Source organism: Mycobacterium sp., from assembly GCF_035633495.1.
GTDB lineage: Bacteria > Actinomycetota > Actinomycetes > Mycobacteriales > Mycobacteriaceae > Mycobacterium.
In genome coordinates, this window is the sequence record NZ_DASQEU010000147.1 from 1 (window position 1) to 56,359 (window position 56,359).

57 protein-coding genes and 5 pseudogenes (1 of these 62 cut by a window edge) are annotated in these 56,359 nt (G+C 67.5%); 29 read left to right on the forward strand and 33 right to left on the reverse strand.

Features of this window, described 5'->3' with window-relative positions:
• Both mshD and VET27_RS21380 read right to left on the reverse strand, forming a co-directional pair.
• Positions 1-817: mycothiol synthase (gene mshD / locus VET27_RS21375; RefSeq protein ID WP_526521618.1), on the reverse strand; the 817-nt coding region annotated here is incomplete at its 3' end.
• Complete coding sequence (locus tag VET27_RS21380) at positions 814-1,599, reverse strand: winged helix-turn-helix transcriptional regulator (RefSeq protein ID WP_526521619.1); 786 nt, start codon at positions 1,597-1,599, stop codon at positions 814-816. The genes mshD and VET27_RS21380, both read right to left, overlap by 4 nt.
• A 157-nt stretch (positions 1,600-1,756) precedes the next feature.
• Here VET27_RS21380 and lmeA point away from each other — a divergent pair, with 157 nt between their 5' ends.
• The 7 genes from lmeA (at position 1,757) to VET27_RS21415 (ending at position 5,691) form a co-directional block, all read left to right on the forward strand.
• A complete protein-coding gene (gene lmeA / locus VET27_RS21385) occupies positions 1,757-2,572 on the forward strand; it encodes a mannan chain length control protein LmeA (RefSeq protein WP_526521620.1) in 816 nt (271 codons plus the stop codon).
• The gene (locus VET27_RS21390) at positions 2,569-2,994 is read left to right on the forward strand and encodes a thioredoxin family protein (protein WP_526521621.1); all 426 of its coding nucleotides are present in this window, start codon (positions 2,569-2,571) and stop codon (positions 2,992-2,994) included. Before lmeA ends, VET27_RS21390 begins: the two co-directional genes overlap by 4 nt.
• A 5-nt stretch (positions 2,995-2,999) precedes the next feature.
• A complete protein-coding gene (locus VET27_RS21395; protein ID WP_526521622.1) occupies positions 3,000-3,116 on the forward strand; it encodes an Ms5788A family Cys-rich leader peptide in 117 nt (38 codons plus the stop codon).
• Between the two features lie 85 nt (positions 3,117-3,201).
• Positions 3,202-3,666: a DUF4395 family protein gene (locus VET27_RS21400; RefSeq protein ID WP_526521623.1), complete on the forward strand. Its 465-nt coding sequence runs from the start codon at positions 3,202-3,204 to the stop codon at positions 3,664-3,666.
• Positions 3,667-3,702: 36 nt separating this feature from the next.
• A complete protein-coding gene (locus tag VET27_RS21405) occupies positions 3,703-4,536 on the forward strand; it encodes a sulfurtransferase (RefSeq protein WP_526521624.1) in 834 nt (277 codons plus the stop codon).
• 1 nt (position 4,537) lies between these two features.
• Entirely contained in the window at positions 4,538-4,840 is a 303-nt protein-coding gene (locus tag VET27_RS21410; RefSeq protein ID WP_526521625.1) for a DUF1416 domain-containing protein, read from the forward strand.
• 206 nt (positions 4,841-5,046) lie between these two features.
• Positions 5,047-5,691, forward strand: a complete 645-nt coding sequence (locus tag VET27_RS21415) for a nitrobindin family protein (protein ID WP_526521681.1) — start codon at positions 5,047-5,049, stop codon at positions 5,689-5,691.
• A gap of 248 nt (positions 5,692-5,939) precedes the next feature.
• Here VET27_RS21415 and VET27_RS21420 read toward each other — a convergent pair whose 3' ends face one another.
• Positions 5,940-6,779, reverse strand: coding sequence for an aminodeoxychorismate lyase (locus VET27_RS21420; RefSeq protein WP_526521682.1), 840 nt, complete (start codon positions 6,777-6,779; stop codon positions 5,940-5,942).
• Between the two features lie 61 nt (positions 6,780-6,840).
• On the opposite strand from VET27_RS21420, the gene ygfZ reads away from it, so the two are divergent.
• On the forward strand, positions 6,841-7,920 hold the full coding sequence (ygfZ, locus tag VET27_RS21425; RefSeq protein WP_526521626.1) for a CAF17-like 4Fe-4S cluster assembly/insertion protein YgfZ: 1,080 nt from the start codon (positions 6,841-6,843) through the stop codon (positions 7,918-7,920).
• A 145-nt stretch (positions 7,921-8,065) separates the two neighbouring features.
• Positions 8,066-8,257 carry a DUF3073 family protein gene (locus VET27_RS21430; RefSeq protein ID WP_526521627.1) on the forward strand — a complete coding sequence of 64 codons (192 nt, stop codon included), beginning with the start codon at positions 8,066-8,068 and terminating at the stop codon, positions 8,255-8,257.
• 33 nt (positions 8,258-8,290) lie between these two features.
• On the opposite strand, the gene purM is transcribed toward VET27_RS21430, so the two are convergent.
• Complete coding sequence (gene purM, locus VET27_RS21435) at positions 8,291-9,370, reverse strand: phosphoribosylformylglycinamidine cyclo-ligase (RefSeq protein WP_526521628.1); 1,080 nt, start codon at positions 9,368-9,370, stop codon at positions 8,291-8,293.
• A 50-nt stretch (positions 9,371-9,420) separates the two neighbouring features.
• Here purM and VET27_RS21440 point away from each other — a divergent pair, with 50 nt between their 5' ends.
• Complete coding sequence (locus VET27_RS21440; RefSeq protein WP_526521629.1) at positions 9,421-9,855, forward strand: cupin domain-containing protein; 435 nt, start codon at positions 9,421-9,423, stop codon at positions 9,853-9,855.
• A 74-nt stretch (positions 9,856-9,929) separates the two neighbouring features.
• Positions 9,930-10,907: an NAD(P)H-binding protein gene (locus VET27_RS21445; protein WP_526521630.1), complete on the forward strand. Its 978-nt coding sequence runs from the start codon at positions 9,930-9,932 to the stop codon at positions 10,905-10,907.
• A 3-nt stretch (positions 10,908-10,910) separates the two neighbouring features.
• Here VET27_RS21445 and purF read toward each other — a convergent pair whose 3' ends face one another.
• On the reverse strand, positions 10,911-12,446 hold the full coding sequence (purF, locus tag VET27_RS21450) for an amidophosphoribosyltransferase (protein WP_526521631.1): 1,536 nt from the start codon (positions 12,444-12,446) through the stop codon (positions 10,911-10,913).
• 116 nt (positions 12,447-12,562) lie between these two features.
• Positions 12,563-12,955 carry a sterol carrier family protein gene (locus VET27_RS21455; RefSeq protein ID WP_526521632.1) on the reverse strand — a complete coding sequence of 131 codons (393 nt, stop codon included), beginning with the start codon at positions 12,953-12,955 and terminating at the stop codon, positions 12,563-12,565.
• A 16-nt stretch (positions 12,956-12,971) separates the two neighbouring features.
• On the opposite strand from VET27_RS21455, the gene VET27_RS21460 reads away from it, so the two are divergent.
• Positions 12,972-14,177 (forward strand): MCE family protein, encoded by a 1,206-nt coding sequence (locus VET27_RS21460; RefSeq protein ID WP_526521633.1) that lies wholly within the window; start codon positions 12,972-12,974, stop codon positions 14,175-14,177.
• Here VET27_RS21460 and VET27_RS21465 read toward each other — a convergent pair.
• The 5 genes and pseudogenes from VET27_RS21465 to VET27_RS21485 form a co-directional block, all read right to left on the reverse strand.
• A pseudogene (locus tag VET27_RS21465) lies at positions 14,157-14,793 on the reverse strand (Rv0804 family intramembrane glutamic endopeptidase); the annotation flags it as partial. The gene VET27_RS21460 and the pseudogene VET27_RS21465 sit on opposite strands and share 21 nt — an antisense overlap.
• Positions 14,793-16,496, reverse strand: a complete 1,704-nt coding sequence (locus VET27_RS21470) for an alpha/beta hydrolase (protein WP_526521634.1) — start codon at positions 16,494-16,496, stop codon at positions 14,793-14,795. The gene VET27_RS21470 and the pseudogene VET27_RS21465, both read right to left, overlap by 1 nt.
• Positions 16,493-18,766, reverse strand: a complete 2,274-nt coding sequence (gene purL, locus VET27_RS21475) for a phosphoribosylformylglycinamidine synthase subunit PurL (RefSeq protein WP_526521683.1) — start codon at positions 18,764-18,766, stop codon at positions 16,493-16,495. Before purL ends, VET27_RS21470 begins: the two co-directional genes overlap by 4 nt.
• Before the next feature lie 94 nt (positions 18,767-18,860).
• Positions 18,861-19,208 carry a VOC family protein gene (locus VET27_RS21480; RefSeq protein WP_526521635.1) on the reverse strand — a complete coding sequence of 116 codons (348 nt, stop codon included), beginning with the start codon at positions 19,206-19,208 and terminating at the stop codon, positions 18,861-18,863.
• 15 nt (positions 19,209-19,223) lie between these two features.
• Positions 19,224-20,480 carry a M18 family aminopeptidase gene (locus tag VET27_RS21485; RefSeq protein ID WP_526521636.1) on the reverse strand — a complete coding sequence of 419 codons (1,257 nt, stop codon included), beginning with the start codon at positions 20,478-20,480 and terminating at the stop codon, positions 19,224-19,226.
• A gap of 50 nt (positions 20,481-20,530) precedes the next feature.
• Here VET27_RS21485 and VET27_RS21490 point away from each other — a divergent pair, with 50 nt between their 5' ends.
• The 3 genes from VET27_RS21490 to VET27_RS21500 all read left to right on the forward strand — a co-directional run bounded on the left by VET27_RS21490 (position 20,531) and on the right by VET27_RS21500 (position 23,280).
• The gene (locus tag VET27_RS21490) at positions 20,531-21,556 is read left to right on the forward strand and encodes a Dyp-type peroxidase (protein ID WP_526521637.1); all 1,026 of its coding nucleotides are present in this window, start codon (positions 20,531-20,533) and stop codon (positions 21,554-21,556) included.
• Complete coding sequence (locus tag VET27_RS21495; protein WP_526521638.1) at positions 21,553-22,350, forward strand: family 1 encapsulin nanocompartment shell protein; 798 nt, start codon at positions 21,553-21,555, stop codon at positions 22,348-22,350. Before VET27_RS21490 ends, VET27_RS21495 begins: the two co-directional genes overlap by 4 nt.
• A 180-nt stretch (positions 22,351-22,530) precedes the next feature.
• Positions 22,531-23,280, forward strand: a complete 750-nt coding sequence (locus tag VET27_RS21500) for an SDR family NAD(P)-dependent oxidoreductase (protein WP_526521639.1) — start codon at positions 22,531-22,533, stop codon at positions 23,278-23,280.
• Positions 23,281-23,343: 63 nt separating this feature from the next.
• On the opposite strand, the pseudogene VET27_RS21505 reads toward VET27_RS21500, so the two are convergent.
• The 6 genes and pseudogenes from VET27_RS21505 to purS form a co-directional block, all read right to left on the reverse strand.
• A pseudogene (locus tag VET27_RS21505) lies at positions 23,344-24,590 on the reverse strand (9-bladed beta-propeller domain-containing protein).
• A gap of 77 nt (positions 24,591-24,667) precedes the next feature.
• Positions 24,668-25,405, reverse strand: coding sequence for a hypothetical protein (locus VET27_RS21510; RefSeq protein ID WP_526521640.1), 738 nt, complete (start codon positions 25,403-25,405; stop codon positions 24,668-24,670).
• Positions 25,402-26,748, reverse strand: a complete 1,347-nt coding sequence (locus VET27_RS21515) for a hypothetical protein (protein ID WP_526521641.1) — start codon at positions 26,746-26,748, stop codon at positions 25,402-25,404. Before VET27_RS21515 ends, VET27_RS21510 begins: the two co-directional genes overlap by 4 nt.
• A 3-nt stretch (positions 26,749-26,751) precedes the next feature.
• A complete protein-coding gene (locus VET27_RS21520) occupies positions 26,752-27,036 on the reverse strand; it encodes a hypothetical protein (RefSeq protein WP_526521642.1) in 285 nt (94 codons plus the stop codon).
• A gap of 109 nt (positions 27,037-27,145) precedes the next feature.
• Positions 27,146-27,820, reverse strand: coding sequence for a phosphoribosylformylglycinamidine synthase subunit PurQ (purQ, locus tag VET27_RS21525; protein ID WP_526521643.1), 675 nt, complete (start codon positions 27,818-27,820; stop codon positions 27,146-27,148).
• On the reverse strand, positions 27,817-28,056 hold the full coding sequence (gene purS, locus VET27_RS21530; RefSeq protein WP_526521644.1) for a phosphoribosylformylglycinamidine synthase subunit PurS: 240 nt from the start codon (positions 28,054-28,056) through the stop codon (positions 27,817-27,819). The genes purQ and purS overlap by 4 nt, the downstream gene beginning before the upstream one ends.
• A 73-nt stretch (positions 28,057-28,129) precedes the next feature.
• On the opposite strand from purS, the gene VET27_RS21535 reads away from it, so the two are divergent.
• Both VET27_RS21535 and VET27_RS21540 read left to right on the forward strand, forming a co-directional pair.
• Entirely contained in the window at positions 28,130-28,780 is a 651-nt protein-coding gene (locus VET27_RS21535; protein WP_526521645.1) for an MBL fold metallo-hydrolase, read from the forward strand.
• Positions 28,781-29,296, forward strand: coding sequence for a hypothetical protein (locus tag VET27_RS21540; RefSeq protein ID WP_526521646.1), 516 nt, complete (start codon positions 28,781-28,783; stop codon positions 29,294-29,296).
• 25 nt (positions 29,297-29,321) lie between these two features.
• Here the strand turns inward: VET27_RS21540 and VET27_RS21545 are convergent, their stop codons facing one another.
• The 3 genes from VET27_RS21545 to VET27_RS21555 form a co-directional block, all read right to left on the reverse strand.
• Positions 29,322-30,968: an FAD-binding dehydrogenase gene (locus VET27_RS21545; protein ID WP_526521647.1), complete on the reverse strand. Its 1,647-nt coding sequence runs from the start codon at positions 30,966-30,968 to the stop codon at positions 29,322-29,324.
• 25 nt (positions 30,969-30,993) lie between these two features.
• Positions 30,994-31,707, reverse strand: coding sequence for a DUF2334 domain-containing protein (locus VET27_RS21550; protein WP_526521648.1), 714 nt, complete (start codon positions 31,705-31,707; stop codon positions 30,994-30,996).
• Positions 31,708-31,780: 73 nt separating this feature from the next.
• Positions 31,781-32,275 (reverse strand): glutathione peroxidase, encoded by a 495-nt coding sequence (locus VET27_RS21555; protein WP_526521649.1) that lies wholly within the window; start codon positions 32,273-32,275, stop codon positions 31,781-31,783.
• Positions 32,276-32,379: 104 nt separating this feature from the next.
• Between VET27_RS21555 and VET27_RS21560 the strand changes: the two genes are divergently transcribed.
• Both VET27_RS21560 and VET27_RS21565 read left to right on the forward strand, forming a co-directional pair.
• Positions 32,380-33,966, forward strand: a complete 1,587-nt coding sequence (locus tag VET27_RS21560; protein ID WP_526521684.1) for a DHA2 family efflux MFS transporter permease subunit — start codon at positions 32,380-32,382, stop codon at positions 33,964-33,966.
• A gap of 64 nt (positions 33,967-34,030) precedes the next feature.
• Positions 34,031-34,477 carry a DoxX-related protein gene (locus tag VET27_RS21565; RefSeq protein ID WP_526521650.1) on the forward strand — a complete coding sequence of 149 codons (447 nt, stop codon included), beginning with the start codon at positions 34,031-34,033 and terminating at the stop codon, positions 34,475-34,477.
• Here the strand turns inward: VET27_RS21565 and VET27_RS21570 are convergent.
• Both VET27_RS21570 and VET27_RS21575 read right to left on the reverse strand, forming a co-directional pair.
• On the reverse strand, positions 34,406-36,550 hold the full coding sequence (locus tag VET27_RS21570) for a S9 family peptidase (protein ID WP_526521651.1): 2,145 nt from the start codon (positions 36,548-36,550) through the stop codon (positions 34,406-34,408). The two genes, VET27_RS21565 and VET27_RS21570, sit on opposite strands and share 72 nt — an antisense overlap.
• Positions 36,547-37,437 carry a phosphoribosylaminoimidazolesuccinocarboxamide synthase gene (locus tag VET27_RS21575; protein ID WP_526521652.1) on the reverse strand — a complete coding sequence of 297 codons (891 nt, stop codon included), beginning with the start codon at positions 37,435-37,437 and terminating at the stop codon, positions 36,547-36,549. The genes VET27_RS21570 and VET27_RS21575 overlap by 4 nt, the downstream gene beginning before the upstream one ends.
• Positions 37,438-37,477: 40 nt before the next feature.
• Here VET27_RS21575 and VET27_RS21580 point away from each other — a divergent pair, with 40 nt between their 5' ends.
• Together VET27_RS21580 and VET27_RS21585 are read left to right on the forward strand one after the other, a co-directional pair.
• Complete coding sequence (locus VET27_RS21580; protein WP_526521653.1) at positions 37,478-38,092, forward strand: hypothetical protein; 615 nt, start codon at positions 37,478-37,480, stop codon at positions 38,090-38,092.
• A gap of 110 nt (positions 38,093-38,202) precedes the next feature.
• Positions 38,203-39,060: an endonuclease domain-containing protein gene (locus VET27_RS21585; protein ID WP_526521654.1), complete on the forward strand. Its 858-nt coding sequence runs from the start codon at positions 38,203-38,205 to the stop codon at positions 39,058-39,060.
• A 23-nt stretch (positions 39,061-39,083) separates the two neighbouring features.
• Here VET27_RS21585 and VET27_RS21590 read toward each other — a convergent pair.
• Positions 39,084-40,119 (reverse strand): annotated as a pseudogene (locus VET27_RS21590) (cytochrome P450).
• On the reverse strand, positions 40,116-41,534 hold the full coding sequence (gene purB / locus VET27_RS21595) for an adenylosuccinate lyase (RefSeq protein ID WP_526521655.1): 1,419 nt from the start codon (positions 41,532-41,534) through the stop codon (positions 40,116-40,118). The pseudogene VET27_RS21590 and the gene purB overlap by 4 nt, the downstream one beginning before the upstream one ends.
• Before the next feature lie 40 nt (positions 41,535-41,574).
• Here purB and relZ point away from each other — a divergent pair, with 40 nt between their 5' ends.
• Positions 41,575-43,290, forward strand: coding sequence for a bifunctional ribonuclease/(p)ppGpp synthase (relZ, locus tag VET27_RS21600; protein ID WP_526521656.1), 1,716 nt, complete (start codon positions 41,575-41,577; stop codon positions 43,288-43,290).
• Positions 43,291-43,304: 14 nt separating this feature from the next.
• Here relZ and VET27_RS21605 read toward each other — a convergent pair whose 3' ends face one another.
• Positions 43,305-44,162 carry a methyltransferase gene (locus tag VET27_RS21605; protein WP_526521657.1) on the reverse strand — a complete coding sequence of 286 codons (858 nt, stop codon included), beginning with the start codon at positions 44,160-44,162 and terminating at the stop codon, positions 43,305-43,307.
• Positions 44,163-44,265: 103 nt separating this feature from the next.
• Here VET27_RS21605 and VET27_RS21610 point away from each other — a divergent pair, with 103 nt between their 5' ends.
• Both VET27_RS21610 and VET27_RS21615 read left to right on the forward strand, forming a co-directional pair.
• Entirely contained in the window at positions 44,266-45,084 is an 819-nt protein-coding gene (locus VET27_RS21610) for a methyltransferase (protein ID WP_526521658.1), read from the forward strand.
• Positions 45,081-46,067, forward strand: coding sequence for a phytanoyl-CoA dioxygenase family protein (locus VET27_RS21615; protein ID WP_526521659.1), 987 nt, complete (start codon positions 45,081-45,083; stop codon positions 46,065-46,067). Before VET27_RS21610 ends, VET27_RS21615 begins: the two co-directional genes overlap by 4 nt.
• On the opposite strand, the pseudogene VET27_RS21620 reads toward VET27_RS21615, so the two are convergent.
• From VET27_RS21620 to VET27_RS21630, 3 genes and pseudogenes are all read right to left on the reverse strand, one after another.
• Positions 46,060-46,548 (reverse strand): annotated as a pseudogene (locus tag VET27_RS21620) (amino acid permease); the annotation flags it as partial. The gene VET27_RS21615 and the pseudogene VET27_RS21620 overlap by 8 nt on opposite strands.
• A gap of 21 nt (positions 46,549-46,569) precedes the next feature.
• Complete coding sequence (locus VET27_RS21625) at positions 46,570-47,550, reverse strand: SDR family NAD(P)-dependent oxidoreductase (RefSeq protein ID WP_526521660.1); 981 nt, start codon at positions 47,548-47,550, stop codon at positions 46,570-46,572.
• Between the two features lie 35 nt (positions 47,551-47,585).
• A complete protein-coding gene (locus tag VET27_RS21630; RefSeq protein ID WP_526521661.1) occupies positions 47,586-48,197 on the reverse strand; it encodes a TetR/AcrR family transcriptional regulator in 612 nt (203 codons plus the stop codon).
• Between the two features lie 70 nt (positions 48,198-48,267).
• Between VET27_RS21630 and VET27_RS21635 the strand changes: the two genes are divergently transcribed.
• A complete protein-coding gene (locus VET27_RS21635; protein WP_526521662.1) occupies positions 48,268-48,702 on the forward strand; it encodes a DoxX-related protein in 435 nt (144 codons plus the stop codon).
• Positions 48,699-49,616, forward strand: coding sequence for an alpha/beta hydrolase (locus VET27_RS21640; protein ID WP_526521685.1), 918 nt, complete (start codon positions 48,699-48,701; stop codon positions 49,614-49,616). Before VET27_RS21635 ends, VET27_RS21640 begins: the two co-directional genes overlap by 4 nt.
• Position 49,617: 1 nt before the next feature.
• On the opposite strand, the gene purD is transcribed toward VET27_RS21640, so the two are convergent.
• Positions 49,618-50,919, reverse strand: a complete 1,302-nt coding sequence (gene purD / locus VET27_RS21645; protein ID WP_526521663.1) for a phosphoribosylamine--glycine ligase — start codon at positions 50,917-50,919, stop codon at positions 49,618-49,620.
• Positions 50,920-51,001: 82 nt separating this feature from the next.
• On the opposite strand from purD, the pseudogene VET27_RS21650 reads away from it, so the two are divergent.
• From VET27_RS21650 to VET27_RS21660, 3 genes and pseudogenes are all read left to right on the forward strand, one after another.
• A pseudogene (locus tag VET27_RS21650) lies at positions 51,002-52,218 on the forward strand (cytochrome P450); the annotation flags it as partial.
• A gap of 28 nt (positions 52,219-52,246) precedes the next feature.
• Complete coding sequence (locus VET27_RS21655; RefSeq protein WP_526521664.1) at positions 52,247-52,864, forward strand: TetR/AcrR family transcriptional regulator; 618 nt, start codon at positions 52,247-52,249, stop codon at positions 52,862-52,864.
• 10 nt (positions 52,865-52,874) lie between these two features.
• A complete protein-coding gene (locus VET27_RS21660) occupies positions 52,875-53,864 on the forward strand; it encodes an EspA/EspE family type VII secretion system effector (protein ID WP_526521665.1) in 990 nt (329 codons plus the stop codon).
• Between the two features lie 6 nt (positions 53,865-53,870).
• Here VET27_RS21660 and VET27_RS21665 read toward each other — a convergent pair whose 3' ends face one another.
• The 4 genes in view from VET27_RS21665 to VET27_RS21680 are tightly spaced (at most 18 nt apart) and all read right to left on the reverse strand, a layout consistent with a single transcriptional unit that may run on beyond the window.
• Positions 53,871-54,590, reverse strand: a complete 720-nt coding sequence (locus tag VET27_RS21665) for a DUF5642 family protein (protein ID WP_526521666.1) — start codon at positions 54,588-54,590, stop codon at positions 53,871-53,873.
• An 18-nt stretch (positions 54,591-54,608) separates the two neighbouring features.
• Positions 54,609-55,835: a hypothetical protein gene (locus VET27_RS21670; protein ID WP_526521667.1), complete on the reverse strand. Its 1,227-nt coding sequence runs from the start codon at positions 55,833-55,835 to the stop codon at positions 54,609-54,611.
• Positions 55,825-56,268 (reverse strand): carboxymuconolactone decarboxylase family protein, encoded by a 444-nt coding sequence (locus VET27_RS21675; RefSeq protein ID WP_526521668.1) that lies wholly within the window; start codon positions 56,266-56,268, stop codon positions 55,825-55,827. The genes VET27_RS21670 and VET27_RS21675 overlap by 11 nt, the downstream gene beginning before the upstream one ends.
• A 4-nt stretch (positions 56,269-56,272) precedes the next feature.
• A protein-coding gene (locus tag VET27_RS21680) for an NAD(P)-dependent oxidoreductase (RefSeq protein WP_526521669.1) crosses the window boundary here: on the reverse strand, positions 56,273-56,359 show its final stretch. 783 nt of this gene lie beyond the right edge of the window; only the last 87 of its 870 coding nucleotides appear in the window; the start codon falls outside the window, past its right edge; it ends in the stop codon at positions 56,273-56,275.

A 56,359-nucleotide genomic window follows, 5' to 3' on the forward strand; every position in this document is an offset into this window, starting at 1 on the left:
CGGCTGAGTTATCAGCCTCGACGTAAAGGGTCACCTCGGCATCGCCCCCGAGGCGGTCCGCGAGGTGGTGCAGACCGACCAGCGTCAGCGTTGCGCCCAACCCGCGGCCTTGGGCGTTCGGATCGACGCCGACGACGTACACCTCGCCCAGTGACGCGCCGTGCACCTTGGTCCAGTGGAATCCCAGCAGTGCGCCGGTCGTCTCGCCGACGGCCAGGAAAAGTCCCTCGGGGTCGAACCACGGCTCGCCGCGTCGCTCGACGAGGTCGGCCTCGGTCCAGCCGCCCTGCTCGGGGTGCAAGGAGAAGGCGGCGTTGTTGACCCGTAGCAACTCCGCGTCGTCGTCCGGCCCGGCATAGGTGCGCAGCACCACGCCGTCGGCGACCTTCACCGGCGGGAGGTCACGGAGCGGGCGCCGCATCTGCAGAAGCTCACGGGCTGCGACGAGGTCGAGGGCGGCGGCCGTGGCCCTCGCCGGCGCGAGGTTGCCGTGTGCCCAGACGCGGGCGCCGTCGCCCCCTTCGGCGAGGCCGGTGCGGATCAGCGCCGACCCGATGCCCCTCCTGCGGGCCTCGGGGTGGACGACTACCTCGGCCATCGCAGGTGCGTCCTCCGCAGCGGGCACCAGATTCAGATAGCCGACAAGGACGCCGTCGACTGCCGCGACGAGGTGCCCGGTGCGGTCGTGCGGCAATTCGCGGAGCACCTGGTCCCCGACGGGTGCGGTCCCGTCCGCCGCGGCCGCCGCGCCCACGACGTCCTTGATGCGGTGCTGCTCTTCGTCGGAAAGATTTGTCCGCCAGGCAATTACACTCACTGGGTGCGCAGCGGGTCGCCCAGGCCCTCGGTGAAGCCTGCCGGGTCCTGGCTGTAGGCGTCCGCGTCGTCGAAGTCGTCGCCCGGGTCGGTATCGGGCACGGGCGGGCGGCCGCGCGCGGGTCGTACGGCCTTGTAACCGACGTTGCGGACGGTGCCGATCAGCGACTCGTACTCGGGGCCGAGCTTGGCGCGGAGGCGTCGCACGTGTACGTCGACGGTGCGGGTGCCGCCGAAGAAGTCGTAACCCCACACCTCTTGTAGTAGCTGCGCTCGGGTGAACACCCGGCCAGCGTGCTGCGCCAGATACTTGAGCAGCTCGAATTCCTTGTACGTGAGGTCGAGCGGGCGACCACGAAGCCGGGCAGTGTAGGTGCCCTCGTCGATCACGAGCTCGCCGAGGTTCACCTTCCCCGCACTCTCCTGATCGGCGGCACCGCCACGACGCCCAACCAGCAATCGCAGCCTGGCGTCGATCTCGGCAGGTCCCGTACTGGGCAGCATGATCTCGTCGAGACCCCACTCGACGTTCACGGCGACTAGGCCGCCTTCGTTCACGACGGCGACGACGGGGACCGACGTCCCGGTGGTGCCCAGCAGCCGGCACAGTCCGCGGGCCGCGGCAAGATCGGTTCGGGCGTCGACGATCGCCACGTCCGCGCTGCCCGCCTCCAGAAGCGAGGACACCTCGGTCGGCGCCGCACGGACGCTGTGCGCCAGAAGCGCCAACGACGGCAGGACCGACTCGGGGTGCGGGTCGACGGTCAGTAGCAAAAGATCCAACGGGTCCTCCAGCGCATTTCGGGAAGATCACCCGACGTCGGTGTCCGGGCAATCTCCCAGATTCATGGCGGACACGCCGCCGTTACCGGCCGACGCTGGCATAACGATAGCGTGCAACCTGCTAATTAGCCGCGCTGAGCATCCCGGCGGCATCCTCGTGGGCCAGAATGTCCGGGTGCGCAAGCTGCTGATCGGACTCGTCGCGACGGTGACGACCCTGGCCGTCGGAATCCTCGGCGCCGACTTCGGCGCAGCCATCTACGCCGAATTCCGCTGGGCGCGCAGCGTGCGTGCGGCCAACGACCTGCCCTTCGACCCCTGGGTGGGCATTCTCGGGTTTCCGTTCATCACCCAGGCGACGGGTCACCGCTTCAAGGAAGTGGAGATCCGGGCGGGTGGCGTGGACCACCCCATCGTGGGGAAGGTCTCACTGGAGGCGACGCTGCACAACGTGGGCCTGACCGAGACGTCGTGGCTCGTCACCCCCGATTCCAGACTGCCGGTCGGCAAGCTGGAGAGCCGCATCATCGTCGACTCGACGCACGTCGGCCGCTTCATTGGCGTGAAGGATCTGCTCGTCGAAGCGCCACCCAAGGAGACCAACGACGCCACCGGAGGGACGACGGAGTCGGGGATCTCCGAGAGTCGCGGGCTGGTGTTCACGGGCACGCCCACCGCGGCGGGTTTCGACGAGCGGGTCAGCGTGTCGGTGGACCTGTCGACACCCGAGGATGACTACACCACGCTCGTCTTCACCGCCACCGACGTCCTCACCGGCGCGGGAACGGCGGACCAGTCGGTGCCGGACGACAAGAGGGCCGCCGTCCTCGCGGCGTTCGGCACGAAGATGCCGGGGATGAAGCTGCCGTTCGGGATCGCGCCCACCACCGAGGGCGCGCGTGGCTCCGACATCATCATCGAAGGCATCGCCCCGGGAGTAAACATCGCCCTCGACGGGTTCAGACAGTCATGAGCTCTTCACTTCCGGTCGTCATCGGTGTCGTGGTGGCCGCGCTGGCGGTGGCGTTCGTCATCGGACGCGTGCTCACCAGACGCGAGGGCGTGCTCCGCAGCACCGAGGGGGTCTCGTTCGGCGGCGAGGTCCCCGAACTCGGCCTGCCAGCGGGTAGGCCCGCGATCGTGCACTTCAGCGCGGGCTGGTGCGGGCCCTGCGCAGGGGTGCGACCGGTGGTCGACGATGTGTGCGCCGAGCTGCCCGCGGTCACGCACGTCGAGATCGACATGGACGCCAATCCGTCCGCCGCGCGGCAGCTTTCAGTGATGTCGCTGCCCACCACGTTCATCTTCGACGGTGACGGCCGACAGCGGTACCGCAGCTTGGGCGTGCCCAAGGCCGCTGACCTGCGGTCGGCTCTCGAACCGCTATTGGCCTGACGACCATGTCATTGGGTAGGCTGTCGGGCGTGTCCACCCGCCTCGAGCTCAGGCTGACCAAGCGCCGCGCAGTCGATCTGTGCCGCGTTGCAGGTTGTTGCTGTTGTTGTTGTAGCTGCTGAGCAGCTTCGCGTACCTCGCGTCGCCCTCGGAGCAGCCGTTCTGGCATGCCCACGCCCAGTTTCGTGACAACAGCAGGAGAGCTTCGTGCCGAACCGGACCACCGGACCAGACCAGGTCGACGTGCGGGGACCGCGCTTCACCGCATGGGTCGCCACCGCGGTCATCGTCATCGCCCTCGTCGCGTCGGCGTACAGCACCGCGGCCACCGCCATCGTGCTCGGATTGCAGGCAGTCGTGTTCGCGATCGGAGCGGTCGGCGGCCCGCGCAGACATCCCTACGGCCGCGTGTTTGCCAGGTTCGTCGCGCCACGGCTCGGCCCGGTGACTGAGCGGGAGCCGGTTCCGCCGCACAGGTTCGCCCAGCTGGTCGGGTTGGTGTTCGCCGCCGTCGGAGCCATCGGTTTCGCCACGGGCTTGGCCACGGTCGGCCTCGTTCTCACCGCGTTCGCCTTGGTCGCGGCCTTCCTCAACGCTGCCTTCGGCATCTGCCTCGGCTGCCAGCTCTACCCGCTCGTCGCACGTTTCCGCAAGACACCCGTCCCGGCCTAAACACCGAAAACCGAAGCAATCGAAGGGATTTCATCCATGGCACGCTCCGACGTCCTGGTCGCCGCCGACTGGGCCGAGAGCAATCTCGACGCGGCAGGCGTCGTCTTCGTCGAGGTCGACGAGGACGCCAGCGCGTACGACGGTGGTCACATCGCCGGCGCAGTCAAGCTGGACTGGCGCGATGACCTGCAGGACCCCGTCAAGCGCGACTTCGTCGACCAGCAGCAGTTCTCCAAGCTGCTGTCCGACAAGGGCATCGCCAACGACGACACCGTCGTCCTCTACGGCGGGAACAACAACTGGTTCGCGGCGTACGCGTACTGGTACTTCAAGCTGTACGGACACCAGGACGTCAAGCTGCTCGATGGAGGCCGCAAGAAGTGGGAGCTCGACGGCCGTCCGCTGACCGCCGACGCGGTGAACCGCCCGGCGACGTCCTACGAGGCCGCCGCACCCAACACGGCGATCCGCGCCTTCCGCGACGAGGTGATCGACGCCATCGGCACCAAGAACCTGGTCGACGTGCGCTCCCCCGACGAGTTCTCGGGCAAGATCCTCGCGCCTGCGCATCTGCCCCAGGAGCAGAGCCAGCGGGCGGGCCACATTCCCAGTGCCATCAACGTGCCGTGGAGCAAGGCGGCCAACGAGGACGGCACCTTCAAGTCCGACGCCGACCTCGAGAAGCTATACGCCGAGGCAGGCCTGGACGGCTCCAAGGAGACCATCGCCTACTGCCGGATCGGTGAGCGTTCGTCGCACACCTGGTTCGTGCTGCAGGAACTCCTCGGCCACACCAATGTCAAGAACTACGACGGCAGTTGGACTGAATACGGCTCCCTGGTGGGTGCCCCGATCGAGTTGGGAAGTTGATATGTGCTCTGCACCGAAGCAAGGACTGACGTTGCCCTCCAGCGTCGACCCCGAGAAGGAGACGGTCATCACCGGCCGTGTCGTCGATGGCTCCGGCCAGACCGTCGGCGGGGCGTTCGTGCGCCTGCTCGACGCCTCCGACGAGTTCACCGCCGAGGTCGTCGCATCGGCGACCGGTGACTTCCGGTTCTTCGCCGCCCCCGGCACGTGGACGCTGCGCGCCCTGTCGCCGGCGGGCAACGGGGACGCCAGCGTCGCGCCGTCGGGCGCGGGCATCCACGAAGTCGACGTCAAGGTCGCCTAGGTTCCCTCCGAGGAGCGGTGCCCCGGCGAATCGGGGCACCGTTGACGAACTAGACTCGACGGCGTGGTGCTCTTCTTCGAGATCCTGCTGATCGTGGCGGTCGTCGTCATCACCTGGTTCGCCCTGTATGCGGTGTACCGGTTGATCACCGACGAGTTGTGACGGCTGACCAGAACCCCGAAGTCCCGAATGAGGCATCGGGTTCAGTGGGTTCGCCCGTTCCCGGCTCTGCAGACCGTGCGGTAGCGGCTGCCATCGAGCGCGCGAAGGTCACGGCCGCGCGGAACCTCCCGTCATTCGACGATCTGCCGGTCCCGGCCGACACCGCCAACCTCCGCGAAGGCGTCAGCCTCAACGACGCCCTGCTGGCCTTGCTGCCGCTCGTCGGGGTGTGGCGCGGTGAGGGCACGGGTCGCAGCGCAAATGGCGACTACCCGTTCGGTCAGCAGATCGTCGTCTCCCACGACGGGGGCGAATACCTCAACTGGGAAGCGCGCTCCTGGCTGCTCTCCGAATCCGGCGAACACCAAGGCCCGTCGCTTCGCGAGTCCGGGTTCTGGCGATTCGTGAACGACCCCGACGATCCCGCGGAGTCCCAAGCCATCGAGCTGCTCCTGGCCCACTCCTCCGGATACGTCGAACTGTTCTACGGTCACCCACGGAACCAGTCGTCGTGGGAGTTGGCGACCGATGCACTCGCCCGCAGCAAGTCGGGGGTGCTCGTCGGTGGCGCGAAGCGACTGTACGGAATCATCGAGGGCGGCGACCTCGCGTACGTCGAGGAGAGGGTCGACGCCGACGGCGGGCTCATCCCCCATCTGTCCGCACGCCTGTCGCGACACGTCGGCTAGTCACGCCCTGGGTCCAGACATGGAGCGACCCCCGAGCCTGTGGTTCCTGGTTGGACGGACCGAGGGGCTCGGGGGCCGGGTGACTGCTGGGAATTCGCCAGCGCACGCTGGTAAACACCCGGTGCTGCTAGCGGGCAGCCACCTCACTTGTCCATGAGTCAATCAAATTCTCGGACCACCTCCTCTCACGTGTAAGAGCGAAGGTACTCCCGAATACAAGGACCGACAACCGATTTTTCGGCGACGGTTCAGCGGTCCCGCGCGACGGCGTCGTCGACGAGTGCGGTCACCTCGACAGCCGCGTTCGCCATGGGTAGTCGCTGTCCGTCCAGCGTGTGGACCCGCGCGGCCAGCGTCACACTGGACAAGAGCCAAACACCCTGTGCGGCAGACAGATCTTCGACTCTCAGTGGCCGTTCTTCGCAGGACGTGCCGCGGGCGCGGGCAACGTCGAACAGCGCCTGCACCGTGGTGCCGGGAAGGATCGGCATGGTCGTCGGCGGGGTGGCCAATGAACCGTTCTCGTCGGCGATCACCACGCTCGACCGAGGCCCCTCCAGAACGAATCCGTCGGCGCTCACCAAAACCACGTCACCGTTGCCGAGACGGTCGGCGTGACGCAGCGCAGCGGCGTTGACGGCGTACGACAGCGACTTGGCCCCCGTCACCGACCATGACGTGGTCGTCGGGCCGCCCGCCGTCAGTCCGCGATCCAGCGTGATCGCAGACACCCCGTCGCGCCGCGACGCCAGTACCCGGTCGGGAAGCTCGGACACGGCGACGAACCCCGTCGCTCCACCATCCCGATTGCGTCCGAGCACCATCCTCAGCACCGCCTCACTGCCCTCGGCCCACCGGGCCGAGGCGGCGAGCGTCGCAACCCGCCACCGATCCAGATCGGGCCTCGGCAGTCCGACGATCGCGGCGGAGCGCCCCAGTCGCTCGAGGTGCGCTTCGAGCAGGCAAGCCCGACCGTCGCGGACCAACAGGGTCTCGAACACGCCGTCACCGCGGAGGAACATCGGGTCGTCGACGTGCCCGACGGGATGGTCCGCCGTCACGACCTCGCCGACGAGCGTGACGACGATCTCGCTGCGGGCCGCCATGGGGCATGAGGGTAATGGCGCCTGCCCTCCGTACGCTGGAGGGATGTCCGCAATCCCCGCGCCCGAGTCCGGTCCCGACGCCGGTGCCACGTGGCACTACGGCGACCCGTTCGGAGAACAACGCGCGGCCGAGACCGGCGTCGTGGTGGTGGACCGCTCGCACCGGGCGACGATTCGACTCACGGGCGACGAGCGCCGGAAGTGGCTGCACACGATCACCACCCAGCACGTAAGCGAACTTCCCGATGGCGCCGTCGTGGAGAACCTGAGCCTCGACGCGCAGGGCCGTGTCGAAGATCATTGGCTGCAGACGCAGCTCCACGGCGTCACGTTCATCGACACCGAGCCGTGGCGCGGTGAGCCGCTGCTGGCCTTCCTGCGCAAGATGATCTTCTGGGCCGACGTCGTCGCCGACCCCGCGGAGCTGGCGGTGTTGTCGCTGCTGGGACCGCAGGTGGGCGATCCGGCCGTTCTCGAGGCCATCGGCATCCCGGCGCTGCCCGAGGTGGCATCCGCCTCTCCGCTGGCAGACGGCGGATTCGTGCGCACACTTCGCGCGGGCGAGGTTGATCTGGTGGTTCCGCGCGATGCCGTCGCCGCTTGGCGGGACCGGCTGATCGCTGCCGGAGTCCGGCCGGCAGGCGTCTGGGCGTACGAAGCACACCGTGCGGCGACGCTGCGGCCCCGGCTCGGCGTGGACACCGACGAGCGGACCATTCCTCACGAGGTCGGGTGGATCGGCGGGCCGGGTGACGGCGCGGTTCACCTCGACAAGGGCTGTTATCGCGGCCAGGAAACCGTCGCGCGCGTCCAGAACCTGGGCAAGCCGCCGCGGATGCTGGTCCTTCTGCATCTGGACGGTTCCGCGGATCGGCCGGTGACGGGCGACCCGGTTCTGGCTGGTGGACGCTCGATCGGACGGCTCGGCACCGTCGTCGACCACGTCGATCTCGGTCCGATCGCCGTCGCGCTGCTCAAGCGTGGCGTGCCCGCCGACACCGAGTTGACCACCGGTGGCGAAACGCCGGTGAACGCCTTGATCGACCCGGATTCGCTGCCCGCGGCCGCCGCGGTGGGCGCCGGGCGACTCGCCGTGGAACGTCTGCGGAGCAACCAGCGTTGAACCGTGGGTCGCCGCGCTCGCCGCGGGGACGGGCCTGCCAGCATGAGACCGCTAGGCACGGTAAAGTGTTGACAGGACGATAAACACACTCAGATCGGAGCCGCCTGCTAATCGGGCCGCTCCGTTATTGCGCGAGGGGGTCCCCATGGGCCGCGGCCGGGCGAAGGCGAAGCAGACGAAGGTTGCTCGTGACCTTAAGTACAGCTCGCCACAAACCGATTTTCAACGGTTACAGCAGGAACTGGGTGGTGCCGGTTCCCCCGAGCCGGCGGACACTCTCAACGGCGACGGGCCGGTAGACGACCGGTGGGTCGACGACGACGACTGGCGACGCTGAGCGGTAACTCCACCCCGGGCTGACGACCCGCGATCAGAACCTCGGGTGCTGCCCGACCAGCTGAGCGCGGGACTTCCCCTTGCCCGCCTTGTGTACGGTGCCGAGGGTCCAGCAGGCGAGGTGACGGGCGGTCAGGATCGCCAGGGCACGGTCGGTGTCCTCCGGCGCGACGATGGCGACCATGCCGACACCCATGTTGAATGTCTTGTCCATCTCCGCACGTTCGATGCGCCCTCGCTGCGCGATCATCGCGAACACCGGTGCCGGCGTCCAGGTACCGCGGTCCAGTTCGGCACTCAGCCCGTTGGGGATGACGCGCTCGAGATTCCCGGCCAGCCCGCCGCCCGTGACGTGGCAGAACGTCCGCACCTGGGTTTCGGCGGCCAGCGCGAGGCAGTCCTTGGCGTAGATGCGGGTCGGCTCGAGAAGCTCTTCGCCCAGCGTGCGTCCGAACTCCTCGACGTGTCCGGCCAGGTTGCCGCGGTCGATCTCCAAGAGCACCCTGCGGGCCAGTGAGTATCCGTTGGAGTGCAGTCCGGACGACGCCATCGCGATGATCACGTCGCCCGGCTTGACCCGATCAGGTCCGAGAACGTCGTCTGCCTCGACCACGCCGACCCCGGTCGCGGAGATGTCGTAGTGATCGGGAGACATCAGACCAGGGTGTTCGGCGGTCTCGCCGCCGAGCAGTGCGCACCCCGCGATGACGCAACCGTCGGCGATACCCGAGACGATCTCGGCGACACGCTCCGGCACGGTACGGCCGACCGCGATGTAGTCCTGGAGGAACAGTGGCTCGGCCCCGCACACGACGAGGTCGTCGACGACCATCGCAACGAGGTCCAGACCGACCGTGTCGTGCTTGTCCATCGCCTGGGCGATCGCGAGCTTCGTGCCGACGCCGTCGGTGGACGAAGCAAGCAACGGTTCGCGGTATCCGCCCCGCAGCGCGAACAGCCCGGCGAATCCACCAAGGCCTCCCCGTACCTCCGGTCGAGTCGCCTTCTTGGCAAGCGGTTTGATCAGTTCGACCGCACGGTCACCCGCCTCGATGTCCACCCCGGCAGATGCGTAGGAGGCGCCGGTGTCGCCGGTCCTCTGATCCTCGCTCATCGCGCCCAAGGGTACCTGTCGCGGTCAGGCTCGTGACACGCTGACTCATCATGAGCGACGTTCGCTGGCTGGCGCCCGCCTCAATGGCGGTCATTCTGGTGTCCTTGGGTTCGGCGGCGGCCGCGTCGGCCACCCCGGGCATCGACCTCGGGGCGGAAACCCTGTCCCAGGCCACCGTCGACGGGCACGACTACGTCACCAAGCAGATCACCATCGCACCGGGCGGCAGTACCGGGTGGCACTGGCACCCTGGTCGGGTGTTCGGCGTGATCCGGAAGGGCACGCTGACCCACAACGTCGAGGACTGCTCGGTCGACGGCATCTATCCGCCCGGCTCACCGATCACCGAGGGAAGCGGTCCGGACGACGTTCACCTCGGGCGGAACCTCGGCTCGGACCCCGTCGTGATGTGGGTGGTCTACATCGATGCGGCAGGCGATCCCCTGTCCGTCGACGTGCCGAATCCCGGCTGTCCGTTTGAGTAGGCCGTCGGCCGGACATCTGTACCTAGACTTGTTCCGATACCTTGGGAAGCAAGAAGCGATGGACGGAGGCCTGGGTGTCGGACGTTGAGTCTCGCCGTTCACTGGTGACGGGAGCGACCGGGTACATCGGCGGGCACCTTGCCGCGCTGCTGGTGGACCGCGGTCAGACCGTGCGGGCGTTGGCGCGCAAGCCGGACAAACTGCGCGATGCGCCCTGGCGCGACAAGGCCGAGGTGGTGCGCGGCGACCTGAGCGATCCCGATTCGCTGGTGGCGGCGTTCGACGGCGTGGACGTGATCTACTACCTCGTCCACTCGATGGGCACGTCCTCCGACTTCGTCCGCGAGGAGGAGCGCTCGGCACGCAACGTCGCCGCGGCCGCCGAGAAGGCCGGGGTGCGTCGCATCGTCTACCTGTCGGGGCTGCACCCGGAGGGCGAACTATCTCGACACCTGAAATCTCGCAACACCGTCGGCGAGATCTTGATGGCGTCGAGCGTCGAGACGGTGGTGCTGCAGGCGGGCATCGTGGTCGGCTCCGGTTCGGCATCGTTCGAGATGATCCGTCACCTCACCGACCGGCTCCCGGTGATGACCACGCCGAAGTGGGTGCGCAACAAGATCCAGCCGATCTCCATCGACGACGTGCTGCACTACCTGGTCGAGGCCGCCGACGCGCCGCTGGAGAAGTCACGCACGTTCGACGTCGGTGGTCCGGACGTGCTCGAGTACGCCGACGCGATGCAGATCTACGCAGAGGAAGCTGGGCTGCGCAGGCGGGTCATCGTGGCGCTGCCGTTGCTGACGCCGAGCATCGCCAGCTGGTGGGTGGGGTTGGTGACGCCGATCCCGTCCGGCCTGGCGCGGCCGCTGGTCGAGTCGCTCGAGCATGACGCGGTGATGTCCGAGCACGACATCGACGCCGTCATCCCGCCACCGGCGGGTGGACTGACGGGATACCGGGAATCGGTGGTCAAGGCCTTGGAGCAGGACGGGACGACGGGCAAGGGTCGTCGTCACCTGATCCGCTTCAGTTCGGCTGCGCCGCAGTAGCCTTCAGGGGCGGCGCAGGGCTGAGGCGTTGTCGTTTTCGGTCTGCATACCCGTGCGCGCCGCGTTGGCCAGCATGTGCTCGATGACGTTCTTGCCAAGTGCGGACTCGCTGGGCAGCTCGATGGGGTACTCCCCGTCGAAACAGGCCGAGCACAGGCGTGACGCGGGCTGCTCGGTGGCGGCGATCATGCCGTGGTGCGAGATGTAGCTGAGGCTGTCGGCGCCGATGGCGCGGCGCACCGCGTCCAGCATCTCGGTCTCGTTGGCTCCCGCATTCGACGCGTTGGCGATGAGCTCGGCCGGGGTGGCGAAGTCGATGCCGTAGAAACACGGCCACTTGACCGGCGGCGAGGCGATGCGGACGTGCACCTCGACGGCTCCCGCTTCGCGCAACATCCGAATCAGCGCGCGTTGGGTGTTGCCGCGGACGATCGAGTCGTCGACGACGATGAGGCGCTTGCCGCGGATGACTTCCTTGAGGGGGTTGAGTTTCAGCCGGATGCCGAGCTGGCGGATGGTCTGCGACGGCTGGATGAACGTGCGGCCGACGTAGGCGTTCTTCATCAGTCCCTGGCCGTAGGGGATGCCGGACTCCTGGGCATAGCCGACGGCGGCCGGGATGCCGGATTCGGGCACGCCGATCACTAGGTCGGCTTCGACGGGACTCTCACGGGCGAGGCGTTTGCCGATGTCGACCCGTGTGCCGTGCACGGACCGACCGGCGATCGTGCTGTCCGGCCGGGCCAGGTAGACGTACTCGAAGACGCAGCCCTTGGGCGTCGGGTTGGCGAACCGGGTGGAGCGCACGCCGTCGGCGTCGATGGCGAGCAGTTCACCTGGTTCGATGTCGCGCACGAACGAGGCACCGACGATGTCGAGTGCGGCGGTCTCCGAGGCGACCACCCACCCCCGGTCGAGCCGGCCCAGCGAAAGTGGCCGCACGCCATGGGGATCGCGGGCGGCGTAGAGGGTGTTCTCGTCCATGAACGTCAGGCAGAACGCACCGCGAACGGTCGGCAGCAGCTCGAGTGCAGCCTGTTCCAGCGTGGCGTCCGCGGCGCCGTGCGCGAGCAGCGCGCCGAGGATGTCGGAGTCCGTCGTCGCCGAGGGGGCGCCCCGCATGCCGGTCAGGCGGGCTTCCCGGGCACGGGCTGCGAGTTCGGTGGTGTTGACCAGGTTTCCGTTGTGGCCCAACGCGACACCGGTACCCGCGGCGGTGTTGCGAAACACCGGCTGGGCGTTCTCCCACGTGGTCGAACCCGTGGTGGAGTAGCGGCAGTGACCGATGGCGACGTGGCCCTCCATCGCGGCGAGCGTCTGCTCGTCGAACACCTGGCTGACCAGACCGAGATCCTTGAACACCAGCACCTGGGAGCCGTCGGCGACGGCGATGCCCGCCGCCTCCTGGCCCCTGTGCTGCAGGGCATACAGGCCGTAGTACGTGAGCTTCGCCACGTCCTCGCCAGGAGCCCAGACGCCAAAGACGCCACATTCTTCTTTGGGTTCGTCTTCCGTCTGCTCGATCTGCTCGGCGGTCACGATCAGTCTGCTCCCTGGGGGCTGTGGGTGACGTTGCTCAGTCTACGGTCAACATCGCTCGAAGGTGGAATCGAAGTGAGGTGTCGGCGAATCCTTCAACGCGCGAAGACGACCGTTCATTTCGGCAGTTCGACGATGGGCAGCCAGTCGGCGACCTCGCCGGCGCGGGATCCCGAGGACTGCAGTGCCCCGTTCGCGGCGGCGTCGGCCATCGTGAGTAGCCCGGTGGCCAGTCGAAGCCAGGTGCGCGGGTCGGTCTCGACCACGTTGGGCGGGTTTCCGCGGGTGTGGGCCAGGCCCGAGATGCACTGCACCGCAACGAACGGAGGAACCCTGACCTCGACGCTCGCCCCCGGCGCCGATGCGGCCAGAGTCCTGGCCGTCAGGCGCACGGCTTCGGCAAGCGCAGTTCGCGCCGGCGTCGCGACGGTGTCGTCGCGGATCCAGTCCGCGACCGCCGATACGGCCGCGCGGGTCTTCGTCGGATCCGCTGTACGCCGGGCGGCCATACCCTAGTCTCCCAAAATGGCTTTCGACCGCCACCGGCCGCCATACAAGCTGGCGGGAGCGGTGCTGCTGGCGGTCGTCGTGCCCTTCGGGTTTCTGCTCGCCAAGCAGTACCGCGGCGACTTCGTCGAGCAGACCGAACTCCGCGTGATCTCGGGCCGTGCCGGCCTGGTGGTGGACCCCGGTTCGAAGGTGACTCTCAACGGCGTCGAGATCGGGCGGGTGGCGCGCATCGACGCCGCCGAGGTCGACGGTGCCCAGCAGGCGATGATCACCCTCGAGGTAAAGGACCAATACCTGGCGTCGATACCGTCCAACGTCGTCGCCGACGTCAGGGCCAGCACCGTCTTCGGCAACAAGTACGTGTCGTTCAACTCGCCAGAAAGGCCGTCGCTGCAACCGATTTCACGCAGCGACGTGATCCGGGTGCAGTCGGTGACCACCGAGTTCAACACCTTGTTCGAAACGGTCTCGTCCATCGCGACCAAGGTCGACCCGATCAAGCTGAACCAGACACTCACCGCGACGGCCGAGGCGCTGACTGGTCTTGGCAACGAATTCGGCGAGTCCCTGGAGAACGCCAAAGTGATCCTCGACGACGTCAATCCGCTGATGCCTCGGATTCGCCTGGACATCGCACGCACCGCCGACCTGGCCGACGTCTACGCCGACGTCTCGCCAAACCTGTGGGACGGCCTGGACGCGTCGGTCACCACGGCACGCACGCTCAACGCGCAGAGCCGCGAAATCGACGCTGCGCTGATGGCCTCGATCGGATTCGCCAACACGGCCGCGGATCCGCTGGAGCGCGCCGGCCCCTTCCTCGTCCGCAGCGCGGCGGACTTGGTGCCGACCACCAAGCTGCTGGACGACTATCGCGGCATGACCTTCTGCACGTTGCGCAACTATCACGACGTCGGTCCGAGGATCGCGAAGGCCCTCGGCGGCGACAACGGCTACTCGCTCGCGGCCTACGGGACGGTGATGGGGGCGGGCAATCCATACATCTATCCCGACAACCTGCCGCGCATCAACGCCCACGGCGGGCCCGAGGGTCGGCCCGGGTGCTGGCAGAAGGTCACCTACGACCTGTGGCCGCACCCGTATCTGGTGATGGACACCGGCTACAGCATTGCGCCCTACAACCACATCGACCTCGGCCAGCCCATCGCCATCGACTATGTGTGGGGTCGTCAGATCGGCGAGCTCACGATCAATCCCTGAACGTCGAGGTGACGGCCAGGGCCGCCACCGCTCCTGCCTCGTTGATCGCAAGATGAGCGAGCATCGGCGCGGCGAGACTTCCCGAGCGGTCGTACAGCCAGCCGAACGCCCAGCCCGCCGCTGCGGTGACGAGCACCGTTCCGACGATCGATTCACCGGCTCCGCGGGCGTCGTCGACGTGCGACAGCCCGAACGCCGTCGCCTGCAGAACGCGGCCCCACTTCAGCCCAACGGCCTGTGTCGCAACGGTTCCCAACGCGCCCCGGAACGCGGCCTCTTCCGACCACACCGTGCCGATCGGGATGCGCACCAACAGCCATGCGACGACGGGCCGTGGCAGCTCGCGCTGGTTCATGCTGCGGCGAATGGGTGGCACCGTCGTGGACGACGCCACCGCCACCGCCACTGCACCGGCGACTGCGAGACCTAGTCGCACGCCGCGCCTCACCGCAGGTGGCCGAAGCCCTAGCGGCGCGTCGGTCGTCGCGACGAGTGCTCCGCCGAGCGCCGCGTGGACGGGGACCAGCCAGCGCGGCGGGAGCCTCGGCGCCACCACACCGTTCCATCCGACCAGAGCGACCGCCAGTGTCAGCGCCCGAATTCGACTGGGCAGCATCAGTATTCGCCCCCGACCTGCTGCAGCGCTGCCCGCACCCGCTCCGTGTCCGCCGTCGTCCAGCCGTCCGGGGGGATGACGCCTGCCCAGCCGTCGAGCACGGAGTCGCCGTAGTTGTGCCCGTGCCCGGCGGGGATGCCGGAAGCGTTGGTCATGTCTGCACTGACCTGCCAGAAGGTGACGATCGGGTACCACCGCATCGACGTCGTACGGTCTAGCCCCGCCGGCTCGACGAGCCAGTCCGGGCGGGAGAACACCAGCCTCGGTGACCACCACACGATCGGGTCGGAGGCGTGCTGCAGGAACAACACCCTGGTGCCCTCCCACTCCGGCTTCGTGATCTCGGCGATGTCGGCGCTGTCGATCGCTTGCGAGAAGCGCACCGTGCGGCCGTTGTCGTAACGCGGCTCGACCTCCGGTGTTCCGGGATCTCGCCGCTGCACGAGTCCACTCCACAGCGAGCTCTCGTTCGGCGGGCCCACCCACAGCACGGCCGAGAAGTTCCTCCGCGCGACGTCGGGGAGCCACGGGAACGCACCCTGACCCGCCAGCGACCCGAGGCTCTCCCCGTAGAGCACCAGCTTGGGCCTGCGGTCGGGAGGGAGGCGTGACCAGCGATCGTGGACGACGTCGATGAGAACCCGGCCCGATTCGACGGACTTCTCCCGGTCCCCGAGGAACGAGATCCAGCTGGGCAGATACGAATACTGCACGCCGACGAGCGCAGTGTCCCCGTTGTACATGGTCTCGATCGCTCTGGCGGCGACCGGATTGATCCATCCCGTCCCCGTGGTGGGCACGATGACGAGGAGCTTGCGGTCGAACGCGCCGGTGCGCATCAGCTCGCGGACGATGACCTCCGCCCTGGCCCCGTCGGAGTCGGCGGTCTCCAGTCCCGCATACACGCGGATCGGCTCCTTGGCGGGACGGCCGTTGAGTCTGCTGAGCTCGGCCACGTGCGGTCCGGTCGCGACGAAGTTGCGGCCCTGGAATCCGAGGGTGTCCCACGGCGCAAGAGACGCAGGGCTTCCCGACTTCTCGGGCTCCGTGGGCTCGGAGACGCCGACGCGTGTCGTGTAGTTCTGCGGTTGGAACACCCGGCTGGCACCGACCAGGAAGCCGCGGTAGAGCACGCCGTTGACGAGGGTGATCACCAGTACGACGACGATCGCCGTCCCGATGAACATGGCAACCTCCTGGTGGAGGTGCCAGCGCCGGATGAACACTCTGGCAAGGAGTTTGATCGCATCGTAGAGCACCCTGGTCACGCCCACGCACGTTCCGCCGACCAGCACGGCGGCCACGAGCGTGCGCAGGTATCCCAACGTGGTGGGCCCGTCGATGCCCATTTCGGCCGACACCTGGCGCTGCCAGGCGGCGGCGGGAATGAGCATCGACACGCACACGACGATCGAGACGACGACGATACCGAACTTCATCTCGTTCAGCGTCTTCTTGGGCGGTGGCCACCACTGTCGATGGTGTAACGCAATGCGGTGGAACACCTTTGCAAGCACGACGCCGATGGCATAGCCGATCGACGCGGTGATGCCTCCGATCAAACCCTGGAACAGCCAGTCCCGTGGGAGCAGCGATGGCGTCAGTGATAGGCAGAAGAACACGGTAGCGACGGCGACGCCGCCGAAGTCGAGGCGGACCAGGCTCCACGCCCAGACCAGTAGCGCATGGCGCTCCTCAATCACCCGAACAGTCCGGGCAGCACGCCCTCCGACGTGCGGCGCAGCTCGTCGAGGCTCACGGAGAACTGGCCCTGGACTTCGATGGACTGGCTACCCTCGTCGACCACACCGATGCGTTCGGCGGGCAGGCCGCGCGCCTCGCACATGGCGCGGAACCTGCTCTCCTCGGTGCGTGGGACGGCGACGAGCACCCGCCCCGAGGATTCGGAGAACAAGAAGGTGAACGGGTCGGCATCCTCGGGAAGGACGAGGCGACAACCGGTTTCGCCGGCCATCGCGGCCTCGACGACGGCCTGGACGAGCCCGCCCTCGGACAAGTCGTGCGCAGCGGAGATCAGCCCGTCCCGGGACGCCGCGACCAGCACCTCGGCGAGCAGTTGCTCGCGGGCCAGGTCGACCTTCGGCGGCAGGCCGCCGAGGTGATCGGCGGTGACCTGGGCCCAGATGGAACCGTCGAACTCGTCGCGAGTGTCTCCAAGCAGGATCAACGTCTCGCCCGGCTCGGTGCCGAAGGCCGTGGGCACACGTCGCCTCACGTCGTCCAGGACGCCGAGCACGCCGACGACCGGGGTGGGCAGGATCGCGGTCGTACCGGTCTGGTTGTAGAAGCTCACGTTGCCACCGGTGACCGGAATACCCAGTGCCGCACAGCCATCGGCGAGTCCACGCACGGCCTGAGAGAACTGCCACATGACGCCGGGATCCTCGGGCGAGCCGAAGTTCAGACAGTTGGTGACGGCGACCGGCGTGGCGCCGGTGACTGCGACGTTGCGATAGGCCTCGGCCAGTGCCAGCTGGGCACCGGTGTACGGATCGAGGAACGTATACCGCCCGGACGCGTCAGTGGAGATGGCGACGCCGCGGCCGGTGGCCTCGTCGATGCGTAGCACGCCACCGTCGGCATGCTCGGCGAGGACGGTGTTGCCGCGGACGTAGCGGTCGTACTGCTCGGTGATGAACGCGCGGCTGCAGAGATGCGGACTTCCCAGCAGCGCAAGCAGAGTCGCGCGCAGCTCGTCACCCGTTGAGGGCCGCGGCAGCGCCGCGGACGTGTCGGCGTTCAAGGCGTCCTGCGTGTCGGGCCTCGCCACCGGGCGTTCGTAGATCGGGCCTTCGTGGGCGACGGTCCTGGGCGGCACGTCGACGACGGTTTCGCCGTTCCAGGTGATCTGCAGCCGGTCGCCGTCGGTGACTTCGCCGATGACGGTGGCGAGCACCTCCCACTTGCGGCACACCGCCATGAAGGCGTCCACGTTCTCCGGCGCCACGACCGCGCACATGCGTTCCTGCGACTCGCTGGCCAGCACCTCCGCGGGGGTCATGAACTTCGCCCGCAGCGGCACCCTGTCCAGTTCGATCGCCATGCCGCCGTCGCCGGCGGATGCGAGTTCAGAAGTGGCGCAGGACAATCCCGCACCGCCGAGATCCTGAATGCCGATCACCAGCCCCGCCGCGTATAGCTCGAGGCAGCATTCGATGAGGACCTTCTCCATGAAGGGGTCACCGACCTGGACCGACGGCAGCTTCTTGCGGCCCGGACCCTCGCCCTCGTCCCCACCGAAAGTCTCCGACGCGAGCACCGACACGCCGCCGATGCCGTCGAGCCCGGTGCGGGCGCCGAACAGGATGATCTTGTTGCCGGCACCCGACGCGAAGGCCAGATGCAGGTCCTCCTTGCGGAGCACCCCGACGCACAGCGCATTCACCAGTGGGTTGCCCGCGTAAGAGGGGTCGAAGACGGTCTCGCCGCCGATGTTGGGCAGGCCGAGGGAGTTTCCGTAGCCGCCGACGCCGCGGACGACACCGTCGAGCACGCGACGGGTGTCGGGCGCGTCGGCGGCGCCGAAGCGCAGCTGATCCATCACCGCGACCGGGCGGGCGCCCATCGCCATGATGTCGCGGACGATGCCGCCGACACCGGTGGCCGCGCCCTGATACGGCTCGACGTAGGACGGGTGGTTGTGCGACTCGACCTTGAAGGTCACCGCCCAACCGTCGCCGATGTCGACGACGCCCGCGTTCTCACCGATGCCCGCGAGCATGCCCGCACGCATCTCGTCGGTCGTGGTCTCGCCGAAGTAGCGCAGATGCACCTTCGAGGACTTGTAGGAGCAGTGTTCGCTCCACATCACCGAGTACATGGCGAGCTCGGCGTCGGTGGGCCGGCGGCCGAGGATGCCGCGGATCCGCTGGTACTCGTCGTCCTTGAGACCGAGTTCACGGAACGGCTGCGGCTGATCGGGGGAGGTAGATGCTTGCTCGACAGTGTCCACTTCGTGGGAGAACCCGGACGTCACGGAGCCATTCTATTGGCTTCGGCCCGGTGGGACGCACGGGCGGCCATCTCGGCCGCGATTGCCCGGTCGGTCAGCCACCCGCGACACAGAACGCATTGCCCTCCGGGTCGGCGAGCACCACCCATTCGAAGTCATCGCCGAAACTGTTGCGTTCGACTTCCCGGGCACCGAGCTCGACGACCCGGGCCACCTCGGCCTCCATGTCGGCGGTGTGCAAGTCCAGGTGCGCCTTGTTCTTTCCGGGCGTCGGGTCGGGCACCCGCTGGAAGCCGATTGGGGTCCCACCTTCACGGGCCACCAGGACGAATTCTCCTGGTACCACCGCGTTGACCTCACCTGCCAACACGCCGGCCCACCAGGCAGCGAGACCATCGGGATCGGTGCAATCGAACGTGAACGTAGCTATGTCGAGACTCATGGGTTAGACGCTAGATCACCCCGGTGACAGAAATGCGTGCAGCGCGGCGGAGTAGGCGGAGACGTCCGTCGCGCCCATCAGTTCGCGCGCCGAGTGCATCGCCAGTTGCGCCGCACCGACGTCGACCGTCGGGATTCCGGTGCGCGCCGCCGTCATGGGCCCGACCGTCGACCCACACGGCAGGTCCGCGCGATGCTCGTACCGCTGCATCGGCACTCCCGCCTGGGCGCACGCCAGCGCGAACGCCGCCGCGGTGCGACCGTCGGTGGCGTAGCGCAGATTGGGCTGCACCTTGAGCACCGGCCCGGCGTTGACCTCGATGAGGTGGCTGGGCTCGTGCCGCTCGGGGTAGTTGGGATGGGTGGCGTGGGCCATGTCCCCCGAGGCCACCATCGAGCCGGACATGCGGCGCAGGAAGTCCTCTCGCACACCGCCTGCGGCCAGTGTGATGCGCTCCAGCACCGTCGGCAGAAGCTCGGACTGCGCACCGTGATCGGACATCGAGCCGACCTCCTCGTGGTCGAACAGCGCGAGCACCGGCAGATGCTCCCCGGGTTCGGCGGCCAGGAACGCCTCCAAACCCGCGTAGCAGGTGCCCTGGTTGTCGAGGCGGGGGGCGCTGACCAGATCGCGATCGGGGCCGATCAGAGTCGACGGGGTGAGGTCGTGGGTCATCAGATCAGCGGCGAGAACCGCGCCGGGGTCCACGCCCGCGCGCTCGGCGACGTAGTCGACGAACGGCCGGGACCGGTCGCCGACGCCCCAGACGGCGTTGACGTGGCGCTGCGGATCCAGGGACACGCCCTTGCGGTCGTCGGACAGGTGGATCGCCAGCTGCGGAACCCGCAGAATCGGATCGTCGATGCGCACCAGCACGTCGTCGACGCCGGCAGATCCCCGCAGCGACAGCCTGCCGCTGATGCCGAGGTCGCGATCCAGCCACGAGTTCAGCCAGGCGCCGCCATACGGTTCCAGTGCCACCACCTGCCACCCCGACACGAACCGGTCGGGGTGCTGCTTGACCCGCAGGTTCGGGCTGTCGGTGTGCCCGCCGACGATCCGGAACGGCGCCGCTGCGTCGGCCGACTTCCACGCGACGAGCGAACCGGCCCGGACGGTGAAGTAGCCGCCACCTTCGGATGGCCATGCCTCGCCCTCGGTCAGTTCGGTGAAGCCCGCCGCGCGCAATCGCTCGGCCGCGGTCGCGCAGACGTGGAACGGCGACGGCGATGCGTCGATGAAGTCGCAGAGACTCTGGGGGCTAGCTGCCATCATTCCATCTTGACCGCCGTTCTCGGCGATGGTGGCGCTCGGGTCCAGATGTGCCTTATCTTGTTCCGCAACCGGTGCTGGCGACATTGACCCCGGCGGCCATCTTCGTGGTTGCGACGATCGACGCGGGCGCTAAGGCGGTGCGCGACGCGCTGGCCGACGTCTCGGGTCTGGTGCGCGCCATCGGCTTCCGGGATCCGACGAAGCAGCTGTCGGCGGTGGTCTCGATCGGCTCCGACGCGTGGGACCGGCTGTTCTCCGGTCCCCGGCCGGCCGAACTGCACCCGTTCGTCGAGTTGCACGGGTCGCGCCATCACGCCCCGTCCACTCCTGGCGACTTGCTGCTCCACATCCGGGCGGAGTCACTGGACGTCTGCTTCGAGTTGGCGGGGAAGATCGTCGGGTCGATGGCGGGCGCCGTCACGGTCGTCGACGAGGTGCACGGGTTCAAGTTCTTCGACAACCGCGACCTGATGGGGTTCGTCGACGGCACCGAGAACCCGGACGGGCCGGTGCGCGTGCACGCCACCCAGATCGGTGACGAGGACCCGGACTTCGCCGGCGGCTGCTACGTCCACGTGCAGAAGTACCTGCACGACATGGGCGCGTGGAACTCGCTTTCCACCGAGGAGCAGGAACGGGTGATCGGCCGCACCAAACTCGACGACATCGAGTTGAGCGACGACGTGAAACCGGCCAACTCCCACCTGGCGCTCAACGTGATCTCCGACGACGACGGCAACGAGCTGAAGATCCTGCGACACAACATGCCGTTCGGCGAGATCGGCAAGGCGGAGTTCGGCACGTATTACATCGGTTGCTCGCGCACCGCCGCGGTAACGGAGCGGATGCTGCGCAACATGTTCATCGGTGACCCGCCCGGCAACACCGACCGGATACTGGACTTCTCTACTGCGATCACCGGGTGCATGTTCTTCACCCCGACCGCGGACTTCCTCGACGACCCGCCGCCGCTGCCCGGCGACGAGGCCGCCGCGACACCGCCCGCACCCGCCAAGACTTCAAACCCCACCGGCTCCCTGTCGATCGGCAGTCTGAAAGGACATCCCCAATGAACAACCTCTATCGCGAACTGGCGCCGATCACCGAAGGCGCCTGGGGTGCAATCGAATTAAGGGCCACCCGGACCTTCAAGCGACACATCGCCGGGCGCCGGGTGGTCGACGTCAGCGAGCCGGGCGGGCCCGTGACAGCGGCGATCAGCACCGGTCACCTGGTCGACGTCACGCCCCCGGGGGAGGGCGTGGTGGCCCACCTTCGCGAGAGCAGGCCGCTGGTGCGGTTGCGGGTGCCGTTCACCATCTCGCGCACGGACGTCGACGACGTCGAGCGTGGCTCACAGGACTCCGACTGGGATCCGGTCAAGGAGGCCGCCAAGCAGCTGGCGTTCGCCGAGGACCGCGCGATTTTCGAGGGCTACGAGGCCGCGCAGATCGGAGGCATCCGCAAGTGCAGCTCCAACCCCGCACTGGCGCTGCCGTCGGATCCGCGGGAGATCCCCGACTACATCGCCCAGGCGTTGAGCGAGTTGCGGCTAGCCGGCGTCGACGGGCCGTACTGCGTGCTGCTGTCGGCCGACGTCTACACGCAGGTCAGCGAAACCACCGAGCACGGTTATCCGATCCGAGAACACCTGAACCGGCTGATCGACGGCGAGATCATCTGGGCGCCTGCGATCGACGGCGCGTTCGTGTTGTCCACCCGCGGCGGCGACTTCGATCTGCAGCTGGGCACCGACGTGTCGATCGGCTACCTGTCGCACGACGCCGCGAGCGTGCAGCTGTACCTCGAGGAGACGCTGACGTTCCTCTGCTACACCGCGGAGGCCTCGGTCGCCCTCACCCCCTAACCTTTCCGCGAGACCCCCTCACCTTCCCGCGAGCGTGCGTTTCTGCTGGCGACACGCCGGGTCAAAATCCAACTCGACGCACACTCGCGGCGACCTGTCGAGGATATGGAATAGATATTCCATTACTGGGCTTGTGGTAAATGGCTTCACCACAACGTCAACGCCCAGGAGGCGAGTCCCATGACCAACACACTTACGGGAAAGACCGCACTAGTAACCGGTGCCACCGCAGGCATCGGTTACGCCATCGCGACCCAGCTGGCCGCGGAAGGTGCCGAGGTCGTCGTCCACGGCCGCAATGGGGAGCGCGGCGCGAAGACCGTTCAAGACATCGAAAATGCGGGCGGAAAAGCACGTTTCGTCGCTGCTGACGTATCCGTCGCCGACGACGTCCGTCGCTTGGCCGACGAGGCAGGCGCGGTGGACATCTTGGTGAACAACGCGGGTATCTACCGGTTCGCGCCGACGTTCGACACCGTCGACGCCGACTTCGACGACCAGATCAACACCAACCTGCGGGCGCCCTACCTCCTGGTGCAGAAGCTGGTACCCGGGATGATCGCGCGTGGTGGCGGTTCGGTGGTCAACGTGACGACCGTCGTGGCGAGCTCGCCTGCAGCAGGCGCGGGCATCTACGGCGCCAGCAAGGCAGCGCTCGAGTTGCTCACCAAGCTGTGGGCCGACGAGTTCGGCAGCCAGGGAGTGCGGGTCAACGCGGCCGCTCCCGGTCCCACGCAGACCCTGGGTACCGCGAATTTCGAGGGTGACCTGATCGAGGGCCTTGGCCGGACGACGGCCCTCGGCCGTACCGCTGACCCCGACGAGATCGCCAACGCGGTCACCTTCTTGGCCTCACCGGGGGCGAGCTACGTCAACGGCGCGATCCTGACCATCGGCGGTGGGGCGCTGGCGATCCGCCCGGCCGCCTAACGCGTGCGACTTCGGCGTGGTCGGTTGCGTTCAGCGCGACCGGCCACGCCGAAGTCGCACGCGTTAGGCCGGCGCCACCAGCGTCGTATGCACCCTCCACACGTCCTTGCCCTCGCTCTGCGTTTCGCCCGGGAGCGACCAGATCTGGTCGCAGGTCGTCAGGTCGAACGCGCGGGCCGCCGTTCCATCGCCGCCCAGCACGGCCACGTCGCCATCCGAAGCGATGTACGAGTAATCGAAACCCTCGATGTCACATGTCTTCCCCTGCGAACCGCTTCGCAAGTCGTACTGCTGCCAACTCTGCTCATCTCCACCCGTGGTGACGAACAGGCGCTCTCCGATGACACGCGTATAGCGCATCGGTATCGACCTCGGGAGTTCGAGGAGTCTGCGACCGTCGAGAGCGAGAACGACGTCCGTCGACGCCGTCTGCACCAACGGGATGTCCCGCGAACCGGTGAGAATAGTGCCTTCGAGGTCCTGTTGACCCGATGCATGGCCGGACGCATCGAAGAAGGCCACCCGATCCGAAAAGGGGTTGCCGGTGGCTGAGTATTCGTATCCGAACCCACCGGGGTAGACGAAGGCCAGTCCGAATAATCCACTCTGTGGCAGTACGGGTTTCACTGCTTGGCCGTCCGCGACCGAGAAGACGACGTTCGTCGAGGAGTAAGCGGCCCCGCCCTGAACGGCTATCGGCTGCGGCGGGGTGTCGTGTTCAAATCCTTCTGCTGGGAAAGGTTTCCGTCGCCCGGGGCGAACCACGTGAGCTCGGCCTGCGCACCCACCCCGTAAGCGCCCTCACCGCCCACCGTGGCGACGGCGTAATCACCGGATTGTTCCACGAAGGGGTGGTTCCGAGTCGTCGATATTCGTAGTTCCGTAGGGCCGTCGAAGATCGACGTTCCGCGCTCGGTGTCGACCACCCACGCCCGCGCCGGCTTGTTGGGGTCACGGTCTTGACGTATACACAGCACCATCGTCGGGCCGTTGACGAAACAGTTGAACGCCAGGGCATCATCGGATCGACCGAGTTCGACCGGAGCGAAGGCGCGGCGGCCGGTTGCTACGTCGATCCCCACCAACCACCAGCCCGTACCCGTGATTCCGAGAATGTACCCGTGATCACCAACGTTCCCGATGATCTTGGGGATCGTGCCGGGCGGCAGACCGAGCTCATGCGACGAGGTCTTCCAACCCGGCACGGGTTCCTTCCGCATCGATGACGTCAGCATCACCTGCGCCGGAAGACCAAGGGGCGGAGCCGATTGCGGTTGATCAACCGGGTGGCGCGTCGTCACGTAGACCATGACCGTCACCGCTACGACGACTACCACCGCCAGCACGGAGCCGAGAATCCACCACCCGCGAACGCGCGACGACGGCACTACGCCTTACCCTCCAACTTGGCGAGTCGCTCGATCGCCCGACCATCAGTGAGTTCGTCGCGCTGGTCGGGGTTCACCCAGTAGTAGCGCACCAGTCGACGGAGGGCGTCGCCGCCAGGGGTGTACGAATCGATTGCCTGCGTACGGGTCCGCCCGTCACGGAACTTCACGAAAAGGGTAGCCCTCAATGGTGGTGGCTTACCGGGTCGGCGGTCCGCGATGTCCGCTACTTCATCCCACTCGCCGTGCACTGACGACACACCCTGCCCCAGCTCGAAACCGTCCGCCGTCAGTCGCTGGAAGCTCAACCCACCGCGCTTGAACATCTGCCACAGGTTCACGATCCCGGTGAGTGCAACACCAATCGCGACGATGGTGAACATTCGCTGATTGCCGTACGGCAGCGGAATGTCGATACGGCCCTGCGGAGTGAAGATCGCGTATGTCGCCATGGCGGCGACCGCCGCAACCGTTGCCCATTGCAGAAGGCCGTCCACGGCACGATCGGGCCGGATGGTCGTTCCCTGGTCGCCGAACTCCGCCCGGGGACTCACTCTGCCGCGAATGACCAACACCAAGGACGCCTCCAGTCCGACGAACGCCAACGCAAGCCCCAGTACCACGACCACCGTGAGATATTCGCCGCGTCCGAGAGAGATGACGGCCCAAACCAAACACAAGACCGCGAATGCGTTCACCGCGGCGAAGTAGAACGCCAACACCAAGAAGTTCTTCACGGTGGGCACACCAAGTCTCCGACGAGTCCACCAAGGTGCCCGAAGCCGAAGCCTGCGGTGCCGCTTGCGATACCCGCCCACACCGGCGCCAGTTCGGGTTGAACCACCGTGAGCATGGCGTCGAAGGCGATGCCGCCTACGATTCCGGCGGACCCCTTCCACGCAGCAACACAAGCATCGTGCTTGGTCTCCGCCGTAGAGATGTCATAGAGCGCCGTCACCACACCCAACGCCGGACCGCCGAACTTTGCACCCGCCTCGATGTTGTCCAGCGTTCGCGCACTCAGCCCCGGTATTCCTTGCCCGGACTGTTTCTCCAAGGCCGTAAGTCCGCCACCGACGACGTCGGGAATGGGTTCGGTGAAGAACCCGTCGGGCAGGACTCCATGTCTTCCGTCCGGTGTCGTCACCGCGCCACTGCACCTACCGTCGGGGGTTCTCGTCATCACGACGGACGTGCCGTCCGACCACCAGACGTTGGTGGTCTGCGTGCCGTCCTCACTTTCCGTCGTCAGAGTGTCCGAGACGTAGTCTCCGTTCTTGTCGTATTGCTGCACCTCAATGCTGCCTTCCGGTAACACGTGCTCGCTCGGCGGCCATCCGCCTTCCGTGGTGATGACCTGTTTGCTGCCGTCCAGCATGTAGACCGTCTTGATGTGGTTCCCAGTTCGCTCATCCGTTGTTTCGGTTGTCGCGCGGACACTCGTCGACAGATCCTCATCGCGGACCATGTTCTGCAACTGCCTTCCGGCATCGGTGCCTGGGTCCGGCGCCTCGTCACCTGGAACCGGCGGCAGGGGGCTGGGAGGTCCCATCCGCGCGACCTTGAACTCAGCGCCCGGACCGGACCGTGCCAACAGCAGGTTCCGGGTGGTGTCTTCGTCGGCCTCACCGACCGCATGCAACAGCTCGTTGATCTCGCCTTGCGCAGCAACCGCTTGCTTCTGCAAGTCGGCTGCGTGCTCGGCCGTCATACCCGCCGGCCGTATAAACACCACCCAATTTTCACTGACGCGCAATTCACTCTCATCGATCGCGTCAGCCTCGCGCAGGAGATTGGTTCTCGCTGTCCCGATCGACGTGCTGCCGTCACTCAGCGCCTTCGCCACTGCCGTGGTGTAGTCCAGAAAACGCGACGAGCGGGCTACCGCCCGCCCGAACATGTCCTTCGCCGCATCGTGCGCAGCGCCTCTCCAGGTACGGCCCTCATCCATCCGGCCGATGCCGTCGTCGAGTTGCCGCACGTTCCGGTAGATCGATTCGCCAGCATCGGCGATCGAGTTGGCGCCTGCCAACAACGACTCGGGATTCCAGCTGATCAATCGCGGACGGGACGGCAACACGCGTCAGAACAATCCCTTGAAATCGTCCGCGAGAGCACCGTCCTCGACCTCGTACCGGTCGCCGGCGCCGCGAACGGCCACACCCATTGCAGAGACATCCTTGATGATGTCGGTCGCCGCCAGCGAGACGTGGTCTCCGACCTGACACGTGGCCCACTGGGTCTCCGAGCCAGGCAGTCCGTTGGCCGCAGTATTGGCCTTGCCCTGGAGATCGATGCCGCTCATCGCCACAGTCGCCGTATCCACCCGGTCTGCAAAGGCTCGCAACAGCTCCGGATTGACCAGCATCAACGCCCCCCGCGTCAGTAAAGGTCAGCCAGAACCGCTAGCCAACAAGTCTTTTGACCGTAACACCCGATCTCGGGCCTACCGCGCAGCAGTTCGAGCGGAGCGGCGCCTACGCCGCGAGCACCGCATCCAGCGCCGAGTAGAACAGCCCGAGCCCGTCGTCGGACGGCCCAGTCAACGCCTCGGTCGCGTGCTCGGGGTGCGGCATCAGGCCGACTACCCGACCGTTGGCCGAACTGATGCCCGCGATGTTGCGCAGCGAACCGTTCATGTTCTCGCGGTAGCGGAAGACGACGCGATCCTCGCCCTCCAACTCGTCGAGCACGGCATCGGAAGCCACGTAGCGGCCCTCGCCCGACTTCAGCGGGACCAACAGGTCGGCGCCTTTCTCGAAGCGGGTGGTCCACGCCGACGAGGTCGATGCCACCTCCAGCCACACGTCGCGGCACACGAAGTGCAGACCGGCGTTGCGGGTCAATGCACCCGGCAGCAGTCCCGCTTCACACAGCACCTGAAAACCGTTGCATATCCCCAACACCGGCATCCCGCGCCCTGCGGCGGCGATCACCTCGCCCATCACCGGCGCGAACTTGGCGATCGCTCCGCACCGCAGGTAGTCACCGTAGGAGAACCCGCCGGGGACGACGACCGCGTCCACCCCCTTGAGGTCGGCGTCGGCGTGCCAGAGGTCGACCGACTCCGCGCCGGTCAACCTCACCGCGCGCGCAGCGTCGACGTCGTCGAGCGTCCCTGGGAACGTGACGACCCCGACCCGGGCGGTCACTGCTCCTCCCGGCTGACGGTCCAATCCTCGATGACGGTGTTCGCGAACAGCGACTCGGCGATCTCGGTGAGCGTCTCGTCACTCACGGTGTCGTCGACCTCGAGCTCGAAACGCTTGCCCTGCCTGACATCTGAGATTCCCGAAACGCCGAGGCGGCCCAGTGCTCCGACGATGGCCTGACCCTGCGGGTCGAGAATCACCGTCTTGGGCATCACGTGCACTACGACGCGGGCCACGCGCGGCTCCTGTCTTTGGAGAAGATTGCTCGGCGCTCACTCTACCGGCGGCGCGGCACGCCACAATGTACCCATGCAACTGACGCACTTCGGCCACTCCTGTCTGCTGGCGAACTTTCGAGAAGGCGCTGACGAAACCACCGTGCTGTTCGACCCGGGGAACTTCTCGCACGGCTTCGAGGGAGTCACTGGTCTGTCGGCCATCCTGATCACCCATCAGCACCCCGATCACGCCGACGTAGCGCGTCTGCCAGCGCTGATCGACGCCAACCCGCAGGCCGCGCTGTACGCCGACCCGATGACCGCAGCCCAGCTCGGCGGGGCGTGGCAGGTCGTCAACGCCGGCGACGCGTTCACCGTGGGCCACCTCTCCGTCCGCGGCGTCGGCGGCACCCACGCGGTGATCCACCCCGAAATTCCGGTGATCGACAACATCTCGTACCTGATCGGGGACGAAGGTCATCCCGCCCGGCTGATGCATCCCGGCGACGCGCTGTTCACTCCCGGTGAGCCGGTCGAGGTGCTCGCCACCCCGGCCGCGGCGCCGTGGATGAAGATCTCCGAGGCAGTCGACTACCTGCGGGCGGTGGCGCCGACGCACGCCGTGCCCATCCACCAGGCGGTGGTGGCCAAGGAGGCGCGTGGCATCTACTACGGACGACTGTCGGAGATGACCGACACCGACTTCCAGGTACTGGAGGAGGAGAACGGCAGGTACTTCTAGGTGAAGGCCGCAAAACGGCTGGCATTCACCGGTCACATCGCGGGCCTCGGCACGGGCATCGGCGACGTGATGGTGCAGACTGCCGACGGTGAGCGCATCTTGCTGGCACCCACCGAGCAGATCGCCGAATTCGTCTCTTCTACTTATACTTTCGACTCCACCGAGATCGGTCCGGTCAGCGCGCAGCACACAGTCGACGGGTTCTCGGTCTCGGCACCGGGCCTCGACGTGGCGGGCCGGTTGGGCGGGCCTGCGGTGGGTGCCGCGACGGCTTGCGACCGCGCCGATGTGGCTGCGGGTCATCGATCCCGTCGCGTCCCGGCTGATCCCCGGGTGCGCACCGCGGGCAGTGCGGGCAAAGGCCGCCGTGAGTACTACGGGGTGCGACGGACCAGGCGGATCGCCGACGTCGACGGCACCTTCCGCGGCGTGGACCTTGGCGGGCTCGCCCCGCTGTATCCGCCCTCCGCTTCGGGTTCTCATCGGCTCCGACGACTCCGCAGATGGTCTCGGTGACGACGACGATCGATCTGCCTGCGCGCTAGCCGGTGTCGCGCACCGCGGCCCGGCCTGCGGCGCGACCGGAGAATACGCAGCCGCCGAGGAAGGTGCCTTCGAGTGACCGGTAGCCGTGCACTCCGCCGCCCCCGAAGCCGGCCGCCTCGCCCGCGGCGTACAGCCCGTCGAAGGCTGTCCCGTCGGGCTTCAGCACTCGGGAGTCGAGGTCGGTCTCCAGCCCGCCCAACGACTTTCGCGTCAGGATGTGGAGTTTGACCGCGATCAGCGGGCCTGCCTTCGGGTCGGTGATCCGGTGCGGTGCGACGACGCGGGCGACTCGGTCGGCCAGATAGTTGCGTGCACCGCGGATGGCCGTCACCTGGCTGTCCTTGGTGTACCTGTTGGCGACTTCGCGGTCACGGGCCGTCACCTCGGCCTCGACCACGCCGTAATCCAGCGGTTCGACGTCGGGTACGTCGTTCATCCTGGCGACCAGGGCCCGCAGCGTCATGGCCGACACGAAGTCGACGCCGCGGTCGACGAATCGTTGCACCGGCGGTGGAGGACCCGGCCGCAACCGCGACAAGACCTTGCGCAAATCGCGTTCGGTGAGGTCGGGATTCTGCTCTTGCCCCGACAGCGCGAACTCCTTCTCGATGATCCGCGCGTTGAGCACGAACCACGTGTAGTCGTGCCCCGTCTTGGCGATGTACTCGAGCGTGCCGAGGGTGTCGAAGCCCGGGTACAGGGGCGCGGGCAGACGCCGCCCGGTCGCGTCGAGCCAGATGGAAGACGGTCCCGGGAGGATCCGGATGCCGTGCTTGGGCCAGATGGGGTCGTAGTTGGTGATGCCCTCGGTGTAGTGCCACATCCGGTCGCCGTTGATGAGGTTCGCGCCGGCGGACTCGGTGATGCCGAGCATCCGCCCGTCGACGTGTGCGGGAACGCCGCTGAGCAACTGGTCGGGTACCCGACCCATTCTGGCCGGCCAGTTCTTGCGGACCAGGTCGTGGTTGCCGCCGATGCCACCACTGGCGACGATGACGGCCGGTGCGCGAAACTCGAACTCGCCGATCGTGTTTCGCGTAGATGCGACGCCGCGCGAATCGGCCGACGGCTCCAGCACCGCGCCGCGCACCCCGGTGACCGCACCCTCCTCGACGATCAGTTCGTCGACGCGGTGTCGATACGCGAACCGCACCTTGGCACCGGCGGCCAGGAGTTGCCGGGCGAAGATTTCGACGATTCCTGGCCCGGTGCCCCAGGTGACGTGGAAGCGCGGCACCGAATTGCCATGCCCGCGAGCGTCGTAGCCGCCGCGTTCGGCCCACGCCACCAGCGGGAAGGTTCGCAGCCCACGCTCCCGCAGCCAGCTGCGCTTCTCCCCCGCCGCGAAGTCGACGTAGGCATGCGCCCACTGCAGCGGCCAGTGGTCTTCGGGCCGGTCGAAACCCGCGGTGCCCAGCCAGTCCTGCAACGCGAGCTCGTGGCTGTCGCGGATGCCCAACCTGCGCTGCTCGGGACTGTCCACGAAGAACAGCCCGCCGAACGACCAGTAGGCCTGGCCGCCCAGGTTCGCGGCGTTCTCCTGGTCGACGACGAGGACCGAGCGACCCTTGTCCAGCACCTCGCAGGCGGCCACCAGCCCGGCGAGCCCGGCTCCGACCACGATGACGTCAGCATCAGCCATGGAAGGCCACCTTAGCCGTCCGAGTTCAGGCGGCGTCCGTCACATCCGTCTGCGCGGGCTTGGGTTCCCACCGGTACACGGCCGGTGCGCACCGATGGAGCAGGGCAAGGTCGATTGCGTCCAGCATCGCCTGGCGTGGACCCGATCGCCGCAGCTGCCCGGCGGCCACGGCGACGCGGACGGTGCCGGCGCGACGCGCGATGCGTTCGGCAGAGAGCACCAACGTGCGGCACCACCACGATTCGGTGAGGAAGCCTTCGCCGATGCCGACGACCCTGGCGCGCGACGTCGTCCCGCGTACCAGATCGGTGACGCCGCTCAGCTCCGCGACGACGCGAAAGCCGTTGCGCGGCAGTGCTATGACGGTCCCCTGCGAGACCGTCCAGCCCGGCGCGGTGAACAGTCGCGTACGCAGACCAAGATGCTCGAGAACGCGGTCGGCGCCCATCAGCCGCAGGTTGGCCTCGTGTGCTTGCAGCGTCGCGAACTCGCCGCGACGCTTCTTGGTTGCCGCCTCGTCGTATCCGTGTAGGACGACTGCGTCTCCCTCGGCGCGACAACGCGTGAGCCACTCGACGGTCGGGGCGTCCCGATCGAGCCGGTAACCGCCCTTGAGCCGAGGCGCGACCAGGAACGACGCAGGCACGTCGCGCGCCGCGAGCTCTTCGCGGAACGCGTCCACGTCGGCCAACGTGCGGTCCCTGATCCCGGAGATCGAGACGATCAGTTCTCCAGCCACGCAACGCAGTATGGCAACGCCAGGTGTGCAGAAGGTGTCAGACACGTGGGCGCGAGTTGACGATCAGGGGCCGCTACCGGGGCAGGACGGCCGCGATGGCGCTGATCACCTCTGGCGCATCGGGCTCGGTACGCGGGCGGAACCTGTCGACGATCTCGCCGCCCGTCGCCAGCAGGAACTTCTCGAAGTTCCACTGCACGTCGCCCGCCTCGCCGTCGGCGTCGGGGGTCTTGGTCAGTTCGGCGTACAGCGGGTGCCGGTCGGCGCCGATGACGTCGGCCTTCGCCAGCAACGGGAACGTCACGCCGTAAGTCGTCGAGCAGAAGGACTGAATCTCCTCCGCCGTGCCCGGCTCCTGGCCCATGAACTGGTTGCACGGCACGCCGATCACCGTCAGCCCGCGATCGCCGTAGTCCTTGGCCAGCCGTTCCAGCGCGGTGTACTGCGGCGTCAGACCGCACTTGCTGGCGACGTTGACCACCAGCACGGCACCGCCGGCGTAGTCAGCCAGTGTCGTGGGCTTGCCGGAGAGCGTGGTGAGAGCGATGTCGGTCACGGGCTGATTCATGACCGAGACGTTACCGCCGCACTTTGGCCGTGGCCGCCCGGACAACCGATCGCTAGGCTTGCTAAGTGGTACATCGCTCGCTCGATCCCAAGCCCCGGAGCGCCGTGCCGTCTGCGGCGGCACCCCCCGACAACCCGACACTCGACGACTACCCCGACAAGCTCGACGCCGCGCTGCTGCGGATCGCAGGCGTGTGCGTGCTGGCAGCGGTGATGGCGATTCTCGACACTACGGTCGTCAGCGTCGCGCAGCGAACGTTCATTCGGGAGTTCGAGTCGACCCAGGCGGTCGTCGCCTGGACCATGACCGGCTACACGCTGGCGTTGGCCACCGTGATTCCGCTGACCGGTTGGGCGGCCGACCGTTTCGGCACCAAACGCCTCTTCATTGGCTCGATCGTGTTCTTTACGGTCGGCTCGTTGCTGTGCGCGATGGCCCCGAACATCACGCTACTGATCGCCTTTCGGGTCGTTCAGGGCATCGGCGGCGGCATGCTGATGCCGCTGACGTTCACGATCCTGACGCGAGAGGCAGGACCCAAGCGGCTGGGCCGGTTAATGGCCGTGCTCGGAATCCCGATGCTGTTGGGCCCCATCGGTGGTCCAATTCTGGGTGGCTGGTTGATCGACGCCTACAGCTGGCAGTGGATCTTCCTGATCAACCTGCCGATCGGCGTCATCGCGGTGGTGCTGGCGGGCATCGTCTTCCCCAGGGACTCTCCGCAACCGTCGGAGACGCTGGACGCCGTCGGCATGCTGCTTTTGTCGCCGGGCCTGGCGTCATTCCTCTACGGCGTGTCGTCGATCCCCGGCCGCGGAACCGTTACCGATGTGCACGTGTGGATTCCGGCGTCGATCGGCCTGGCCCTGATCATCGGGTTCGTGTTCCACGCGCTGTTCCGAGCCGATCATCCGTTGATCGACCTTCGACTATTCAAGAACCGAGTGACGACGCTGGCCAACTCGGCGATGTTCCTCTTCGCCGCCGCGTTCTTCGGTGCCGGTCTGCTGTTTCCGAGCTATTTCCAACAGCTTCTCGGCCAGACGCCACTGCAATCCGGGTTGCACCTCATTCCCCAGGGACTCGGCGCCATGCTGACGATGCCGATCGCCGGTCAGTTCATGGACAAACGCGGGCCGGGCAAGATCATCCTGGTTGGCGTGTTCGTGATCGCTTGCGGCATGGGAACATTCGCGTACGGCGTACACGAGCAGGCCGCCTACAACCCCACCCTGCTGATCGGGCTGGCCGTCATGGGCATGGGCATGGGCTGCACGATGATGCCGCTGTCGGGTGCGGCCATCCAGTCCCTCGGGCCGACGCAGGTAGCGCGTGGCTCCACGTTGATCAACGTCAACCAGCAGGTGGCGGGTTCGGTTGGCACCGCGCTCATGTCGGTGATCCTGACCAATCAGTTCAACGGCAGCGCGGCGATCGGGAAGGCGAATGAGGTGTCCTACGCCGCCGAGGCCGTCCGCCAGGGACAACTCGACCCGTCGGCGCTGCCGCCGCCACCGGTCCTGCAGCAGATCGTGGACGCCGCGCGACCCGATCTCTACCACGCGTACTTCGTGGTGTTCGTGGTGGCGGTCGGGCTCGTCTGCCTGACGTTCATCCCGGCGGCGTTCCTGCCGAAGAAGCCGGCGCAGTCGGTTCCCGGCCAGCCGGCCGTGCCGGTGATGGCGCACTAGTCGTCGAACAGGATCCCCGCCAGCCGCTCGACCGTCGCCACCGGATCGCCCGTGGTGTTTCGCCATGGCCGTCTTCTTGGCTCTCGTACTCGGCAGCATTGCCGCCGGCATCGTCGGATGGCTCGGGGTCGTCTACGTCGACGACTGGCCGGCGTCGATCGCCGTCGGCCTGGCCGTCATGTTCGTGATGACCGGCGTCGCGCACTTCGCCCCGTCGATGCGGCGCGACATGATCGCGATCGTGCCGCCCGCCCTGCCCGCGCCGGCACTGCTGGTTAGCGTCACCGGCGTGCTGGAACTGCTCGGCGCCGCGGGACTTCTGTTCCCGCCGACCCGCGTCGCCGCCGCGGTGTGCCTCTTCCTGCCGATGCTGGCGATGTTCGCGGCGAACGTCCACGCGGCGCGGATGGCCCACCCGCCCACGTCGATGGCGTCGCGGCTAGACGTTCGGACGGCGGAAGAGGTGGTCTACCTGGCCGCTGCCGTGGTGGTCGCGGTCGCCGGTGGCTAGCACCCAGGCGTACATGAACGCCGCTTCCTTCCAACGTTCGTAGCGTCCGCTGATTCCGCCGTGACCGGCGCTCATCTCGGTCTTCAAGAGCACCGGGTGGGCATCGGTCTTGCTATGGCGCAGCGCGGCAACCCATTTGGCAGGCTCGACGTAGTACACCCGCGTGTCGTTGAGCGACGTCATGGCCAGGATGGCCGGGTACTCCTTGGCCTCGACGTTCTCGTACGGCGTGTACGACTTCATGTAGTGGTAGACCTCCTCGCTAGCCAGCGGATTGCCCCACTCGTCCCACTCTGTGACGGTCAACGGCAACGACGGATCGAGGATCGTCGTGAGGGCGTCGACGAACGGCACCTGCGCCAGGATCCCTGCGAACAGGTCGGGCGCCATGTTCGCGACCGCGCCCATCAGCAGGCCGCCGGCGCTGCCGCCCATCGCCACCAGGTTCTCGGGTCGCGCCACGTCGGTTCCCACCAGATGTGCGCCCACGGCGATGAAGTCGGTGAAGGTATTTCTCTTGTTCAGCATCTTGCCGTGCTCGTACCACGGCCTACCCATCTCGCCGCCACCCCGCACGTGGGCGATGACGAAGACCATGCCGCGGTCGAGAAGCGACAGTCGCGCGATGGAGAACCGCGGGTCCTCGCAGGACTCGTAGGCGCCGTACCCGTACAGCAGCGTCGGGGCCGGAAACTGCAGTCCCGCACGGTGGATGATGGACACCGGGATCCGCGTCCCGTCGGGCGCAGGCGCCCAGTCCCGCCGCTCGACGTACTCCTCGGGCCGGTAGTCGCCGAGTACCGTCTGCTCACGCAGCATGGTCCGCTCGCCCGTGGCCAGGTCGATGTCGTAGATGCGCACCGGCACGATGAAGGACGTGGTGGCGACGCGCAGCACGGGCGCCGACCAGTTGGGGTTCCCCGACAGCCCCGACGACGTCAACTCCGTCTCGAAGGTGATCTCCTCGGGATGGCCGTAGTTCCCGTCGGATGTGATCGGCCACAACTGAATACGCGGTAGCGCCTCACTGCGGTAGCTGACGACGAGCTGGTTCTCGAACGCGTCGACGGCGTCGAGACGAACGTCCGCACGGTGCGCGATGAGCGTGCGGAAGGCCGTCGGGTCGCTGACGGGCGCCTCGACGAGGGTGAAGTTCTCCGCGCCGTCGTTGTGCAGGATCAGGAAGCGATCCTCGCCGCCGACGACCGCATGTTCGACCGAGTACTCGACGAAGTCGCGGCGCGGCAGAATCGACACGAACTCGGTCTCGCCGTCGGCGGCGTCGCCGTAGAACACCTCGGACGTCACCGAACTGCCCGTCGCGATCAACACGTACTTGTTGCTTCGCGTCCGGCCCACGGCGACCCAGAAGCGCTCGTCGGGTTCGTAGAAGACCCTGGTGGCCGGTAGGCCTGCTCCGAGCCGGTGCCGCCACACGGTGTCGGGACGCCACGCATCGTCGACGGTGGTGTAGTAGACGGTGCGGTCGTCCGCCGCCCACGTGACCCCCGCTCCCATGCCGACGATGGTGTCCTCGTACAGCTCTCCGGTGCGCAAGTCCTTGAAGCGCAACGTGTACCGCTCGTCGCCGATGACGTCGACGGAGTAGGCCAGGGTGTGCCCGTCGATGCTGATCGACGCCGCACCGAGCGAGAAGAAGTCGTGTCCTTCGGCTTCGAGGTTCTCGTCGAGCAGCACCTGCTCCCCCGGGACGTCGGCGTTCTCGTCGAGCTGTGGCGGCACCCAGTCGTCGGGATCGGTGACGGGGCAACGGCAGTGAATGCCGTATTGCTTGCCTTCGATACTGCGCCCGTAGTACCACCATTCACCGCGGCGGGTCGGCACCGAAAGGTCGGTCTCCTTCGTGCGGGCCTTGATCTCGTCGAAGATTCTCTGCCGCAACGGCGCCAGCTGCTCGGTCTGCTGCTCGGCGTAGGCGTTCTCCGCCTCCAGATAGGAGATCACCTCCGGGTCGGACTTTGCCCGAAGCCACTCGTAGTGGTCGATGAAGACGTCGCCGTGGTGCTCGCGGCGATGCTCGACACGCTTGCCAATCGGCGGTGTGCCGGTCATTTGGCTCCGATCCAGTCTGCGAATTTCAATCCTGAAATACGTTCGTATGCCTCGATGTAACGGGCTCTGGTGGCCTCGACGATGCCGGGCGGCAGCGCGGGAGGCGGGACGTCACCGTTGCGGTCCCAGCCCGACTCGGGTCCGGTCAGCCAGTTGCGGACGAACTGCTTGTCGAAACTGGGCTGCACGACACCCTCCTGGTAGGCGTCGGCCCGCCAGTATCTGGACGAGTCAGGAGTGAACACCTCGTCGGCGAGCACCATGTCGCCGTTCTCGTCGACCCCGAACTCGAACTTGGTGTCGGCGATGATGATTCCCCTGCTGAGGGCGTGCTCGGCGGCCCGGGCGTAGATCTGCAGCGTCAGGTCGCGCAACTGGGCGGCGCGCTCGGCACCGACCACGTCGACGACGGCCTCGAAGCTGACGTTCTCGTCGTGTTCTCCCAGTTCGGCTTTCGTGGCGGGGGTGAAGAGCGGTTCGGCGAACTTGCTGGCCTCGGTGAGACCGTCGGGAAGCTCGATGCCACATACGCGGCCGGTCGCGCGGTAGTCGATGATGCCGGATCCGGTGAGGTACCCGCGGGCCACGCACTCGACCGGCATCATCTCCACACGTTTGACGACCAGTGCGCGGCCCAGCACCTCTTCGGGGATCCGCTCGTCGTCGGCCGGGCCCGCCAGATGATTGGGCTCGTTCAAGTAGTCGAAGAAGAAGACGCTCATCGCGGTGAGGATGCGGCCCTTGTCGGGGATCTCGCTGTCGAGGATGTAGTCGAACGCGGAGATGCGGTCGCTGGCGACGAACAGCAGGTGATCGGGGTCGATACGATAGAGTTCGCGAACCTTGCCGCTGGCCAAATGTTCGTAGTCGGTCAGAGCTGGGTGCATCGGGCAAGACTATCGGTCCATCTGTGCTGGGATCACACCCATGAGCTCTCGCTACGTGCCGTACGCCACCACGCCCGGCCGGCTGCTCGCGCAGCTGATCAGTGACATCGTCGTCGTCTTGTGGACCACCGTGTGGGTGTTCGTCGGCCTGGCCGTGCACTCCGCGGTGAACACCATCGCCGAGGTGGGCAGGCAGGTGAACGACGGCGCCACCGGCGTCGCGAACAATCTGAACTCCGCCGGCAACAGCACCGATGACTTCCCGCTGGTCGGCGATGCACTGAGCAAGCCGTTGCGAGCCGCGAGCCGGGCAGCGCTCGACATCGCCGGCGCCGGCGCCAGCCTTGATTCGACCGCGAGCTGGCTTGCGGTCGTGCTGGGCTTGGCGGTCGCGGCCCCGCCGATCCTGTTCGTCGCCCTGCCGTGGCTGGTGCTGCGCGTCCGGTTCTTCCGTCGCAAGTGGACGGCGATCACGCTGGCCGCCACCCCCGCGGGCGAGCAGCTGTTGGCGCTGCGCGCACTGGCCAACCGGCCGCTGGCCAAACTCGCGTCGGTCAGCATCGACCCCGTCGGTGCCTGGCGCCGCGACGACGCGATCGCGATCCGCGGCCTGGCCAACCTCGAGCTCCGTTCCTCGGGCATCCGCCGCAAATAACCCCGCCCCCCCCCGGCGATTTCGGCGTGATCGGTTGCGATGAGCGCGACCAGACACGCCGAGATCACCCGAAACGGAACCGCTGAGCCGCCAGCAGCGTCCACCAAGAGGTGCTGAACGAACTACTTCGAAGACACGACGGGGTCGTCACGCTGTCGCAGGCCCGAACCATCGGGCTGAGCAAGCATGCCGTCAATCGGCGGGTACGAGCGGGTGCCTGGCTCCGTTGCGCACCGGGCGTCTACTTCGCAGACGACAGGCCGTTCACCGACCTTGCACGTATTCGAGCTGCCGTGTGGAGCTACGGCGACTCCGCAACCGCGAGTGGACTTGCCGCAGCGTGGTGGCAGCGACTCACGCGATTCGCCCCCACGATCGTCGAGGTAACCGTGCCGCGGGACAGCAATGGCCGGACCCGCGACGGGTCGCGGGTGCGACGCCGCGATCTGACCCCGGCGGACATCGTCGTCGAACGGGGATTGCGGGTGACGGCCCTGCCGCTGACCGTCGTGGAGGCGGCCGCCAGGCGGGATGGTGGCGCCGCAATCATGGACTCGGCGTTGCAACGCAACATCGAGCTAAGCGCATTGTGGCGAGCGCATTTACGAAACAAGGGTCGTCACGGCGCACCCCGCGCACGCCGCCTGCTCAAGGCGGCGGACGACGGCGCGCGCTCGGCGGCCGAGCGGTTGCTGATCCAGCTGTTGAAGGACGCAGGCATCACCGGCTGGGTCGCGAACCTTCCGGTCGGAGGCTATTGCGTTGACGTCGGCTTTCGTGCCTGCAAGGTCGCACTCGAGGCCGACGGCTTCGCATTCCACAGTGATCCGGAGGCTTTCCAGAAGGACCGTGTGCGGCAAAACCACCTCATGCTGCTCGGCTGGCAGGTGTTGCGGTTTACCTGGTTGGACCTCACCGAGTATCCAGAGCGGGTGATTGCCGAGATCCGACGTGCGATCTCGGCGTGATCAGTCGCTGTCAACGCGACCGATCACGCCCAAATCGGGGGGGTCGCCGGCGGCGGGCGCAGTGCTACCACCATGTGCCGGATGCCGGTGTGCCGATTGCTCCGCGTCCACTCGACGGGCTTGACCAGCGCGGCCGACGAGAACCGCCCGAGCAGCTCCTCGAACAGCACCCGCAGCTCGAGACGCGCCAGGTTCGCACCAAGGCAGTAGTGCACCCCGTGCCCGAAGCCCAAGTGCGGATTGGGCTTTCGCGTCACGTCGAAGGTCCCCGCGTTGGCGAAGGCCGTTTCGTCGCGGTTCGCCGAGCCCTCCCAAGTCTGCACCTTCTGCCCGGCCTCTACCGGACACCCGCCGAGCATGACGTCGCGCGTCGCGGTGCGCCGCTTCGACGGACGGCGACGTCCAGCGCACCATCTCCTCGACCGCGGTCGGCAACAGCTCCAGGTCCGCACGAAGCAACTGCATTTGGTCCGGGTGATCGATCAGCGCCAGCAGCCCGCCTGCAACCGAGTTCCGCGTCGTCTCCGCGCCCGCACTGAACAACAGGCTGAAGAAGAGGTACAACTCCAGGTTCGACATCGTCGGCTCGGAGTCGACCATGGCGTTCGCGACGACCGACAGCATGTCGTCGGTCGGCGCTGCGCGTTTGGACGTGATCAGCTCCTGGCCGTAGGCGTACATCCGCGAGCCCGCCTCCTCCACGGACATCCGCGGCGTGAGGCCGGAGCTGACCAGACGCCGGATCTGCGAGTGCCGCGGGTCGTCCATCATGTTGAGCACCTGGCCGGCGATCGACCGGTCTTGCAGCAGCGTGCCCCCGAATGGCCGATCGCCACCGGTCACCGACGAGAAGCACATCGAATCTCGAAGCACGGCAAGACTTTCCGCATACGTGGCAACGGACCAGAAGCCTTCACCGTCGGGAGTGTGTTCGGTGGGCTCATGCCAGTAGACCGGCGCCTCGCGACGGTGCACCGCGAACAGTTCGTGCGGAAAGCCGGCCGCGAAGTTGTCCAGGTCGGTGAAGTCGACCGTCGCCAGCGCACCGGCCGGAGTCACAGGATCGCGTCCGACGTGTACTTGGCGGCGTCGGGATACCGGCTCACCAACTCATCGACGGCCGCGACGACTGCGTCGATCTGCGCACCTGCCGCCCCGGTGAAGGCCGCCTTGTCCGCCAGCGCCGCGTCCAACGCCGCGCGGTCCAGCGGCAGCCGCGGATCGGCGGCCAGCCGGTCCAGAAGGTCTGGCTCCAAACCCTTCTCCCGCATCGCCAGCGCCACCGCGACGGCGTGCTCCTTGATGACCTCGTGCGCCGTCTCGCGGCCGACGCCCGCCCGCATCGCGGCGATCAGGATACGGGTGGTGGCCAAGAACGGCAGGTAGCGGTCGAGTTCGCGCTGGATCACGGCGGGGTAGGCACCGAATTCGTCGAGGACGGTGAGGAACGTCTCGATCTGCCCGTCGAGCGCGAAGAACGCGTCGGGTAGCGCGACGCGACGCACCACCGAACAGAACACGTCGCCCTCATTCCATTGCGCGCCTGCGAGTTCGGCAGCCATCGACGCGTAGCCGCGCAGCACCACCTGCAGGCCGTTCACACGCTCACACGAGCGGCTGTTCATCTTGTGCGGCATGGCCGAAGAGCCGACCTGCCCTGGCGCGAACCCCTCGGTGACGAGCTCGTTGCCCGCCATCAGCCGGATGGTGTGTGCCAGCGACGATGGCCCGGCCCCGAGCTGCACCAGCGCCGACACCACGTCATGGTCCAGCGACCGCGGGTAGACCTGCCCGACGCTGGTGAAAACATCTGCGAAGCCGAGGAATTCGGCCACCTGGCGCTCGAGGTCCGCGAGACGCGAGGTGTCTCCGTCGAACAGGTCGAGCATGTCCTGCGCGGTGCCCATGGGTCCCTTGATGCCCCGCAGCGGGTAGCGGTCGATCAGCTCCGACAGCCGCGTCAGCGCGACGAGCATCTCCTCGGCCGCCGAGGCGAACCGCTTGCCTAGGGTCGTCGCCTGCGCGGCCACGTTGTGACTGCGGCCCGCCATCACCAGATCGCGATAGAGGTCGGCGCGTTCGGCCAGCCTCGCGACGACTGCGACGCCGTGCGCGTGCACCAGTTCCAGCGAGCGCCGGATCTGCAGCTGCTCGACGTTCTCGGTGAGATCCCGGCTCGTCATGCCCTTGTGCACGTGCTCGTGTCCGGCGAGGGCGTTGAACTCCTCGATGCGCGCCTTGACGTCGTGGCGCGTCACCCGCTCGCGGTCGTTGATCGAGGCGAGATCGACCTGCTCCACAACCCGCTCGTAGTCGGCGATCACGCCGTCGGGCACCGTGACGTCCAACTCGGACTGCGCGCGGAGAACGGCGATCCACAGTCGCCGCTCGGCGACGATCTTGGCTTCTGGCGACCAGATCGCCACCATCTCCGCGCTGGCGTACCGATTGGCCAGGACATTCGGAATGCTCACGAACACACAGCCTACTTAGACGGTAGGGCACAGTAGACCCGTGCACTTCGTCGGCCTGGATCTCGCCTGGGGTGAGCGCAAACCCACGGGTGTCGCCGTGCTCGACGACGCGGGCAAGCTGTTGCACCTCGGCGTCGCGCAGGACGACGCCAGCATCAAGGCGGCGATCGCGCCGTACGTCCAAGGCGACTGCCTGGTGGCCTTCGACGCTCCCCTGGTGGTGAACAACCCCACCGGCCAGCGCCCCAGCGAGGCGGCGCTCAACCGCGACTTCGCGAAGTTCGAGGCGGGCGCGCATCCCACCAACACCGGCAAGCCCGAGTTCGCGGGCACACCGCGCGCCGCCCGGATCGCGGCCGTGCTGGACCTCGACATCGACCCGGATTCGCAGTCGCCGCGACGGGCCATCGAGGTCTACCCGCACCCGGCGACCGTGGCCCTGTTCCGGCTGGGCCGAACGTTGAAGTACAAGTCCAAACCGGGCCGTAGCTTCGCCCAGTTGCGCTCCGAGCTGCTCAGGCTGATGGACCTCGTCGAGACGTTGGACCAGGCGACGCCGCCGTTGCGGGTCACCGACCACGACGGCTGGACCGAGCTTCGGCAGTCGGTGGAGACCGCCGGGCGCAAGAGCGAGTTGCGCCGTGCCGAGGATCCGGTCGACGCCGTCGTCTGCGCCTACGTCGCGCTGTTCGCCACCCGCAGGCCCGACGACGTGACGATCTACGGGGACGCCGAGACGGGCGCCACCATCACGCCCACCCTGCCCCCCGACCTGTTCCCGGCACCGCCGCAGCCGACGCCCGGCGCGGTGCGGGACGGCATCGCCGCGTTCGCCGCGCGTCGGCCGGGACTGCTCGAAGCCACCGACCGCTACCTCGAACTGGTCACGACGCTGCTCGACGAGGCGGGCATCAACTACCTCAACGTCACGGCGCGGACGAAGAGCGTGGCCTCGTTCGCGGCGAAGGCGGATCGCAGCGTCGACGGCCGACGCCTCTTCACCGATCCCCTCTCGGAGATCACCGATCAGGTCGGGCTGCGGGTCATCACGTTCCTGCGCGACGACGTCACCACGGTCGCCGAGATACTGGCCGAGGAGATGCAACTCCTCGATGACCGCGACATGGGCCAGGAGACGGCACGCGAGGGCAGGTGGGGTTACGCGAGCAGGCATCTGCTGGTCGCGGTCGAAGGTGAACAACAGCCTGCATCCATCCAGGTGCGGACGGTCCTGCAGCACGCTTGGGCGGAGTTCGAACACGACATCCGCTACAAGGGGTCCATTCCCGAGGAGGACGCGCCCGATCTGGACCGACGGTTCACGCTCGCGGCGGGGCTGCTGGAACTGGCCGATCGGGAGTTCTCGGCGATCCGGGAGCGGTTGAAGAGTTCGCCGCCCGCGCAACGGTCCGAACAGTCCAGCGACCCCCGCATCGGCACCCCCGTCCTCGCCACGTATCTGGGCAACCGCTTCCCCGACGCGGGCTGGTCGCGAACCGAGCACTACGCGTGGATCTCGGGGCTGCTGCTCGAACTCGGCGTCGACTCGCTCGACGAACTCGACGAGTTGCTCAGCGCGTTCGACACCGATGCGGTCAACGAGAAGATGGACTACCGCTATCCGGCAGGCGCCGTCCGCCGCCTCGACGATGCGCTACTCGCGCGGTTCGGCGACCGCTTCGTGGGCCTGACGGGCAACGCACACCGCGTCGCCCAACTCCAGACAAGGCTGGAGAAGCTCGCCGCCGCAGACTAATTCGACCAGGAGCGTCAGGGCACGCGGGTGATCGTGACGTCCACCGGGTGTGGCAGCACGCCGGGTCGACCGGGAAGAGAGATGTCGCGGAGGTAGTCGAGTAGGCGCTCGCGCGCGCGGGGGTCCAGCGCGCGCGAGCGGGCCCCGACCAGGAAGTCCAGGACGGCCTCTCCGCGGCCGAGCGGGTCACTCAACGCGTCACGGACGTCGAGGTGTCCGACGAGGGTCTCGGTGCGTAGGGAGAGCCCGCGCAGCTCGAGCTCCGCGTGGACGTCCTCGGCGAACCACGGCTTCCGCCCGGCCCATGGACAGAGCAGCTCGGTCAGCACGCACAGCGGCTCCAAGGGCGCGGTGGCGGCCAACAGCAGCCCGCCCGGTCGAACGATGCTCAGTCCGTGGTCGAGCGCCGCTGACAGGTCGGCGACGTAGTACAGCGAGTGCACGAAGTGCACCAGATCGGCCGGATGGCCGACGTCGTGATCAGCGAAGTCCCCGATCACGACTGTCGGAATCAGTGCTCGCATGCCGAGTGAGTTCAACCGCTCGGCGAACCCCGCCGCGGACGGTGCGTGCGGTTCGACTCCCGTGTAATGGACCCGGCGCCCGTCCGCGCCGAGCGCGGCGGCCAGCGGAGCGTCGACGCTTCCATCTCCGACGCCGACCCCCACAACCCGTACCGCGTCGCGACCGGCGAGCAGCGGCGGCAGCTCGGTGGCCAGCCACCTCTGCAGTAGGGGGCGTTGGTCGCTCGCGGCCTCGTAGAGGGCATGGGTAAGCGCATACCGCTCACTCGACAGCGCCGGTAGCGCCGGCCGATCCAGTACCTGCGCCCGTAAGCCATCCAAGGGCACGGGCGGCCCCATCAGTGTCATCTCGGGCCAGTGTGCCCCAAAACGCTCTTCAGCAAAACGTGACCATCGGCATCGACATCGACGCGTAAGAAACGGCGACCGGGATCCGTGGTTGGCTTGAGGAATGGCCCGACCCGACACCGCCCAGCGAAGCCTCGACCACTGGAGCGAGGCCGGACGGTCGGAGATGCAGGCCTTCTACGCGCTCGCCACTGAGGACTATCGGCAACTCGCCACCGCCCGCGACTGGGACGCCGACCTCGGCAGGCACGCCGTCGACGGTCGGGTACGGCTGCTCGACGTGGCGTGTGGGAGCGGGAAGTTTCCGGCGGCGCTGCTCGCTGCGGGACTCTCCGCGCAGCCCGTCGTCGAAGTGGACCTGCTCGACCCCTCCGCGTTCAGCATCGCCGAGGCGCGCAAGGCTCTCGCGCCGCCGTTCGTCGCGACCGGGGAGCACGAGGTCGTCCTGCAGAACTTCTCCGGCACCGGTTACGACGTCGCCTGGGCCACCCATGCGCTCTACGCACTACCACCCGGCGAACTCGCCGTGGGCGCGGCCAAAATGGTTGCGGCCCTTCGCCCCGGCGGCTTCGGGGTCGTCGCGCAGGCGTCGTCGTGCTCGCACTACCTGACCTTCTACGATGCCTACCGCGCGTCGTTCGCGCCCGACGCCACGCCATACACCGACGCCGAATGTGTCGCCGATGCCCTGCGCGCGGCCGGGGCACCGATCGAGGTCCAGGTGCTGCACTACCGGACGGGGACGTCCGACCGGGCCGTCGTCGAGGGCTTCCTGCAACGCTGCGCGTTCGACGACGCGGTGTCGCTGGAGCAGATGGAGACCAGCAAGGTGCTCGGCGAGTACCTCGCCAGCTGCCGTGGCCAAGACGGCGCCTACGAGTTCCGACACGAGGCGCACGTGATCACCTGGCATCAGTCATGATCCGCAACCCGCACCTGTCCGATTCGACCGCGGCGGGCGTCTCTTCCGACGTCGCCGTCGAGTGGGACCGGGGCAACGACCAGTGGTGGGACTGGTACATGTCCCTCGCAGACGGCCCCCTCCCCGACGGCCCGCTCGTCGATCCGCCGCCGCACGATCCTGGCCCGCTCCCCACCGATGACGAGGTCGCGGCGGAGCTCGCCGAGCCGTACGCGATCACCGCGGCTCAGATCGAGCAGTTCGTGGCGGACTCGTTCATCAAGCTGCCCGGTGTGCTGACTCCCGGCGCGGTGGAGCGGCTGCGGGCCCGGTTGCGCAAGTTGCTCGACGAGGCCGTCGATCCCGCGGTCGGTTTCCAGAGCCGCGAAATGATGTGGCTGGAGGACGATCTGGTCCGAGGCGCAGTGTTGTCGCCACGCATCGGCGGTATCAGCGCAGCCTTGCTAGGGACACGGCAGGTGCGGCTCTACCACGACAACGCACTGTCGAAGGAACCCGGCGCAGGGCGCACCCCTTGGCATTACGACGCCCACCACTTCCCGCTCGATTCGCCCGACGTGCTGACGGCGTGGATCCCGTTGCAGCCCACCCCGCGTGACATGGGTCCGCTTGCATTCGCCCGCGGCGCCGACGTCGGGAAGCTGGTCGCAGGACTCGAGTTCGACAAGCACGGCACGTCCTATGACCGTGGAGTATCCGAAGCCTTTCGCGCACAGGCGGTTCAGGTCGAGGACGGGCCGTTCGCGGCAGGCGAAGTCAGCTTCCATGCCGCCAACTGCTTCCACACGGCGGGGGCGAACCGCACCACCGCCGCGCGCGTCGTGCTCGCCACGACCTACTTCGCCGACGGCACCCGAGTGGTGCCCAGCCCGACCATGGTGAGCGGCGACTGGCGCAAGTTCATCCCTGGTGCCGAGCCCGGTCAGGTGGTGTCAAGCCCTCGCAACCCGCTCCTGACACCTTGCGGCCGCCCGTCTACCTAGGTCCGGAGTCCAGTTCGTCGACGTCGACCATCCGCGTCGTCTTGATCCCGACGGCGCGGTTGATCGCCACCGTGAGCCCGAACAGCATGATGCCGAGGATGACCAGGGCGATCGCCAGCACGCACTGCTGGAGGGGTCGGCCGGACAGCGGCAGCACCAGGTACGCCGACGCCACGAATCCGACCCAGGGCAGCCACGTCGGCGTCTTGAAGTGCGCCCCGTCCGCCTGGAGGTCCTTTCGCAGCACCAGCACCGCGATGTTGACGACCGCGAATACCGCGAGCAATAACAGCGACGTGGTACCGCCGAGTGTCGAGATCGCCTTGTCTCCTGCGAACGCCGTCACGTACAGGATCAGCCCGAAGGCGATCGCGGTGGTGAACACGATGGCCACCCACGTGGTCCGACGCGACGGGTGCACCGTGCCGAGCATCGGCGGCAGCACGTGCTGCTTGGCCATGCCGTAGATCAGGCGGCTCGCCGTAACCGTTACCAGGGGATTTCAAGCACCCAGAGCGACCCAGCTGCGCGACGTGTCGGTCATCGACGAGACCTGGTCGAGGAAACGGGCGACCACTGAGGGGTTCTCCGGCCGCTGCCACCCGAACGTCGTCGGCCGCTGCGCCCGGTCGTGCCAGAAGTGGGGAGCCCGTGACGTGGGCCGCGTCGCGACGAGCCAGACGGCGGTGTCGCCGCCATCGCCTGCGTCGCGCAGGAGCGGCCCGGTGAGCTTCTGGAACGTCGGGAGGGCCTCGGCGACGCCGGGTGTCTTCGCCCACCCGGGGTGCATGCTCTCGACGCGGACGTCGGTACCGGACAGGCGCTCCGCCCATGCGTCGGCGAGCACCACCTGCATGCGCTTCGTCCTGGCGTAGACGCGGACCCCGTCGTACTCACCTCGGGTCGATTCGAGGTCGTCGGCGTCCAGTGGCGCGCTGTACATGCCGCCCGAGGAGACGAAGACGACCGACGAGCCGCGCGCGTTGCGCAGCAGCGGAAGCAGCCGATCGGTCATCAACTGTGGACCGAGCACGTGGCAGGCCAGTTGCAGCTCGTGCCCCTGCGGCGTCTCGGCGCGTTCCTTGGGCATCCCGCCCGCGTTGTGTACCAGCCCGTGCAATGCGTCGATGCGTCCCGACAGATCGTCGGTCCACGCCCGCACGGCGTCGAGATCCCCGACGTCGCACACCTCGTCGATGACGACCGAACCGGGCACCCGGCCGCGGATCACCCCCGCCGAGTGCTTGACCTTCTCCGGGTTGCGGCCGAGCAGGTGCACGGTCGCGCCGAGTTCGGCGAAGGCCTCCGCCATCGCCTCGCCGAGACCTGCCGTGGCTCCCGTGACGACCACGCGCTTGCCTGCCAACGCCTCGGCGGCGGGGTCGGCCGGCCACCAGAGCTTGCGCAGGCCCGACCCGATCTTCGTGTATCCGAGCAGAACGGATCTGTCGAGAGCAGCATCGATGACACCGGTGATCTTCATTCCACCCAAGCTAGCCTTTTCGGGGCTCGGCCGGGCTAGCCGAAGGGCGCGAGTACGTCGATGACGTCGACGAGCGTCGCGCGGGCCGTGGCACGTGGACCGTCCCCGACTCCGACGAGGGACGAGACGACCGCGCCGTCGACCGCGCACACCAGCGCCGTCATCAACTCCGCGCGCACCGATCGTCCCGAACGCTCCACCACTTCGACGACGGCCTGGGTACGCTGCTTCATGATGCGGCGCTGGACGTCGCGAAGCCCTGGCTGGCGCGCGCAGGCGATGTAGCGCTCGTAACGGGAGATCAATTGTTCGGACACCTGCGTGCCCGGCCCGTCACCGACCAACAGATCGACCAGGACGTCGGCCGTCGACTCGGCTCCGCGCTTGCGCCGCGACAGCGCCGCGACGCGGGTGTCCAACGTTTCGGCTTCGCGCGTGCCGACGTGTTCGACGGCTCGCTCGACGAGGTCGTCGAGTGACGAGAAGTAGTACGTCGTCGACGCCAGCGGCAGCCCGGCCCGACGGGCGACGGCGCGGTGCCGGACGGCATCGAAGCCGCCTTCGCACAACAGATCGGCGGCTGCGCTGACCAGCGCGTACCGTCGCCTTTCACCCTTGGGGGTGACCGCTGCCGTCACGCCTTGCATGCTGCCAGCAACGGCACCATGGCATGGGGCTTTCGGCCAACTGCAAGGCTCTTACAGAAAGGTGGAACCCGTGGACACACCCGCGCCGAACCCAGCCGACTCATCCGTCCCGCGCGTCATCGCGCGGCTGTTGTTGGGCGCCGCACTCATCTTCGCCGGAGTCAGTCATCTGACCTTCGCCCGCAACGCCTTCTACGCTCAGGTGCCGCCGTGGCTGCCGCTGAACGCCACCTTCGTCATCATCGCCTCGGGTGTGGTGGAGATCGGCCTCGGTGCCGCCGTACTGCTCCTACGACGACGACGGGTTCAGATCGGCTGGGTCGTCGCGGTGTTCTTCGTTCTGGTCTTTCCCGGCAACATCTCGCAATTCGTCACGCACAGCCCCGCATTCGGACTCGACTCCGACGTGTCCCGGGGCGTCCGCCTGCTCTTCCAACCGCTGTTGGTCGTCTGGGCGCTGTGGTGCACCGGCGCCTGGTCAGCGTTCAGGCGGCCAGTGGCATGATGGCCGGCATGACAGCCCAGTTGAGCCGTCGTGCGGTTCTGCGACTCGGCGTCGGCGTCGCCGCGGGTGCCGCGGGCGCGTACGCACTCGGCTCGATGCCGAGCCAGCCGTCCGTGACCCAGCCACCCGTCGCGATGACGGGGATCGGTGCGCCACTGTCTCCGCCGTCACCACTGATGCCTCTGGAGCCGGCACCGACGGCAGCGCCGACGTACGTCACCGGTTCGTTCGTCTCGGCGGCACGCGGCGGCGTCACGACCAACTGGGCGATCGCCCGGCCGCCGGGCCAGACCGGCGCCCTGCGACCGGTGATCGCGCTGCACGGCAAGGGCCAGGACGCCGCAGGCGTCATGGCGGGGGGCGTCGAACAGGGCCTCGCGCAGGCCGTCGCGGCGGGTATCCCGCCCTTCGCCGTCGTGGCCGTCGACGGTGGCGGCAGCTATTGGCACTCACGGACTTCGGGTGAGGACTCCGGCGCCATGGTCCTCGACGAGCTGATTCCGATGCTGGGTGAGCAGGGCCTGGACACGTCGCGAGTCGGCTTCCTGGGCTGGTCCATGGGCGGCTACGGCGCACTCCTCCTGGGCTCCAGGCTGGGCCCGACGCGGACGGCGGCGATCTGTGCCGTCAGCCCGGCGCTCTGGACGTCCTCGGGGGCGACGGCGCCCGGCGCGTTCGACGGGGCGGACGACTACGCCGCCAACAACGTATGGGGGCTGCCCAACCTGGCATCGATTCCGATCAGGATCGACTGCGGCAACGGCGACCCGTTCTATGCGGCCACCAAGCAGTTCGTCGCGCAGTTGCCCAGCCCGCCCTCGGGCGGATTCTCCCCCGGCGGGCACGACGGGCAGTTCTGGAGTTCCCAGCTCCCGGCCGAGATCGCCTGGATGGCACCGCTTCTGGTCGCCTAAGCTACTGCCCCGAGTCGCTGCGCTCCTCCCAGTCGACGAGGTTGATGCGACCCTCGGCGGCGGCAAGCCCGATGTCGGTGCGAAAGTGACTGCCCGGCAAGCGAACTCCCGCAATGACGGCATAGGCGGCCTCGCGTGCGGCAGTGAGGTCGGCACCGGTGCCGACGACCGAGAGCACCCGGCCTCCCGATGACGTGACGGCGCCGTCGTCGCGACGCGTGGTGCCTGCGTGCAGCACGCCCAGCGTCTCCGATCCGACGATGACGTCGCCGACGCGGGGCCGTCCCGGATAGTTCTCGGCGGCCAGCACGACGGTCACCGCAGCACCGTCGCTCCACCGCAGGGGTGGCTGGGCGGCCAGATCTCCGGTGGCGGCGGCCCGCAACAGCTGCCCGAACGGGCTCTCCAACAGCGGCAGCACGGCTTGGGTCTCGGGATCGCCGAAGCGGCAGTTGAATTCGACCACCGCAGGCCCGCGGGACGTGATCGCCAACCCGGCGTAGAGCAGTCCGGTAAAGGGGCAACCGCGCTTGACGAGTTCGGCGGCAACGGGTTTCACCACATCGTCGACGATCGACGTGACGACCTCGTCGGGCAGCCAGGCCAGGGGCGTGTAGGCGCCCATCCCTCCGGTGTTGGGTCCGGTGTCCCCGTCGCCGACGCGCTTGAAGTCCTGCACGGGCAGCAGTGGCACCACCGTCTCGCCGTCGACGACGCAGAACAGAGACACCTCCGGGCCGTCGAGGAACGACTCGAGCAGCACCGGGTGCCCGGAGTCGAGCAGGCTGGCCGCGTGGGCGCGGGCGGCATCGCGGTCGGCCGTGACCACCACGCCCTTGCCTGCGGCCAGGCCGTCGTCCTTGACCACCCACGCGGGGTCGCCCGCCGGGGGGCCGAAGCGGCCCAGCGCGGCGTCCAGACGTGCCGGGTTGTCGACGATCTCGCTCCGTGCGGTGCGCACGCCTGCCGCATCCATCACGTCCTTGGCGAAGGACTTGGCGCCTTCGATCCGGGCCGCGTCCCTGGACGGCCCGAAGCAGGCGATCCCCGCCGCCCGCACGGCATCGGCGACCCCGAGGACCAGGGGCACCTCCGGGCCGACGACGACGAGGTCGGCGCCGAAGCGTTTGGCGAGTTTGACCACATCGTCGCCTGCGGTGATGTCGACGTCGTAGTGCTCGGCGATCGCGGCCGTTCCGGCGTTGCCGGGTGCCACGGCGAGGGCGTCGACCTCGGGGTCTCGGCGGAGCGCCAGCAGCAGCGCATGTTCACGGGCACCGGATCCGATCACGAGGACGCGCACGGTCAACAACACTAAACCTTCCCAAGGGCATACACCCGAGGCTTTGGCGTATGGTCAAGTCGTGACGACCATGTAGAGCGGCTGTCCATTCCTGCCCCGGGGTACGACTTCACCGACCCCGACGTCCTCCTCCGGGGCATCCCGGTCACCGAGTTCGCGGAGGTGCGCAAGACCGCACCGGTGTGGTGGAACGCGCAGCAGGAGTCGATCTTCGACGACGGCGGCTACTGGGTCATCAGCCGTCACGAGGACATCAAGGCCATCTCCCGCAACGGCGAGGACTGGTCGACCAACCGCAAGGGCGCGGTGATGCGGTTGCCGGACGGTGTCACCAGTGAGCAGCTGGACCTGACCAAGGCGCTGCTGATCAACCACGACGCGCCCGAGCACACCCGGCTGCGCAAGATCGTTTCGCGGCTGTTCACGCCGCGGTCCGTCGCGGCGCTCGAGTCGAAGCTCGCCGTGGCGGCGCGCGAGATCGTGGCCAGTGCAGCCGCGAAGGACGGCGGCAACTTCGTCGACGACGTCGCAACCAGACTGTCGCTGCTCGCGATCGCCGACCTCATCGGCGTGCCGGAGGCCGACGGCGAGAAGCTGTTCGGTTGGACCAACTGCATCATGAACACCGACGACCCGGACTTCGACTCCGACCCGACGATGGCCAACGCGGAGCTAATGGGTTACGCGTACAGCATGGCCGAGGAACGCAGGCCTTGCCCGGCCGACGACATCGTCACCCGGCTGATCGAGGCCGATGTCGACGGCGAGGCGATGGGCGACGTCGAATTCGCCTTCTTCGTCATCCTGCTCGCGGTCGCGGGCAACGAGACCACCCGCAATGCCATGACGCACGGCATGAATGCGTTCTTCGACAACCCCGACCAGTGGGAGCTCTTCAAGAAGGAACGACCGGCGACGGCGGTCGACGAGATCGTCCGCTGGGCCACTCCGGTGCACTGCTTCCAGCGCACTGCGCTGGCCGACGTGACGTTCGGCGACGTGACCATCAAGGAAGGTCAGCGGGCGGGCCTCTTCTACGGCTCCGCCAACTTCGACGAGACCGTCTTCGACCGGCCCTTCGAACTCGACGTACTGCGAAATCCAAACCTTCACTTGAGTTTCGGCGGCAACGGTGCCCACTACTGCATCGGCGCCAACCTCGCTCGCATGGAGATCAAGCTGATCTTCAACGAGCTCGCCGAACAGATCCCAGACATCGCCAAAGTCGCAGAGCCGCAACGACTTCGCTCTGGCCGGATCAACGGCGGCAAGGAGTTGGCAGTCTCCTACCGGGGCTGACGCGGAGTCCCGGTTACTATCTTCTCCCGTGCGCACCCACGGCTGGGCGGGATCGACGCCCGCGACGAATGACGAGGCCGTCGCGCGGATTCTGAGCGCTGCGGGCAAGGCCATCGACGAGCGTGGCGCCGAGTTCAGCATCGCCGACGTCGCCCGCACCCTCGGGGTCACACGTCAGACCGTCTACCGCTACTACCCGAGCACCGAGGCCCTACTGGTCGCCGCCGCCGTTCACGCCGCGGATGACTTCCTCGAGCGGGTCGCCGAGCATCTGCGCGGCTTCACCGACCCGGTGGACGCCGTCACGGAGGCCATCGCGACCGCACTCGAGTGGCTTCCCAAGGACAAGCACCTCGGCCTGTTGCTGGCGCCGGGCCGGGCCGACGAGCACACCGTCTCGGTGACGTCCGACGTCGCCCTGCAGTTCGCGAACAGGATGGTGCGACGGTTCGACGTCGACTGGGCAGGTCTCGGATTCTCCGACGGCGAACTCGACGAACTCGCCGAGCACCTGTTGCGGATCATCCAGTCCTTCGTCATCGATCCGGGCCGGCCACCGCGGACGGGCCAGGGCCTGCGCGGCTATCTGAGGCGTTGGGTCGGCGGCGCGATTTTCCCGATTCGAGGGGACCTCGGCGGCACCTAAACTGGGCAGGGTGAGCGCACTGGACGGATTCCGGGCGATTTGGTTCCACGCCAACGCCATCTTCGGCCAAGGCATCCCGAGCGACGGCTCCCAGTTCGACCAGAGCAGTCGGTTGCAGGGACTGCAGGACGCCGTCAAGTCGGCCAGGCCGGATGCAGCCTGGACCGGATCGGCGTCTGAGTCCTACGCCGAGGCCAACGGCAAGCACGAGCGCACCATCGGCGGCATCGCGAACCTCGACAAGCGACTCGCAAGCGAGGTCGACCGCTCCGCTGCGGTGGTGACGGCCGGTCGCCGCGACCTGGAAGACGTCCGGCAGTGGGTTGACGACGCCGCGGCGCGCATGCCGAACACCGCGGCCGGAGAGCGAATGCTGTACCCGGTGATCAGCAAGGGATCCAGCGACATCCAGGACATCCTGACCCGATCACACGCCGACCTGTCCGCAATCGCCGGGCGCATCGACGGTCTCAGCGGCGAGTACGAGGCCCTCGGCGATGGTGACGGTGAGGGCGGCAAGGCCGGCAAGCAGCTCCCGGACGACTGGCGAAAGCCGAAGACCCCGAACACCACACTGGACCTCGATGACATCGAGTACCGCCCGCCGTTCGTTCCGGGCGACGAGAGCACGTACGGGCCGCCCAACGGCATCGAGCTCGGGCCGGGGACCTGGTTGCGCACGAACAACCCTCCCGGCGTCGAGCCGAGTCCGCCGAAGGCGCCGCTCGACTACAGGGACATCGAGGTACTGCCGCCTTTCGACCCAAAGAATCCCAAGTCATTCGGGCGTTCCGGCTACATGGAGTTGGTGCCCGGCTCGGGCGCCTGGGTGCCCGACCCGAACGCGCCGGGGTTTGTGCAGCATCCGCCGGAGGTCCCGGTCGACATGGCGACCGCGGCCATCCTCAACGAGGGAGACAGGATTCCCGAGGGAATGATCGAGCTGTACCCGGGCTCGCGCATCGCGATACCGGATCCGAACCTCGGCCCGCCCCGCTGACGGTGGCTACCTGTCGCGAATGGCGTTGACGGCCTTCGTCAGCAGGCCCGGTAGCGCCGGTTCCGCGGAGAAGTCCGAGGGCACCCGCGCCCAGAGGTTGACGAACGTACGACCGTCGAGGATGGCCGAATAGAAGTACTCGACCAACGGCACCTCGACCGAACTGCTGTCGACGGCAAAAACGACTTTCAGTGCACAGGTGACGGCGTCGTCGAACTGTGGCGCTGCCAGCTGCTCGGCCCTTCCATCCGGGCTTGCGGTCTCAACGACGAAGGTAAACCGGTCGCAGCCGGACTCGGGGATCGTGACCGGCACTGAAACGGGGTCGTAGACGCTGACGGCGATGAACGGGTCTTGCGGGCCCGTGGCGCTGGTGACGGAAACCGTCTCGGTCCCAGCTCTCGCTACGACGGGCTTCAGCAGAGCTCCACACGGGTCCGGGCTGACCGTCAGGGCCTCACCGTAGGAGACGAGGTCGCCCGCACTTTCGGCTTGACCCGCATCCAGCTTTCGGGGCCCATACAGCGGATTCACCACAGTGCCCGAGGGAAATTCATCCTTGATGTCTGCGAGTCGTAGCACGTCCACCTTGCGTACGGCGGCAGCCGACGGTGGGTGCGGCGCAGCGGTCGGCACTCCCTTCGTCGTCGAACCCGCACAACCGGCCAACGCAATTCCGACGCACATCGCCAGCGGAAGAACGGCCCCGCCCCGCAACGCCACCATGACCCAAGCGTAAGCGCTCTACACCACGGTCAGTGGCAGCGATTTCCGCGCCTCGAACACCCACGACGCCCCGCCGCTGAACTTGCACACGGCCACCTCGCCGAGTTCCTTTGCCGGCGTATCGGTTTCGATCACGCGTACGGTCCAGTCCGACTCGGTGCCGGACACCTCGGCGCGCAGATGCGGGTCGACCGCTTGGACGATGGCCTGCAGAGGCTTGTCCGCCCCCGGCGAGACCAGCGAGATCCAGGCACCGTCCTCGTAGGCGGGCGACGTGCGCACGTGCACGAAGTCCTTGTCGACGTCGACCGATACGTACGCCGCCGGGTTGAGCAGCGGGTGCAGCTGGAGGACGCGCAAGGCGCCTTCGACGCCGCCCGGTAGAGACAGCGCCTGATGGATGCGGTCAGCGGCCACCCCCGCGATGCCGATCAGCTGTTTGGTCCGAATCGACCGCTCCAGCGCCACATCGTCCGTCGCGCGGGCACGGACCGCCAGCGTGAACGACAACACCAGCAGGTGCATCTGCAGGCAGACCTCGTCGGCAATGCGTACCAGAGCGGAATGTGAGAACGCGCGGAAGTCGACGTCGGACACCAGCGCGCCCGAATAGTCGGCCAGCCCTTCGTCGTTCGGATCGATCGGGTCGAGTACGCACGAGTGCGCACGACTGGCGCCGACGATGTCCATCGCCGGGATGAAGGGCACGTCGGGATAGGACTCGTCGATGATCACCGTCCATGCGCAGTGTGGGTTGCGGTCGGACGGCGTCCGCGGTGGGCGGTGGATCGGCCGGACCTGGGTCTTGCGGTTGGTGGCCAGCGCCGTGGCGTCGAACGTCGGGTCCTCGATGTCGTGGCACATGCCGTGCACGTAGTCCTCGCCCATCGGCTCGACGTCGAGCAGCGCACCGCAGTGGTCGAGGTGGAACTCACCGTGCCAGCGGTCGTGCAGGGTGTAGCGGAAGTCCATGAACTGCGGCGGAGCCCCGATGTCGAGTTGCAGCCCCTTGAAGATGGTGATGACGTCGACGCCCTCGTACTTCAGCGCCTTCTGCATCCGCTTGGTGTAGAGCGGGCTCGATGCGGCCCACTCCTCGATCGCGATCTGCAGCATCTCGTCGCGACCCCAAGCGCTGATGCAGTGCGCCATTCCGGAACGGTCGATCAGCTGCCCGATCAACAGGAGCTCGGGAACCAGGACCGCCAACTCGTCGCGCGACAGCGCGGCGTATCTACTCATCATCGAGCAACTTCCCGGTACTCATCTTGACAGCAGCGTTGACGTTGGCCTTCTTGTCCTCGCCCGCACCGGCTTTGGCGGCTTTCTTACGCTTGCCCACGACACGTCCGACCGTGCCGTTGAGGCCCGAGCCGCGGGGGAATCCGACGTAGTGCGTCAGGAAGATCGCCATTTCCTTCAGCTCGTCCTCGGTGAGCTCGCCATTGGCGAGGGCGGCGTTGACCTGTATCTCCGCAAGGTCTTGCTGCCCCACTGCGGTCACCACCGCGAGCGTCATGATTCGCTTGTCGCGCATCGAGAGACCAGGGCGGCTCCATATCGTGCCGAACAGGTGATCGACCGTCAGATCGAAGTAGGCATCCCCTTCGATGTTGGGCATCTCCCACGAGTAGACCTCATTCATCTTCTCGAGGCCCTTGCGACGCAGTTCGTCCATGGTGTTACTCCTTCGGGGTCGACGCGCTGTGTGGGACGCCGAGGCCCGCTGCCAGGTTCTTCAGCGCCAGTTCAGCCAATGGCAGTTCGGT

Bases quoted from the DNA above. Each gene is read 5' to 3' on its own strand.
- VET27_RS21390 (WP_526521621.1), top strand. From the start codon at position 2,569: ATGAGCTCTTCACTTCCGGTCGTCATCGGTGTCGTGGTGGCCGCGCTG.
- VET27_RS21395 (WP_526521622.1), top strand. From the start codon at position 3,000: ATGTCATTGGGTAGGCTGTCGGGCGTGTCCACCCGCCTCGAGCTCAGG.
- VET27_RS21405 (WP_526521624.1), top strand. From the start codon at position 3,703: ATGGCACGCTCCGACGTCCTGGTCGCCGCCGACTGGGCCGAGAGCAAT.
- VET27_RS21410 (WP_526521625.1), top strand. From the start codon at position 4,538: ATGTGCTCTGCACCGAAGCAAGGACTGACGTTGCCCTCCAGCGTCGAC.
- ygfZ (WP_526521626.1), top strand. From the start codon at position 6,841: ATGTCCGCAATCCCCGCGCCCGAGTCCGGTCCCGACGCCGGTGCCACG.
- VET27_RS21430 (WP_526521627.1), top strand. From the start codon at position 8,066: ATGGGCCGCGGCCGGGCGAAGGCGAAGCAGACGAAGGTTGCTCGTGAC.
- purM (WP_526521628.1), bottom strand. From the start codon at position 9,370: ATGAGCGAGGATCAGAGGACCGGCGACACCGGCGCCTCCTACGCATCT.
- VET27_RS21440 (WP_526521629.1), top strand. From the start codon at position 9,421: ATGAGCGACGTTCGCTGGCTGGCGCCCGCCTCAATGGCGGTCATTCTG.
- VET27_RS21455 (WP_526521632.1), bottom strand. From the start codon at position 12,955: ATGGCCGCCCGGCGTACAGCGGATCCGACGAAGACCCGCGCGGCCGTA.
- VET27_RS21460 (WP_526521633.1), top strand. From the start codon at position 12,972: ATGGCTTTCGACCGCCACCGGCCGCCATACAAGCTGGCGGGAGCGGTG.
- VET27_RS21480 (WP_526521635.1), bottom strand. From the start codon at position 19,208: ATGAGTCTCGACATAGCTACGTTCACGTTCGATTGCACCGATCCCGAT.
- VET27_RS21485 (WP_526521636.1), bottom strand. From the start codon at position 20,480: ATGGCAGCTAGCCCCCAGAGTCTCTGCGACTTCATCGACGCATCGCCG.
- VET27_RS21495 (WP_526521638.1), top strand. From the start codon at position 21,553: ATGAACAACCTCTATCGCGAACTGGCGCCGATCACCGAAGGCGCCTGG.
- VET27_RS21500 (WP_526521639.1), top strand. From the start codon at position 22,531: ATGACCAACACACTTACGGGAAAGACCGCACTAGTAACCGGTGCCACC.
- VET27_RS21520 (WP_526521642.1), bottom strand. From the start codon at position 27,036: ATGCTGGTCAATCCGGAGCTGTTGCGAGCCTTTGCAGACCGGGTGGAT.
- VET27_RS21535 (WP_526521645.1), top strand. From the start codon at position 28,130: ATGCAACTGACGCACTTCGGCCACTCCTGTCTGCTGGCGAACTTTCGA.
- VET27_RS21545 (WP_526521647.1), bottom strand. From the start codon at position 30,968: ATGGCTGATGCTGACGTCATCGTGGTCGGAGCCGGGCTCGCCGGGCTG.
- VET27_RS21555 (WP_526521649.1), bottom strand. From the start codon at position 32,275: ATGAATCAGCCCGTGACCGACATCGCTCTCACCACGCTCTCCGGCAAG.
- VET27_RS21565 (WP_526521650.1), top strand. From the start codon at position 34,031: ATGGCCGTCTTCTTGGCTCTCGTACTCGGCAGCATTGCCGCCGGCATC.
- VET27_RS21570 (WP_526521651.1), bottom strand. From the start codon at position 36,550: ATGACCGGCACACCGCCGATTGGCAAGCGTGTCGAGCATCGCCGCGAG.
- VET27_RS21575 (WP_526521652.1), bottom strand. From the start codon at position 37,437: ATGCACCCAGCTCTGACCGACTACGAACATTTGGCCAGCGGCAAGGTT.
- VET27_RS21580 (WP_526521653.1), top strand. From the start codon at position 37,478: ATGAGCTCTCGCTACGTGCCGTACGCCACCACGCCCGGCCGGCTGCTC.
- VET27_RS21605 (WP_526521657.1), bottom strand. From the start codon at position 44,162: ATGACACTGATGGGGCCGCCCGTGCCCTTGGATGGCTTACGGGCGCAG.
- VET27_RS21610 (WP_526521658.1), top strand. From the start codon at position 44,266: ATGGCCCGACCCGACACCGCCCAGCGAAGCCTCGACCACTGGAGCGAG.
- VET27_RS21615 (WP_526521659.1), top strand. From the start codon at position 45,081: ATGATCCGCAACCCGCACCTGTCCGATTCGACCGCGGCGGGCGTCTCT.
- VET27_RS21625 (WP_526521660.1), bottom strand. From the start codon at position 47,550: ATGAAGATCACCGGTGTCATCGATGCTGCTCTCGACAGATCCGTTCTG.
- VET27_RS21630 (WP_526521661.1), bottom strand. From the start codon at position 48,197: ATGCAAGGCGTGACGGCAGCGGTCACCCCCAAGGGTGAAAGGCGACGG.
- VET27_RS21640 (WP_526521685.1), top strand. From the start codon at position 48,699: ATGATGGCCGGCATGACAGCCCAGTTGAGCCGTCGTGCGGTTCTGCGA.
- VET27_RS21665 (WP_526521666.1), bottom strand. From the start codon at position 54,590: ATGGTGGCGTTGCGGGGCGGGGCCGTTCTTCCGCTGGCGATGTGCGTC.
- VET27_RS21670 (WP_526521667.1), bottom strand. From the start codon at position 55,835: ATGATGAGTAGATACGCCGCGCTGTCGCGCGACGAGTTGGCGGTCCTG.
- VET27_RS21675 (WP_526521668.1), bottom strand. From the start codon at position 56,268: ATGGACGAACTGCGTCGCAAGGGCCTCGAGAAGATGAATGAGGTCTAC.